This is a genomic window from Xanthomonas sp. NCPPB 1638, assembly GCF_041475635.2.
In the GTDB taxonomy this organism is placed as follows: domain Bacteria; phylum Pseudomonadota; class Gammaproteobacteria; order Xanthomonadales; family Xanthomonadaceae; genus Xanthomonas; species Xanthomonas cucurbitae.
Window position 1 is genome coordinate 1,200,356 of record NZ_CM192984.1, and the last position, 57,671, is coordinate 1,258,026.

Consider the following 57,671-nt stretch of genomic DNA (forward strand, 5'->3'; position numbering starts at 1 on the left):
GCGTGTCGCTGACCTCGATCACCGCCTACGAAACCACCTCCGGCTACAGCCGTGGCGACACCGATGGCGGTGCGGCGGCCAACTTCCCGGTCAATTGCGTGCCGAACGGGTTCGGTCAGTCGATGGGCCAGATCCGCGACCTGGACCAGTACACCCAGGAACTGCGTCTGGCCAGCCAAGGCGACCAGGCGCTGCAATGGCAGGTAGGCGCGTTCTACTTCGACGGCCGCGACACCACCGATTTCTATCAGCGTGCGTATTTCCTGCAGACCGCCGCGCGCAATCCCAACAACTGGGTGCGCCTGCGCAATACCAACACCTCGTGGGCCGGCTTCGGCCAGCTCAGCTACAAGGCCACCGACGCACTGACGCTGACCGCCGGCATCCGCCAGACCAAGGACAGCAAGGAAACCCGCCTGCTCAAGAGCGCCGACACCGCCGCCGGCGTGGTGACCTACCGCGGCCGTCGCGACGTGCGCCTGTCCGACACCCAGCCTAGCTGGGACCTCAGCGCCATGTATGCGTTCAACCCGGAGCTGAGTGTGTATGCACGCGTTGCGCGCGGCTTCCGCGGCCCTACCATCCAGGGCCGCAGCGCGGTATTCAATTCGGATTTCACCACCGCCGATTCGGAAACCATCCTGTCCTGGGAAGCCGGCATCAAGAGCAGCCTGTTCGACAATCGCCTGCGTTTGAATGTCAGCGGCTTCACCTACACCGTGGATGACATCCAGCTCAACGGCAACGATTCGGACGGCAACGGCGTGCTTTTCAACGCCGACAAGGCCAAGGCCTACGGCCTGGAAGCGGATCTGGACTGGCGCCCGATCTCCAACCTGTCGCTCACCGCCGGCCTGAGCCTGCTGCATAGCGAAATCAACGACACGCGCGTGTTTGCGCAGGCGTGCGCGCTCAATGGCGTGGTGGTGTGCACGGTCAACGACCCCACCATCCGCGTGGGTGCCAACACCTTTGCGCAGATCGACGGCAACCCGTTGCCCAATGCGCCCAAGTACAACCTCAACCTGGCCGCGCGCTACGATATTCCGGTGGGCAACGACGGTGCGTTCTTCGTGTCCACCGACTGGAACAGGCAGGGCGAGACCAGCTTCGTGCTGTACGACTCCACCGAGTTCCGCGCCGACGGCAATTTCGAAGGCGGCCTCAAGCTGGGCTATACCGGCGGCTACGGAGCGTGGGAAGTGGCGGCATTCGCGCGCAACATCACCAACGAAAAGAACGTCAAGGGTGTGATCGAAAACTACATGGCGGCGGTCTATAACGAACCGCGCATCGTGGGCGTGTCAGTCAACGTCAACTGGCAGTAACCCCTGCCTGTTGCACCAGCAAAGCCAGCGGCGTGGAGGCGCCGCTGGTTCTTTTCAGGTCAGCGTTGGCTCAGGACTGAACGCACCCAGCTGACTATCTGCGCGCTGCTCACTGCGCCGGAATGCCGGCCGATCTCGTGCCCGCCGCGCAGCACCAGCAGGGTGGGAATGCTGCGAATGCCAAAGCGCGTGCCCAGCGCCGGATGCAGGTCGGTGTCCACCTTGGCCAGCCGCACCTGCGGCTCCAGCGTCACTGCGGCCGCGGCGAATTGCGGTGCCATGCTCAGGCATGGCCCGCACCACGGCGCCCAGAAATCCACCACCAGTGGCAGCTGGCTGCGCACGGCGTGCTTGTCGAAATCGACGCCTGACAAGGCCACCGGCGCACCGAGAAACAACGGGCGATGGCAGTGGCCGCAGTTGGGCGCATCGTGCAGACGCGCCCGCGCAATGCGGTTCATTGACGCGCAGCTCGGGCAGGCAATCAGCAGCGGGGCGTCGGTCATGCAGGGTCTCCGGTGGTCGGGCAGGGCGCTCGCCTGGTTGCGCCACCGTGGCGGCGAACGCGGCGACAGGCCGCCAGTGTAGCCACCACGACGCGCGACGGCGGCGTCATGCCCCCAGCCGCACCGTACTGCATGGTGCACTGCGGCTGGAGCCCACGCCGCGTGCTCAGGCCGACTGCCCCAGCACCACGGTCGGAACGAAGCCGCCGTAGATCATGCGCTTGCCGTCGAAGGGCATCGGGTTGACCGACGGGTCCATGCGCGGGTCCTCCATCATCTTGCGCATGCCTTCGTCGCGGGTGGCCTTGTCCGGCCATTCGATCCAGGAAAACACCACGGTCTCGTCCTCGGTGGCCTGGATCGCGCGATAGAAGTCGGTCCATTGCCCGTGCTGGACATCATCGCCCCAGCACTCCACCACGCGCAGCGCGCCATATTCCATGATGAGCGCATCGCCCATGCGGGCGTGCGCGATGAAGGCGTCCTTGTTGGCCGTCGGCACGGCAAGCACAAACCCATCGATATACGACATAACCACCTCCGCAGACAGGGTGCATGGCGTGCACCCGAGGATGAGCAAGGGATGTTAGTGCGACCAAGAACGTGGGACGCAGTGCGGGCAGGAGCGTGCATCCAGCGCACTTGCCGCACGAGCATACGGTGCCTGCGGCCGGTCGGCACTGCTTGAGTTGGCTGTCACGCGCTGTATGCCGCTGGCAACGCCGGTCGGGCTTGCTCGCACGGCTGCGGATGGCTGGCGCTGGCTGGGTTTGGCCGATGGCAGCCCCCAAACTTCGCTGCTCGGGCAGGACCTCCATCGGTGGGTGGCTGCCCCTGCAGAATGCGGTCGGTGCCCACTGTGAGGTGCGGGCACCGGAACCCGCGCGGCGGTCAGGCGGCCAGGTTGTGGCGGCGCAGCCGGGCTTCGAACACCACCTCGTCGCCTTCGTTGCGGGCCTGCAAGGTACCGCCGTGCGCCTTGACGAACTGGTCGGCAATGAACAGACCCAGCCCCAGACCCTGGCTGGCGTGAAAGCTCGCCTTGAATGGCTCGAACAGGCGCGGCATCAGGCTGTCCGGGAGATGCCCGGCATTGCGTACCGACAGCCGCAGCGTGTCGGCCTCGCGCCCGTCCAGATGCACCTGCACCGGATGCTGGCCGCCATGCAGCACGGCATTGCCGACCAGGTTGGACACCACCTGTGCCAACCGATCGCCGTCGCCATCGCCTTGCAGGTCGCCCTCGGTGCGCAGGTCGATGGTGGTATGCGGATTGGCCTGCGCCACTTCGCCGACCACGCCATGCGCCACCTCGCCGAAATTGCAGGGGCCGAACTGCATCGGTAAGCCGTCGGTGCGCAGGCGCGAAAAATCCAGTAACTGTTCGACCATGCGCGCCATGCGGCGCGCGCTGCTTTCAAGATGGTCGAGCGTGCGTGCCGCCGAGCTGTCGGCCTCCACGTCCAGACTGAGCTTGTCGGTGCACAACAGGATCACCGACAGCGGCGTGCGCAGGTCGTGGGTGAGTACCGCCATCATGGTTTCGTTGAGCGTGAGCGCGCGTTCCAGCGAGGCGTTGCGTGCCTTGAGCAGGCGTCGCTGCTGATACAACTCGATGAACACGTTGACCTTGCTCAGGATCACTTGCGGCTCGATGGGCTTGTGCAGGAAATCCACTGCCCCGGTCTCGTAGCCCTGGAAAGCGCGCATCGGGTCGTTCGGTGAAGCGGTCAGGAAAATGGGCTCATCGCGGATTCGTGTGGGTGCCTTGAGGCCCCTGAATCTGCGTTGAGCCTTGGAAACAGGCCCTTTCCACCGTCCCAGAAGGTGGTACATCCTGTGCTGACTTCTTGACGCGGTGTTCTGCATGAAAACGGGCCGTCGGCTGAGTGAGTTGTTTTCCTTCCCTGGCTTCGCGGCGGAGTCCACGCTCAAGGGCGTGTTCGGCGCCCCGAAGGCGCGGATCGTGACCTTGCGGCGCCGAAAAAAACGGCCGTGTGTTCCAACTGTGGCCATCGGTGTCGCAGCCGCTACGACAAGCGCCTGTGCCGCGCCCGCGACTTGCGGGCGGCCGGCTGGATGCTGTTCGTGGAGTTCGAGCGCTGGCGGGTCGATTGCCCGGGGTGCGGCGGCGTGCACGTAGAGCGGCTGGACTGGCTGGCCAAGAATCCGCGCTACACCGAGCGATTCGCCCTACATGTGGGCAATCTGTGCCGAAGCATGACGCACAAGGCCGTGGCTGAGCTGGAGCGCCTGCACGACAGCACGGTCAAGGAGCTGTCCAAGCTGTACATGGCCGAGCAGGTGCGCCGGGCGGGGACGCCGGCGCCGCGCGCCATCGGCATCGACGAGATCGCGATCCACAAGGGCCATGACTACCGCGTTGTGGTCAGCGATCTGGAGCGCGGCCGACCGATCTGGTTCGGCGGCAGTGGGCGCACCGAGGCGGACATCGACCAGTTCTTCGCCGAATTGGGCCCAAAACGTAGCGCCGGCATCGACGTGGCGGTGATGGACATGTGGCGGCCGTTTCGCAACTCGGTGGGCAAGAACGCGCCCAACGCCAGCATCGTGTTCGACAAATTCCACATCATGCGCCACCTGTCCGACGCGCTCGATCAGGTGCGGCGCGACGAGTACAAGCGCCTTCAAGGCCAGGATCGCAGTTACATCAAGGGCCAGCGTTACACCCTGCTGAGCAATCGCGAAAACCTTACCCTGGACGGTCGAAAGGCGCTCGCCAAGTTGCTGGCGACCAACAAACGTCTGAACACGGCGTACCTGCTGAAAGAGTCCTTCGGGCAGCTGTGGAGCTACCGCACCGAGCGAGGTGCACGGGAGTTCTTCGAGCGCTGGAAGCAGAGTCTGCGCTGGCAGCGGCTTGCGCCCTACCAGACGTTCGTGGGGATGATCGAGCGGCACTGGGACGGCATCGCGGCGTACTGCAGGCCGGAGAACAAGGTCAGCCTCGGCCTGGTGGAAGGGCTCAACAACAAGATCCGGGTCATCCAGCGCAGCGCCTACGGCTATCGCGACGAGGAGTTCCTGAGGCTCAAGATCATCGCCAGCTTCCTGCCCGCGCTACCCGAAAATGCTCGATTGCACCCACAGTGATCCGCGAAGACCCGGAAAATGATCGGCACATGCCGGGTACGCTGTGAGCCGCGCATCAGCTCGGCCAACGAGAAGCCATCCATTTCCGGCATATGCACATCGAGCAGGGCCAGCGCCACGTCGTGTTCGAGCAGCAGCTCCAGCGCCTGCGCACCGGAGGCGGCACACAGTACTTCGATGCCGCCGCGTTGCAGCAGCGCTTCCATCGCCACCAGGTTCTGCGGCACATCGTCCACGATCAGGATCTTGGCGGGTTCCTCGCCCGGTGCAGCAGGGCCGGTCGCGATGAGATTCATGGGTGAAAGGTTTCCAGTTCGCTGCAGATCGCCTGCAGGGTGAGCACCGCATCGGCGCCGGCGTGGGCGAGCGCAGAGGCGGGCATCAAAGGGGAGGCCGCATCGTCGGGCAGCTGGATCCAGGCCGTGCCGCCAGCGGCGCGCACGGCCGCCACGCCGGCGCTGCCATCGCTACTGGCGCCAGTGAGCAGGATCGCCAGCAGGCGCTCGGCAAACACATCGGCGGCCGATTCGAACAGCGGGTCGATCGCCGGGCGCGAAAACAGCACCGGTGCATCCATCGACAGCGCCAGGCTGGTGCCGCTTTCCACCAGCAGGTGGTAATCGGGCGGAGCGATGGTGACGGTGCCTGCCAGCAACGGCTGCTTGTCTTCGGCCTCGCGCACCGGCAGCACGCAGCGCGCATCCATCAGTTCGGCCAAGTGACTGGCGCGGTCGCGCGGCAGGTGCAGTACCACCAGTACCGGCATCGGCAGCGTCGCCGGCAGGCTGGACAACAATGCCTGCAATGCAGACACGCCGCCAGCCGACGCGCCGATCACCATCGCATCGAATCGCAGGTGCCCGGGCCGGGCGCTCATGCGGCCTTCCGATACAGGCGTTGTTCGCGCGCACAGGGCTCGAACGCCCTTGCATGCGCACCGAACTGCAGCGATTCCTTGCTGCCCAGACCCAGGAACCCGCGGTGCACCAGTGCCTCGAAGAACAGGCCCACCGCGCGGTCCTGCAGGCTGCGGTTGAAATAGATCAGTACGTTACGGCACGACACCAGATGCACCTCCGAGAAGACCGTATCGGTCGCCAGGCTGTGATCGGCGAACACGATGTTGCGCCTCAGACGACGGTCGAACACCGCACCGTCGTAGGCGGTGGTGTAGTAATCCGACAGCGAGCCCAGGCCGCCGGCATCCAGGTAGTTGCGGCTGAACTGCGCTATGCGGTCGATGCCGTAGGCACCGGCTTCGGCCATGCCAAGCGCCTCGGGATTGATATCGGTGGCGTAGATCACCGCTTTTTCCAGCATGCCTTCTTCGTGCAGCAGGATTGCCAGTGACCAGACTTCCTCGCCGGTACTGCAGCCGGCCACCCACAGCTTGATCGAAGGATAGGTGCGCAACACCGGCAACGCATGCTCGCGCAGCACCCGGAAGTACGCCGGGTCGCGGAACATCTCCGACACCTGCACAGTGAAGAACTGCATCGCCTGTGCGAAGGTGTCCGGCTCGTGCAGCAGGCGGTGCTGCAGATCGGCCACCCGCGCGCACTCGAAGCGTGCCATTGCATGGCGCATGCGCCGCCGCAGCGAGGACATCGCGTAATCGCGGAAATCGTAGTGGTAGCGCTGGTAAACCGCCTCCAGCAGCACCCGCAGCTCCAGGTCGAACAGTTCCACCGGATTCATTGCCGCGAGCACCAGACCCGGCACAGCGACACCAGCTTGTCCACGTCGATGGGCTTGGCGATGTAGTCGTTGGCACCGGCTTCCAGACAGTGTTCGCGGTCGTCGGCCATGGCTTTGGCAGTGAGCGCGATGATGGGCAGATCCTGCCATTGCCGATTGGCGCGGATCTGGCGCATCGCGGTCAGGCCATCCATCTCCGGCATCATGATGTCCATCAGCACCAGGTCCACGTCGCGTGTTGCCAGGCGTTCCAGTGCTTCGCGCCCATTGCGGGCGATTTCCAGCGTCACGCCCAGCGGTTCGAGCACGCTGGACAACGCGAAGATGTTGCGCACATCGTCTTCGGCCAGCAGCACGGTGGCACCGTCGAGCACCGCATCGCGGCGACGCGCTTCGCGCAGCAGGCGTTGCTGGTCGCTGGGCAGCGAGGCTTCCACGCTGTGCAGGAACAGTGTCACTTCGTCGAGCAGCCGCTCGGGCGAACGCACGCCCTTGATGATGATGCTCTTGGAATAACGGCGCAGGCGCTGCTCTTCGTCGCGCGTCAACGCGCGGCCGGTGTAGACGATCACCGGTGGGAAGGCCACTGCATCGTTGCCGGCCATGCGTTCGAGCAGGTCGTAGCCACTGCCGTCGGGCAAGGCCAGGTCGGTGACCATGCAGTCGAAGGTGGAGCTTGCCAGTTGCTCCATCGCTTGGGCAATCGTACCCACGGCCACGATCTCCAATTGGTCGCGCGCCAGCAGCAGTTGGAGATTGGCACGCAAGGCGCTGTCGTCTTCGACGATCAGTAAGCGTCGCACTGCACGTTCGTTGGTTTCTTCCAGCTGGCGGATCGCACCGGCCAGCAATTCGCGCGTGGCCGGCTTTATCAGGTAGCCCACCGCGCCCAGTTCCAGCGCAATCTGGCTGCGTTCCAGGGCGGACACCACATGCACCGGGATATGGCGGGTGGCCGGGTCGCGCTTGAGGCGTTCGAGCACGCTCAGGCCAGAGGCATCCGGCAGGCCGATATCCAGCAGGATGCCGCTGGGGCGCAGTTCGGTGGCCAGGCGTAGCGCCTCTTCGGCACTGGGCGCCACCACGCAGTCGAAATCCAGTTCATGCGCCAGATCCACCAGCGCCTGCGCAAAGCGGGTGTCGTCTTCCACTGCCAGGATCAGGCGGCCCGGCCGCAGCCGTTGATCGCGATCGTCCTGAGCAGGCTGCAGCGGCGCGGCGCTGGCGGCGGGAATCGGTAACGGCAGCACGGACGAGATGGCAGTGCTGGCAGCGCCACGCCGTGTGGGAGCGATCACGCCTGCGTGTGGGCGTTGTGCGGACTCCGCCGCAACTGCTGGCCCAGCCGTAACAGCGTCGATCTGCGGGGCGGCAACGCTCTCGGCAGGCGCACCGTCGGTGGGCAGCTCCAGCGTGAAACAGCTGCCGCGTCCCGGCTCGCTGTCCACACCGATGCCACCGCCCATGCGTTGCGCCAGATCGCGCGAGATCGACAGACCCAAACCAGTGCCACCGTAGCGCCGCCGCGTACTGCCATCGGCCTGCCGGAAGGCTTCGAAGATCACTTCGGTCTGCTCGCGTGCAATGCCGATGCCGGTGTCTTCCACCTTGAACAGCACCCGCCCGGGCGGATGCGCCTGGATCGACAGACGCACCGTGCCGTGCTCGGTGAACTTGACCGCATTGGCGAGCAGGTTCTTGAGGATTTGCTGCAGGCGCTGGTTGTCGACCACCAGGTGGCTGGGGGCGCCGATCTCGGCGCCAATCTCCAGCGTCAGTCCCTTCTGCCGCGCCAGCGGTTCGAAGGTGTCGCGCAGCCGCTGCACGATGCTGCCGGTGTCGATGGTTTCATCGGCCAGCTCCACATGCCCGGCCTCGATCTTGGACAGATCCAGGATGTCGTTGATCAGCGCCAGCAGGTCGTTGTTGGAAGACAGAATCGCCTGCGCGTACTTCACCTGTTCGGCGCTGAGCGTGCCGTCCTTGTTGTCGGCCAGCAGCTTGGCCAGGATCAGCGCGCTGTTGAGCGGGGTGCGCAGTTCGTGCGACATATTGGCCAGGAACTCGGACTTGTAGCGCGATGCGGTCGCCAATGCGTTGCCATTACGCACCAGTTGGCCTTGCGCCACCAGCAAGGCCTGCTTCTGCGCTTCCAGTGCCTGGGTGCGCTCTTCCAGCTGCACGTTGGTCTGTTCCAGCTCGGCCTGCTGCTGCTCCAGATCGCTCTGCGACTGCTGCAGGCTGCGGCTCTGTTCTTCCAGTTCTTCATTGGCAACGCGCAATTCTTCCTGCTGCGTCTGCAGTTCCTCGCTCTGGCGCTGGGTTTCTTCCAGCAGGGCCATCAACTGTGCGCGCAGCAGCGCGGTGCGCAAGGCCAGGCCGATGTTTTCGCCACAGCGTGTCAGCAGATCTTCCTCGCGCATGGCGGCCGGGCGCGCATCACTGACACGGCCCAGCTCCAGCAGGCCGATCACCCGGCCATCGGCGGTGACCGGTGCCAGCAACAGTTCCTGGCAGGCGCTCTGTCCCAGGCCGGAGACGATCTGCAGATGCCCGGCCTCCACGCCGCGCACCCGGCGCACCGCCGCCCGTTGCAGGACTTCACCCCATTGGCCGGCATTGGTTGGCAGCGAGGACGGCATGTCCACCGGCAGCGCGGCACCGCCGGTCAGGCGCAGGCGATCGCCTTCGATGCGATACAGCGCGCCGACCTGCGCATCCAGCACGTCGCACAGCGCGCGCATGGCGGCATCGGCGAGCTCTTGCGGGCTCTGTTCGCCACGCAGGCTGGCTTCCACGGTGTTTTCTGCCTGCTGCAGCCACAAGGCCACTTCGGCCTGGCGGCGGGCGCGAATCGCCTGCATCACCACAAACGCCATCGCCAGGAACGACACGCCGCCGATGCTGCGATTGATTGAAGAGAAACTCGAGTTGGTGCTGGGCGGAGCCAGATGAAAGCCGGTTGCCAGCAGTACGCACGACAGTACGCCGACCACGATGGGGGCCTGCTGGCGGTTCTGGAATACGGTGACGCCGACGGCCACGAAGTAGGTCAGCCAGACTGCATAGCCGAGCGGCGTCACCAATTCTGCGCTCAGGGTTCCGGCCATCAAGGCCCCTGCGATCACCCAGATCCAGCGGTCGCGTGGGGTCGAGATGTTCTGCATGAGGCAAGGACCAAACGGGGAGGGTGGTCATGGTAGCCGATAAGGTTCGTGCACCCATCTGCCGCATTTTCAAGGTGTTTCCTGTCGTGTCGGCTTGCACGCAATCTTCACGTATATGTCACTAAGGTCGCGCGTTTTCCCGGGGGACAGTGCCAGGTGGATGCGGGGACGGCCATCGAGGACGCAGGGCCACTGTCGTGCGACAGCCGGCAGTGCCAGCTGTTGGTGCAGAGCGTTTCCGATTCTGCCATCTACATGCTCGATATTGCGGGGCATGTGCGCAGCTGGAATCCTGGCGGCGAGCGCATCCATGGCTATTGCGCCGACGAAGTACTGGGATTGCACGTTTCGCGCTTCTATCTGCCTGAAGACGTGCAGCGCGACGAGCTCATGCGCAATCTCGAGCTTGCCCAGCAGCAGGGGCGACTGGCCGCAGAGGGCTGGCGTTTGCGCAAGGATGGCAGCCGTTTCTGGGCCAGCGTGGTGATCGAACCGGTGCAGGAGTTCGGCGTGCTGGTCGGCTTTGCCAAGATCACACGCGACGTCACCGAACGCCACCAAGCGCACTGTCTGTTGCAACAAGCGCAGCAGGCACTGTCGCAGTTGCACAAGACCGAGGCGTTGGGCAGGCTGACGCTGGGCATCGCGCACGACTTCAACAACCTGCTCACGGTGATGATGACCAGCCTGGAATTGATTGCGCTGCGTACCGGCGATGATGCGCGCACGCGCATGCTGGTGGAGGCGGCGCAGACGGCGGTGGATCGTGGCACGCTGCTGACGCGGCAGCTGTTGTGCTTTGCACGCGGCCAACACCTGGTACCCGAACGACAGGCGGCCAACGTGGTGGTGACGCGGACGCTGGAACTGTTGCGTCGTGCGTGTCCGGCTGGAACCGGCCTGACGTTGGCGCTGTCCGATGCAGTGCCTGAGATCTGCGTTGATGTCAGCCAACTGGCATCGGCGCTGCTCAACCTGGTGTTCAACAGCTGCGATGCGATGCCTGGCGGCGGCACCATTACATTGGAGACGGCCGTGCAGTGGCGCGTGGCGCCATCGGATCCACATGGCGTGGCGCGTTGCTATGTTGGCATCGCAGTGCGCGACGACGGCCCGGGCATGCCGCAGCATGTGGCACAGTGCGCCAGCGAACCATTCTTCACCACCAAGGACGTGGGCAAAGGCGCCGGCCTGGGTTTGAGCCAGGTGTTCGGCTTTGCATCCCAGTCCGGTGGATTTGCGCAGATTCAGACCGCACCGGGAGGCGGGACCACAGTGACCCTGTTTCTTCCGGCCGTCGAGGAGGCCAAGCATGACTGAATCCCTACGCCTGCTGATGGTGGAAGACCAGGAAGAACTGCGCGAGTTGATCGGCGAAGCGCTGCGCGATGCAGGCATCACCGTCGATACCGCCGACGATGGTCATGCTGCGTTGCGCATGCTGCGCGAGCACGGACCCTACGATGTGGTGTTTAGCGACGTCCGCATGCCCAACGGCATGTCGGGCATCGAATTGAGCGAGCAAGTGGCACAGCTGTTGCCGCAGGCACGCGTGATCCTGGCCTCGGGCTTTGCGAAGGCACAACTGCCGCCTTTGCCGGCGCGGGTCGATTTCCTGCCCAAGCCGTATCGCCTGCGCCAGCTCATCGACCTGTTGAAAGGTGTTGCGGCTAACGCCTGACACTGGATGAAGACTCTCTGTCGCCGGCGCCTGGCGACTGTGTATCGCCCTCTCAAGCGCCACCGGTTTACGATATTCGCTGTGCCCTGCCAACATGGCGCCGTCCTTGTGCGTCCAGGGTAGCGTCCTGACGGTACGGCCGAAAACTACCGCCCCCGATGACCTGTGATCGCGGTAGCGCGTTCGCCCGCGGGTGCCCTCATCCGCTAGATTGCCAACTTCTCGGTCATCCTCACCAGTTCTGCCAACGACCTTGCCTGCATCTTGCGCATGGCGTGCCCTCGTCGAACCTTTACGGTAATCTCGCTAATATTCAACCGTGATGCGATCTGCTTGTTCAAAAGGCCCTGTACGACCAAGCGCGTCACATCCTGCTCGCCGGTCGTCAGCGACGCCCATCTTGCTTGAAGCTCGGATGCAAGCGCTGCGATCCTGCGTCGCTCACGATCCTTGTCGATGCCGTTATGAATCGCGTCGAGCAATGCCTGATCCTTGAAGGGCTTTGTCAGGAACTCGATCGCACCATTTTTCATGGCCTCGACCCCCATGGCAATGTCGCCGTGGCCTGTGATGAACACGACCGGAAGCGTCATTCCCAGGGTGGCCATTTTTCGATGGAAGTCCATGCCGCTCTGTTCCGGCATGCGGACATCCAGAACAAGGCACCCCGGCACATCCTCCATCGTGTACGCCAGAATATCCTTGGTCGAGCTGAAGGTCAGCGCCCTCAGCCCGACCGAGGCCAACAAATCTTCGAGTGCTGCGCGGACTGAGATATCGTCGTCAACGATATAGACAGTCGGAGTGTCCGATGCAATTGTCGACTGCTTCGTCATAGGTGCTTCTCCTGCGAAGTTCCCGGCACGCTGAATCGAAAGACTGCACCGCTGCCCACATTTGGCTCGGCCCATATTTGCCCGTCATTGGATTCGACAATCGCTCTGCTGATACTTAGGCCGATCCCGATGCCTTCTTGCTTTGTGGTCCAGAAGGCTTCGAACAAGTGCTCGTGCACCCCAGTTGGGATGCCCGTGCCGGAATCAAAAACGCTGAATACGATGGCGCCTTCCTTGGTCTCCGACGTGATCCGCATGCTTCGCGTTGGCTCAGGGACTGAGGCCAATGCCTCGATGGCGTTCAATAGCAAGTTGCCGATTACTTGCTGTATCTGAATCCGATCGGCCAACGCGGGAGGTAGGTCGGGACTTAGCTCGGTCGTCAGGTGAATGCCAGTGCGCACCATTTCGGCCTGAGACAGGGCGATGATCTCGACAATGGCCTCGTTGAAATCGAACGTGCTCCTGCGTGGAGGCTCCCCACGGGTGAGGCTGCGTACGCGGGCAATGATGCTGCTTGCACGGCCGGCGTCGCCCAGTATTCGGTCAAGTGCCTGGCGTGCCTTGTCGAGATTCGGTGGCTCCTGCGCCAGCCAGCGCTGACAGGCATTGCCACTGGTCACGATGGCCGCGAGTGGTTGATTGACTTCATGCGCGATGGAAGTGGTCAGCCCTTCCAGACTCTTGGCGCGCGCGATCCGCATCAAGTGCGCCTGCGCCTCGTGCGCCGCCGTTCGCGCAGCGTCCGCCTTCAGGATCAAGATGGAGATCATCACAATCGCCGCGATGCTGATGCTCATATTAATCAGGCCCGCCTCCAGATTCCCGTGCGGTGTCAGAGCGAAGCTGGTTGTCGTCATCACGATGCACGCAGCAGCCAGTGCAATCAACCCTCGACGACGTAGGGTGCGTGCCGAGACAAAGATGACCACCGTGTAGAACACGGCCACCGCGACCTCGTATCGCGTGGTGGTGTCTGCCACGAAGATGGCCGCCATGACGACGGCGATCAACGCAATTTTCAGAATGCGATGGTCTCGTGGCGAGGGCGGCTGCGTGTGATCGGCGTGCATGGAATACCCTGGCGGATTCAACTCTGAGTCGCAGCGCTGTTAGGGATTTCCTCGCAGAAGACTTCGAGGGGTGTTGTGAATCTGCATCTCTTGCGCGGACGCTTGTCAGGCCGCTATTGGATCCAGCCCAGCGGGGCGTCGGTCATGGTGCTGAAATCGGTCTGTCTAGGCAAGCGCTGGCATGCTTCACTGGTGGTCGAAGCCTTGGTTGATGCCTTGCCTCTGATCGCCGGCAAGCCGGGGCATCCGCGAGTCAGTCGCCGGTAGGCCGTGCGAGGTGATCTGCGTTGATTTGTCTGTCGGTGGCTTCCGGCTCCTGCCACCATCCCCCAAGCGCCACGTACAGCGCTACGGTGTTGGTGTAGCGACTGGCCTGGGCCTGGACGAATGTCAGTGCGGTTTGCTGACAGGTTTGTTGGGCAAGGATCACTTCCGCCTGTGTCGTTGCTCCCAGCGCATGTTGACGACGGGCCATTGCCAGGCTCTTTTTCGCCGCGGCGTCGGAGGCGCTGGCAGCACGCAAGGTGTCTGCGTCGCTGACGATGGCCTGCAAAGCGTCTGCGCTGTTCTGGAACGCGGTCAAGACCGTGCTGCGGTACTGCGCCGCCGCTTGGTCATAGGTCGCCTCAGCCGCGCGTTGCTGGTGCATCAGCGTTCCGCCCTGGAAGATCGGTTGCAGCAGATCCTCGCCAACCGACCAGAGCCCGCTACCGCTGCGAAAGAGCTGCGAGACATTGAGTGCCGAGCTTCCCAACGTGGCCGTCAGCGTGAGGTTGGGCAACCGCGCGGCCGTGGCGACACCGATCTGCGCGCTGGCCGCGTGCAACTGCGCTTCGGCCGCACGGATGTCTGGCCGTTGCTCGACCAAGCGGGACGGTAAGCTGACTGGCAGTTCTGACGGAAGGGAGAGTGAGGCTAGCTCGAAATGCTGGGTGGCCTGCTCGCTGGGCAGCCGTCCGGCCAGTACGGCGAGCTGGTTGTGCTGCCCGGCCAGTCGCTTCTCCAGCGGCGGCAAAGCGGCTTGTGCTTGCGCTAGTGCCGCCTCCTGTGCGGCGACGTCGGCGCCACCGATCTGGCCGGCCTGTTGTTCACGACGCGACATGTCCAGCAGTCGCGTTGCCAGGCCGATGAGGTCGTGCGTCGCGGCGATCTGCGCGCGCAACGAAGCTTCCTCGATCGCCGCGTTGACAACGTTGGAAACCAGCGTCATGTAGACAGCTTCGCGCTGGAAGCGCTGCACGTCCACCTCGGCGGAGAGCGCTTCGGCCTGCCGCCTGTTGCCGCCGAACACGTCTGGCACGTAGCCGATGCTCAGCTGCGCGGTATGCAGTGTGTAGAGCGTGACGTTCGCGTCCACCAGCGGTCCCGCCAGCGGCCCCGGTGTCTGCTGCCTCGTTGCATTGACGCCGGCATCGACGCTGGGCCAGAAGGCGCCCCGCTGCGCGGCCGCCGTCTCGCGCGCGGCACGCAGTGCGGCTTCGGCTGCCTTCAGGTCGGGATTGGCCTGCAGCGCGGCAGCGACCAGCGCATCGAGTTCTGGGGAGCCAAAGGCTTTCCACCACTGTGTCTGCACCTCCTGGCCATGCGCGAAGCGTTGCGCCTCGCTGGCGAGGCCGGATACCGAGGCGGTTTGCTCGGGTAGCGTCCCGGCGACGTAGGAATGCGTGACCGGGGTCGCCGGACGCTGGAAGTCCGGCCCGACGGCGCAGCCTGCCGTCGTCGCCAGCAGCAACGCCAGCGTGGTGCAACGAACCGTGCGGATCATCGTTGCGCTCCTTGTTCGGATGCGATCAGGGCGGCGGTCTTGGCGTTGCGCCGCGCGATGCGGTCTTCGATCAGGTGGTAGAGCGCGGGCAACAGCACCAGGGTCAGGGCGGTGGCGGTCAGCAGGCCGCCCACGACGACGGTGGCGAGCGGTCGCTGCACGTCGCTGCCCAGTCCCGTGGCAAGCATGGCCGGCGTGAGGCCAAGCGCGGCCACCGTCGCGGTCATCAATACCGGGCGCATGCGGCTGCGTGCGCCTTCGAGTACGGCGTCGCGCAGGCACTTGCCTTCCTCGTGGCGCAGCCGGTTGATCTGCGCGATCATCAGCACGCCGTTGAGCACGGCCACGCCGAACAGCGCGATGAATCCAACTGCGCTGGACACGTTGAGCGTCATGCCACGCAGATGCAGCGCGGCCAATCCGCCGAGCATCGCCAGTGGTACCGCAACCAGCACGAGCAAGGGCTGATGCAGGTTGCGGAACTCGCCGAACAGCAGCAGGAACATGATCCCCAGCGTCATCGGCAGGATCAGCGCCAGTCGTGCCTCGGCCCGCTCCAGGTTCTCGAATTGGCCGCCCCACTTGATCTGGATGCGCTTGTGGTCGAACTGGACGTTGCGCGCGACGGCGGCATGCGCGTCGCTCAGGAAGCTTGCCAGGTCCCGGTCGCGCACGTTGAGGCGCACGATGATGTTTCGCTGCGCCATCTCTCGCACGATCACGCTTTCACCGGAGACCGTGCTGATGCGTGCCACGTCCGACAGCGGAACCCGCTCGCCGGTGGGCGCCTTCAGCGTGAGGTTGCCGATCACATCCGGACTGAATCGGTACTTTTCTGGAAAGCGTACGGTCATGTCGTAGCTCTTTTCGCCGACGTAGAGGTGGCCGATCGGTGTGCCGCCGATGCCGGTGGCGATCAAGTCCGCGACATCGGCTGCATTGATGCCGTGCCGGGCCGCCGCGGCGCGGTCGAGTTCGATCTTCAGGTTGGGCAGCGGGGGCTCCACGTCCACCGCAACATCGGCCGAACCGGGCACGTGCTTGAGAACGCCTGCCAGCCGGTTGGCGATGCCGCGGACGTCAGTCAAGTCGTCGCCGAAGACCTTCACCGTGAGGTCGCTATGGGCGCCCGAGAGTTTGTCCTGCACGCCGTCGATCATTGGCTGCATGAAGCCGATCGTGTAACCGGGCATCTGCGCGTAGCGCTCGGCCAGTTTGGCGATCAACTGCTGTTTGGTCAGGCCGGATTTCCATTCCTTGTACGGATGCAGTCCGATGCTCACCTCGATGTGCGAGGGCGTCCAATAATCCGTGCCATCGTCGTTGCGGCCGGTCTGGGTCACCATGTAGGACACTTCCGGGAACCTCAGCGTGACTCGCCGCAGCGCGTTCGCCATCGCCGACGCCTTGTCCAGCGTGATGCCCGGCGGCATCTGCACTTGCAGCCACAGCGAGCCTTCGTCCAGATACGGCAGGAAGTCGCGCCCGATAGTGGAGAACAGCACGATCAGTCCGAACACGGCGGTCACGCAGGTGACCAGGAGCCATCGCGTCTTGCCCAAGGTGCGCTCCAGGAAGCCGGCATAGCGCAGCGATAGCGCGTCGATCACCGGGTTGTGGAACACCTTGCGCGGCTTGCGAAATGCCAGCCAGGCCAGCGCCGGGATCAGCGTGAGCGCCACGATCAATGCGCCAGCGAGTGCCGCGCCGACCGCATACGCCATCGGCGAAAATAGCTTGTATTCGATGCGCTGGAAGGCGAACAGCGGCAGGTACGCGCAGACGATCACGGCCATGCCGAAGAAGATCGGCCTGGCCACCTGCAAGGTCGCCTGGATCGCGTCCTGCGCCTGCAGGGGGCGGTCCTCGTTCTCCTCGCGCTTGCGCAGAATGTTCTCGACCAGCACGACGGCGCCGTCCACCAGGATGCCGAAGTCGATGGCGCCGAGCGACAGCAGATTTGCAGGAATCTTGAAGTGGTGCATGAACACGAACGCGATCAGCAGCGACAACGGAATCGTCAATGCGACGATCGCTGCTGCACGCGGGCTGCCGAGGAACAACAGCAGTACGAGGCTGACCAGGACCATGCCTTCGGCGAGCGTAAAGCTCACGGTATGCAAGGTGGCGTCGATCAGCGAGGTGCGGTCGAGATAGGGGACGACCTTGACATCCTTCGGTAGCAGGTTGTCGTTGAGGTCTTGCACGGCCTCATGGATACCGGCGAGCGCCTGCGACGTGTTGTAGTCCTTCAGTAGCAGGGTGATGCCTTCGATCGTGTCGGGGTTGTCGTCCTTGCCGAGAACACCGCGGCGTTCGACGTTGCCATAGGTGAGCGTACCCAGATCCTTGACCAGCACGGGCAGGCCGTTCTTGGTCTTGACGACGACGCTGCCCATGTCCTCGAGCGAGCGCAGCAACCCGACGCCGCGCACCACGTAACTCTGCTCGCCCCGATCGACGACGCTGCCGCCGCCGTTGGCGTTGTTGGCGTTGATCGCGTCCTTGACGTTCTGCAGCGACAGGTCGTACTGGCGGAGCCGCTCGGGTTCGAGTTCGAGCATGAACTGCGTCGTCAGACCGCCAAAATTGCTCACGTCCACCACCCCCGGCGCCTTCCGGATGCGGGGAATGACGGTCCAGAACTGCAGTTCGGACAGTTCGCGCAGGCTTCGTGATGTGGACTCCAGCGTATAGCGGTAGATCTCGCCGGTCGGCGAGGTGTAAGGATCCAGGCCAGGCATGGCGCCGTAAGGCAGCGAGACCTCGTTCAACCGTTCCTGCAACCGCTGGCGGGCGAAATAGCCATCGGTGCCGTCCTCGAAGACAACGGTGATGAGCGACAACGCAAACAGGCTACGCGAGCGCAGCACGTGCATGCCTGGCGTACCGAGCAAAACACGTTCCAGCGGGATGGTGATCTGCTGCTCGACCTCCTCGGCGCCGAGACCGGGCACCTGGGTGACGATCTGCGAGGTCACGTCGGCGATGTCTGGGTAGGCTTCGACCGGAAGCTGTTTCCAGCTCCATGCACCGTACAACGCAACAAAGACAAAGATCAGCCAGGCGATGCCGCGGCGCTGGAAGCAGGTGCTGACAATGGCATCAATCATTGAGCAGCACTCCGCCCTTGGTCACGATACGCTCACCGGCCTTCAACCCGGACAGCACCTCGACGCGATTGCCGACGGTCACACCCACAGTGACCACACGGGATTCGAATCGGAACGGAGCCTGCTCGACGAAGACCCGCGTATAGAGGCCGCTTTGCAATAGCGCGCTCGCGGGCGCGAGCAGTGCCGGGTGGCTGGCGCCGGTGAAGCCGACGCGGGCGAACATGCCAGGCTTGAACAGCCCCGCGCGGTTGTCGATGGCGACGCGGACAGATGCCGTGCGCGTGTCGGGGTCGAGAAAATCGCCGATGTACTGCACCTTGCCGTTGAATGCCTGATTGGCATAAGCGTTGGGCACGATGCGCGCGGCCTGGCCGACGACTATCTGCGACAGGTCCTTCTCCGGCACGCTGGCCGACAGCCAAACAGTGGACAGATCTGCGACGGTCATGATGGAGGCAGTGCTTTCGTTCCAATAACCGCCCAGCGCGCCGTTCATTTCGACGATCCGTCCCGAGATGGGAGCGCGAATGACGTATTCGCGTCGGGAGTTGCCACCAGCGGAGGCGCCGAGTTGCGCCAGCCGATCGGTGATCGCACGCGCGTCGCTTTCGGCTGCGAACAATGCCAATTGTGCGGCCTCGAAATCCTTCTTGGCCGAGATGTCCTCGTCCTGCAGCGCCTTTTGGCGCTCGAACTCCTGGCGAGCCTGGGTCAGCGTTGCCTGCGCCTTACTATGGTCGCTGTAGGCGGAACCCAGGTCGGGTGAGTCGATGGTGACCAGTGCATCGCCAGCCCTGACTGCATCGCCGAGTTGGTGGTGCAGCCGCACGATGCGGCCGGTCAGCGGCGGTGTGATCTTCACCAGCTTTTCGGGTGCCGCCTGGATCACTCCGGGCGCGTCGATCGTCTGTGCGAACGCCTGCTGCTCGACCGGACTGACGACCAGGCTCTTGCGCAGCGGTGACGCCGCCGGCACTGTCACCAGTGCACCCTGGCGCTGAAGGTCGCCAGCCTCTGCCACGTTACCATTGGAGGCATCGGCGTCAGGATGCTTGTCGCTGCACGCCGTCAGTAATGCGGCGCAAAGGAAGGTCGCGATCAGGGTGGTGGTTTTCATTGGAACATCCAGGGCGTGGATCGATGTGGAATGGACGTGGCTTGACCGCCGCGCTCCGAACTGAGGACGGGGGATGCCGTGGCTTGGCACCAGGAGAGGGCGGACGTGGATGCCCTGATGAAACCGTTGGCGTCTTCGCTCTCCGTGCCCCTCTACCAAAGCAGGAACAGCGGCGAGGCGGCTGCGGCCGATCGCGTGGGTAAGGGCTCCTGTGCAGGAAGACCCTCTGCCTCACACAAACGGTTGCGCGAGGCGCAAGGCAGGTGGCACAGATCGGCACCGCGATCCGATGCGAACAGTGTGGACAGCGCCCCTGCGATTGCCCGATTGCCGTCCGATGTCAGCAGGACGCGAAGTGCGGCGGCACCATGGGATGCGGCAGCGGCGTGCAGTGCGCCTTGCGGAGCATCAGTGCGATGGTTGTAGAGAAATGGCATGAGATCCTCCATGGGCACGCAGCCGGGAGGTCTCTCACGCGCTCAGGCGTGCGAGAGCCTTGGGGCTAGCGCCCGATACGTCGTTGCGTTCATGGGCTGATCGGGCTGGCTGTTGGGCGCGCACGCGCGCCTGCTCGGGTCGGGATCCATAAACGTCTTCCTATCCAGTTCTGTTCAATCACCATGTCACCACTCGCCCTGCACGATGGGCGGCTGCCAAGCGCGTGTTGTCGCGTTGATTCAAGCCGACGACAGCGTGAATTTTCCCATTGCGGCTATGTGCTTGCCAGCAGGCATGAGGACCTGTGCGATATACCAAGGTATATCTTCGGCTTGGCCGCGCCAGGCGCCGCATCCCCCGCGGCGATGGAGTCGCGGGAAACGATGAGGCCCAGGTTCAATGCCGATGAAGGCGACAACGCGTCTGACGTTGTGGGATTGGCAGGCAGTGACTCACTCAAGCCTGAGCATCACCACCGAGCGTGCGGGTAGCGCCACGGTCAGCGCCTTGCCTTGCAGGCGTGCCCCCTTGAACGCGGTTGGCTCCACCGCGCGCGGCTGCGCAAAGGTGTTGTGCGCAGTCATCGCGGGGGCGGTGAGGATCTGTCCTTCGACACGGCGTGCGGCCAATCCCTGCACATTCACGCTGACGGTAGCCGCTGTGCCCGCATCCAGGTTGGTCAGCGCCACATATACATGCCCATCCTTGGCCTTAACGGCCGACCCGTGCACTGCCGGCACGTGTACGCTGCCGTGGCGGTACTCGGGCGTGCGCAGTTCGAGCGGTAGCTGCGTGGCGTCCTGGTAGGGCTTGTACAGCGCGAAGACGTGGTAGGTCGGCGTCAGCACCATCTTGTCGCCGTCGGTGAGGATCATCGCCTGCAGCACGTTGACCATCTGCGCGATGTTGGCCATGCGCACGCGCTCGGCATGCGCGCTGAAGATGTCGATATTCAGCGCGGCCACCAATGCATCGCGCAGGCTGTTCTGCTGATGCAGGAAGCCTGGGTTCGCGCCAGGCAGGCCGGCGTACCAGGTACCCCATTCGTCCACTACCAGTGCAACCTTCTTCCCCGGATCGTACTTGTCCATGATGGCGCTGTGCTTGGTAATCAGCTCGTCCATCACCAGGGTGCGCGAGAGCGTGTCGATCCATGCGGCCTCGTCGAAATCGGTGGACGAGGCGCGTGGCGGCCAGCCGCCGGGCACGGTGTAGTAATGCAGGCTCAGGCCATCCATCAAGTTGCCGGCCTCGCGCATCATCACCTCGGTCCAGTGGTAATCGTCGTTGTTCGGGCCGGGCGCGATCTTGAGGATCGTCTGGTTGGCCGGCACCTTGACGAAGGTCTGGTAGCGCCGGTACACGTCGGCCGCATATTCCACCCGCATGTTGCCGCCGCAGCCCCACAGCTCGTTGCCCACACCGAAGTAAGGCACCTGCCAGGGCGCATCGCGGCCATTGGCGCGGCGCTCGCTGGCCAGGCTGGAGCGGGTGGGGGCGGTCATGTACTCGCTCCACTGCGCGATCTCCTCCGGTGCCGCATTGCCCACGTTGCCGGCGATGTACGCCTGGGTGCCGACCAGTTCGGTGAAGTCCATGAACTCGTGGGTGCCGAACCGGTTGGATTCCTCCACGCCGCCCCAGTGGGTGTTGATGCGGATCGGGCGCCTGGCCGGTGCGCCTACGCCGTCGCGCCAATGGTATTCGTCGGCAAAACAGCCGCCCGGCCAGCGGATGTTGGGCACGGCGATGGCCTTCAAGGCCGCAAGCACGTCGTTGCGATACCCGCGGGTATTGGGAATCGGGGACTCCTCACCCACCCACACCCCGCCATAGACGCCGGTGCCCAGGTGTTCGGCAAACTGCCCGAACACCTGGCGCGACACCTGCGCGCCCGGCTGGTCCACACGCAGCGTGCCAGTCACCTTGACCTCGGCCGCAGAGGCCGCCAATACGGTGATCGCCACGCTGGCCGCAACCACGGTGGGCAGCAGCCTGTTGCGGGAGGTTTGTAACGCCAGGGAAATCCACTGCATCGGCTGGGCGCTCCTGTGCTGGTCGGTGGGCGAGGGCGTGCGCCTTCGTCGCGGCAGGCGCGACAGTAGGGTAGTGCGTGTGGGGCCGTCTGTCGCTGTGGCACCGGCCGTCACTGCCGCATGCAGAGGCCGATGCATGCCCGGGCATCGTTCGGCCGGCCAGGATGTGCGCGGGTGCATGGCCGGCGCCGCCGCCGGGCGGCTATGCTCGCGTACTTCAATCAGCGGCGGAGCGATCCATGCACCGAGTGTTCGGGCAGTTGCCAGACGGGACCGAGGTCCACGCGTTGACCCTGCGCAGCGATGCCGGGTTGGAAGCGGAGGTGCTGACCTATGGCGGCATCCTGCACACGCTGCGTTTTACGACCGCACAGGGCGTGGTGCCGCTGGTGTTGAACCTGCCGGATCTGCCCGCCTATGCCGGCGATGGCGATAGCCTGAATATCCTGGTCGGCCGCTTCGGCAACCGCATCGCCGGTGCGCGCTACACGCTCGATGGCGTCACCCATGCGCTGGCCGCCAACGAGGGACGCAACCACCTGCACGGCGGCCTGCGCGGTTTCGGGCGGCGGGTCTGGAGCGTGCTCGAGCACACCGCCGACCAGCTGCTGCTGGGCTACGACTCGCCCGACGGTGAAGAAGGCTATCCCGGCAACCTGCAGGTGCGTGCACGGCTGGCGCTGCATGGCCACACCCTGCAGCTGGACTTGGAGGCGCGCTGCGATGCCGCCACGCCGTTGAACCTGACCCATCACCCCTATTTCAACCTGTCCGGCGACCCGCAGCTGCGTGCCGCATCGCAGGTGTTGCGGGTGCCGGCGGACCGCTATCTGCCGGTGGATGCCGAATTGATTCCGACCGGGGAGGTTGCCGCAGTGGCCGGTACACCGTTCGACTTCCGCACGCCTGCCGCGCTGGCCGAACGGATCGACCCGGCGCATCCGCAGATCGTGCTGGGCCAGGGTTATGACCAATGTCTGATACTGGCGGAAGGCGCCCACTGCGTCGCCGAGCTGTACTCGCCGCAAAGCGGAGTGGCGATGCGCATCAGCAGCGATGCGCCGGCGGTGCAGCTTTACGAAGGGCAGCATCTGGACGCGCATCACCCCGGGTTGGGCCGCGGCATCTGCCTGGAGCCGCAGGATTACCCTGACGCGCCCAATCAGCCGCACTTCCCGTCGACCATCCTGCGCCCGGGCGAGGTCTACCATCGTCGCATCGCCTATCGCTTCGCCAACCCGGGCCCGGAGCGGCCGTGGGAGGTGGTCAGCGCTGCGTTGGATGGCTAGTGGCTGCGTCTACCCCCGGTGACGGCCGGTCACCCGACGTCATCGCAATCAGCGCGGGCCCAGCACCAGCTCGATCACGAACTTGCTGCCGAAGAACGACAGCACCAGCAGCGCCATTGCGGTCAGCGTCCAGTGCACCGCCTTGGTGCCGCGCCAGCCGTTACGCCAGCGGCCGATCAGCAGTGCGCCGAAGACGACCCACGACAGGATGCTGAGCACGGTCTTGTGCAGCAGGCGCTGCGCCAGGAAGTCCTGCACGAACAGCAGGCCGGTCAGCAGGGTCAGGCTCAGCAGCACGAAGCCGACCGTGATCGTGCGGAACAGCAGCGTCTCCAGCTCGGTCAGCGGTGGCAGCGCACGCAGCCAGGTGTGGAAGTCGCGCCGCCGCAGCGCACGCTCCTGCAGCCACAACATGATCGCCAGCAGCGCGGCGATGCCCAACGTGGCATAGGCCAGCAAGGCCATCCAGGCGTGCAGCTCCAGCCGCCAGCCCAGGTCCGCGCTGGGCTCGTGGCCGTAGGCGTGATAACAGGCCAGCAGGATCGCCGACAGCGGGAACACCACCACGCCCACCGCCGCAGTCCTGCCGCGCCCGCCGAACACCGCAGTCAGCCCGGCCATGCCCAGCCCGGTCAGCGACAGCGCCGCGAAGAAGTGCATGTCCGGTCCGCCGGCGGTGCGCAAGGCCACCAACGCGTGGTAGCCGGCATGCAGCGCCACTGCCGCCAGCGCCGGCGCCAGCCAGCGCGCGGGCGCCTGGTTGCCATCACGCAGCACAGCACGGGTGAGCAGGGCCGCGGCCAGCAGGTACAGGGCGAACGCGATGAGAACGATTGTCATCGTGGAAGTTTCGCATACTGGGGGCTGGGAATCGGGAATCGGGAATCGGGAATCGGGAATCGGGAATCGGGAATCGGGAATCGGGAATCGGGAATCGGGAATCGGGAATCGGGAATCGGGAATCGGGAATCGGGAATCGGGAATCGGGAATCGGGAATCGGGAATCGGGAATCGGGAATCGGGAAAAGCTGGCGGCCGCGGGGCGCGGGGGCTGGCAGGGGGGGGGCTCCTCCGGCGGGTCGGTGTCGCTTGGCGCGCAGCCGGTCGCTTGGGGCGGGGTGTTGGCCGGTGCCGCTATAATCGCTGCCCGTTTCCCCTTCGCGGTCCCTTGCGCATGTTCGAGTCCCTTACCCAACGTCTCTCCGGCACCATGGAGCGCCTGCGCGGCCGCGGCCGCCTGACCGAGGAGAACATCCGCGAAGCGACCCGCGAAGTGCGTATCGCGCTGCTCGAAGCCGACGTCGCGCTGCCGGTGGTGCAGGCGCTGATCGAGCGCATCAAGGTGCGCGCAGTTGGCCAGGAAGTGCTCAAGTCGCTGACACCCGGCCAGGCGCTCATCAAGGTGGTGCGCGACGAGCTGACGGCGGTGATGGGCGCGGCCGCTGCCGACCTCAATCTCAATGTGCCGGCACCGGCCATCGTGCTGATGGCCGGCCTGCAGGGCGCGGGCAAGACCACCACGGTGGGCAAGCTCGCCAAGCACCTGAAGGAAAAGCGCAAGAAAAAGGTCATGGTGGTCTCGGCCGACGTCTACCGCCCGGCCGCGATCGAGCAGCTCAAGACCCTGGCCGACCAGGTCGGTGTGCTGTTCTTCGCCTCCGACGCCTCGCAAAAGCCGGTCGACATCGTGCGCGCGGCCATCAGCGATGCGCGCAAGTCCTTCGTCGACGTGCTGCTGGTCGATACCGCCGGCCGACTGGCGATCGATGCGGCGATGATGGAGGAGATCAAGGCGCTGCACGCTGCGGTCAACCCCACCGAAACCCTGTTCGTGGTCGATGCGATGACCGGCCAGGACGCGGCCAATACCGCCAAGGCCTTCGGTGAGGCGCTGCCGCTCACCGGCGTGGTGCTGACCAAGACCGACGGCGATGCTCGCGGCGGTGCCGCGCTGAGCGTGCGCTACATCACCGGCAAGCCGATCAAGTTCGTCGGTACCGGCGAGAAGACCGACGGCCTGGACGTGTTCCACCCGGACCGCGTCGCCAGCCGTATCCTGGACATGGGCGACGTGCTGTCGCTGGTGGAGCAGGTCGAACACAGCGTCGATCAGGAAAAGGCCGCCAAGCTCGCCGCCAAGGTCGCCAAGGGCAAGAAGTTCGACCTCAACGACATGAAAGAGCAGCTCGAGCAGATGCAGAACATGGGCGGCATCCATGGGCTGATGGACAAGCTGCCGGGCATGGGCCAGATCCCGGACAACGTCAAGCAGCAGGTCACCGGCAAGGAAGTGCCGCGCATGATCGCCATCATCAATTCGATGACCAAGAAGGAGCGCCGCAACCCGGCGTTGCTCAACGGCTCGCGCCGCGCCCGCATCGCCCGCGGTTCCGGCATGCAGCCGGCCGACGTCAACAAGCTGATGAAGCAGTACCAGCAGATGGAAAAAATGATGGGCAAGCTCGCCGGCGGCGGCATGAAGGGCCTGATGCGAAACATGAAGGGCATGATGGGCGCCATGGGTGGCCGCGGCGGCATGCCGTTCCGCTGAGATCGCCTCACCCCTGCGCGCGGTGCGCAATGTCGCAGGCGTGCTTGGCCTGCATGCATCCCCCTGCCGACGCGCTTGATTGCGACGCCCGGACCGGCGGCCGTCTTAGTCGAGAGGTGCGTGAGGTGTACGCCGTTCTCGGAAATGTAGGGGCGGCCATCGCTGTCGCTCCCGACGCGCCGACCTCTGCGCTACGGCGCGTCTGGCAACACCCGTTGGCCACACGCGTCTGCATCGCCATCGAACATCGCAGGTACCATGCGCCATCCCATGGCTGTCGATGGTGTTGATGAGCAGATCTTCGAACGCGGATGCCTTCCAGCAGCGCTTCGGGCTACGCCTGCCCATCCTGCTCAGCCCCATGGCCGGCGCCTGCCCGGTGCCGCTGTCGGCGGCAGTTGCCACTGCCGGTGGCATGGGCGCGATGGGCGCGGTGTTGTCGCAGCCACAGGACATCTCGACGTGGATGGCCGCCTTCCGTGCGGCAAGCAAGGGCCCTGCACAGATCAATCTCTGGATTCCCGATCCGGTGCCCGCGCGCGATGCGGACGCAGAAGCGCGGGTGCGCGCGTTTCTTGCGCAATGGGGGCCGCCCGTTCCCGAGTCGGCTGGCGAGGCGGTGCCAGCCGACTTCGATGCGCAGTTCGATGCCTTGCTCGCTGCGCGCCCAGCGGTGGCGTCTTCGATCATGGGGGTGTTTCGTCCCGATCAGGTGGCGCGGTTGAAGGCGGCTGGCATCGCCTGGTTTGCCTGCGCCACGACCCTGCAGGAGGCGCGTGTGGCACAGGGCGCTGGCGCCGATGCGGTGGTTGCGCAGGGCGCGGAGGCCGGCGGCCATCGCGGTGCGTTCGATGCCGGCCAGGCCGAGCGGCAGATGACCGGCTTGTTTGCGCTGGTGCCGCGCCTGGTCGATCAGCTGGACATCCCGGTGATCGCCGCAGGCGGGATCGCCGACGCACGCGGGATTGCGGCGGCGCTGCTGCTGGGGGCCAGCGCCGTGCAGATCGGCACCGGCCTGCTGCGCACGCCCGAGGCGGCACTGCCCGGCGCCTGGGCCGACGCGCTGGCCGCGTCCGAACCTGAGCAGACCCAGCCCACCCGCGCATTTTCCGGACGACTCGGCCGCGCGCTGGCAACGCCTTACGTGCAGGCCGCCATCGCTGCGGATGCACCGCCGCCGGCACCGTACCCGGTGCAGCGCGCGCTGACTGCACCGATGCGTCAGGCCGCCACCCGCGACAATCGCCTGGACGCAATGCAGGCCTGGGCCGGGCAGTCGGCCTGGATGGCGCCCGCGCAACCGGCTGGCGAACTGGTCACGCAGTGGTGGGAGCAGGCGCAGGCACTGTTATGTCGCTGATCTTCTGCAACGGCGTGCCGGCCAGCGCGCAGCAACTTGGCGCCGCAGCGCTGGTCAACTACGGCCACTTCACCACGCTGCAGGTGCGCAACGGCGCCACGCTGGGGCTGGATCTGCATTTGCAGCGCCTGCAGGAGGGCAGTCGCGCGCTGTTCGGCCAGGAGCTGGCCCCGCAGCAGCTGCGGGCGCAACTGCGGGCCGCGCTGGCAGCATCGGCCATGGCCGATGCCAGCCTGCGCGTCACCGTGTTCGCGCCCGATTACGATTTCCGCAACCCCTTGCGCGAGGTTGCGCTGGAGGTGCTGGTCGCCCTGTCGCCGCCGGCCGACATGCCCGAGACCGGTCTGCGCGTGCAGGTGACCGATTACGTCCGCGAACGGCCGGAACTCAAGCATGTCGGCACGTTTCCGTTGCTGCACCTGCGCCGCCTGGCCATGCAGGCGGACCACGACGATGTGGTGCTGCAGGATCGGCAGGGCAGGCTGCTGGAGGGGGCGTTCTGGAATCTTGGGCTGTGGGAGCGCGGCGGGGTGGTGTGGCCGCAGGGTCCGGCGTTGCTGGGCACGCGACAACAATTGCTGCAGTCCGGCCTGAAAACCTTGGGCATCGCCCAGGTGAGCCGGCCGGTGCAGCTGGCCGAGCTGGGCCGCTTCGATGGCGCATTCGCCTGCAATGCGCGCGGGCAGCAAGCCATTGTCGCGCTGGGGCCGGCACGATGGGTGCCGCATGCCGCGCAGTTGCCGCTGCTGGAGCGGGCCCTGCAAACCCATGCCTGGCAAGCGATCTGAGCGATCTGGCCCAGTTGCGTGGGGTGGCTTGGCTTCGCTGGCGCGGCCGGCTATAATCGCCGGCTTACCGCGCCACACTGGCGACTGGGCAACTTGAGGAAAACGACACCATGGTCAAGATTCGACTGACCCGCGGCGGCGCCAAGAAGCGTCCGTTCTACCACATCATCGTGACCGACGTGCGCAGCGCGCGCGACGGCCGCAACATCGAGCGTCTGGGTTACTACAACCCGGTGGCACAGGGCGCCGAACCGCGCATCGTGCTGGACACCGCGCGCGTCGACCATTGGGTCGGCAACGGTGCGCAGCTGACCGACAAGGTGCGCAACCTGTATCGCGAAGCCAAGTCCCAGGCCGCTGCGGCCTGATCCTGAGGGCCGGGCATGACTGCCTGGCCCAGAGTCGACACAGATGAAGCCGACCGAGCGCCGCATCCTGTTAGGCAGGATAGTCGGCGCTTTTGGTGTCAAGGGCGAGCTCAAGCTCGAATCCTGGACCGAACCGCGCACGGCGATCTTCCGGTACCAGCCGTGGATCGTGCGCTCGCCCTCCGGCCAGGAATCGGTGCTCAGTGGAGTACGTGGGCGCGATCAGGGCAAGAACCTGATTGCGGTGTTCCCCGATATCACCGACCGCGACACCGTCGAAGCCATGCACGGGACCGAGATCTTTGTTCCCCGCAGTGCGTTGCCGCCGCCCAAGCCCGATGAGTATTACTGGGTGGACCTGGAAGGCTTGCAGGTGCAGACCGTCGAGGGCATCGAGCTCGGTACGGTGTCGCACCTGTTTTCCACCGGCTCCAACGACGTAGTGGTGGTGCGCGGTGATCGTGAGCGGATGATTCCGTTCGTGTTGCCGGACTTCGTCAAGTCGGTGGATTTCGAGGCCAACCTGATCGTGGTCGACTGGGACCCGGATTTCTGATCGAAGCCATCCGCTTCGCTCTTGCCTTACCCATTCCCGATTCCCGAATCCCTGCCAGTGCGCATCGACGTCATCAGCCTGTTCCCGGAGTTCATCGCGCAATGCGCGGCGTTCGGCGTGGTCGGGCGGGCGCAGGAGCGTGGATTGCTGGAATTGCAGGGCTGGAATCCGCGCGATCATGCACAGGGCAACTACCGCCGGGTGGACGATCGTCCGTTCGGTGGCGGCCCGGGCATGGTGATGCTGATCGAGCCGTTGCGGGCCTGCCTGGAAGCGGCGCAGGCCGCCGACCCACGGCCGGCACCGGTGATCTACCTCAGCCCGCAAGGGCGGCCGCTCACCCAGTCGCTCGCCCGCGAGCTGGCGCAGTTGCCGCGCATGGTGCTGTTGTGCGGCCGCTACGAGGGCGTGGACGAGCGCTTCCTCGACCAGGCGGTGGATAGGGAAATCTCCATCGGCGACTACGTGCTGTCCGGTGGCGAGCTCGGTGCGGCGGTCCTGGTGGATGTGGTGACGCGGTTGCAGGACGGTGTGTTGAACGACGCCGAATCGGCCGCGCAGGACAGTTTCGAAGGGCCGCAAGGCCTGCTGGACTGCCCGCACTACAGCCATCCCTCCACCCACGCATGGGGCGATGTGCCGGAGGTGCTGCGGTCGGGCAATCACGGCGCCATTGCGCGCTGGCGTCGGCAGCAGTCGCTGGGCCGGACCTGGCTGCGTCGCCCGGACCTGCTGGACGAGGCCGGGTTGGACAAGCACGATCGCCGGTTGCTGGAAGCGTTTCGCCGCGAACTCGACCCAGGCGACGAGAAATAAGGGCGCACCCCTAGCCCTTGAAGATTTGATTGGGGTACAATATGCGGCTTGCTGGCCAGCCTTGCGTCTGGCCCTCCTACGAACCTCGAGCAATCGCCGTGCGGCGACTGCCGGTCCAATATCACCAGACACGCGGTGCCCACCATGAGCAAACTCAACAAGACCATCCTGGCTGACTTCGAAGCCGCCCAGATCCAGCGCAAGCTGCCGGAATTCAACCAGGGCGACACCGTCGTGGTGAACGTCAAGGTGAAGGAAGGCAACCGCGAGCGCGTGCAGGCCTATGAGGGCGTGGTGATCGGCACCAAGAATGCCGGCCTGAACTCCGCTTTCACCGTGCGCAAGATCTCGCACGGCTTCGGCGTCGAGCGCGTGTTCCAGACCCATAGCGCCATCATTGACTCGGTCGAAGTCAAGCGCCGCGGCAAGGTCCGCGCCGGCAAGCTGTACTACCTGCGTGGGCTGGAAGGCAAGGCTGCCCGCATCAAGGAAGATCTGGCCGCTGCTGCACAGGCCAAGGCCGCTCGCCAGGCAGCTGCCAAGGCCGAGTAAGCCACACCGCTGGCAGGTCCTTCGACCTGCCGCTGCCAGACGGCCGCCTCCGGGCGGCTGTTTGCGTTTGCGGAAGATGCGTTGCGCCGACGGTGGCCGGTCACTGACTGCCTGAGCGATGTTGCGCCAGCCCGCTCGGTGGTCTGCTGTTGATCCGACGGCCCAGTGACGCCGGTGGATGCGCTGGGTGGCGGCATCCGCCACGCGGCGCGTCTTCGCAGGTCAGCGCGTTGGTTGCCGGGGTGCAGGGGGCACCGGGGCTGGATCGGCCACCAGATTGGCCGGGTGCGTGGAGACTTCGGCTGGCACGGCCACTTCTTCCGGGGCCGGTGGCGTTGCCAGCATGCGCACCCTGCGCCAACCGCCCCAACGGTAATACGCCAGCGACAGCAACATCGAACAGGCGGAACTGATCGGGAAGCTCCACCACACCGCATCGGCGCCCAGCTCCGGCAGTAGCAGGTTCGCCAACGGGATACGCACGCCCCAGAGCGCGAAGGCCAGGATCAGCAGTGGCGGGATCACCGCGCCGGTGGCGCGGACGACGCCGGAAATCACGAAGGTCACGCCGAACAGCAGGAACGACCAGATGGAGATGTGGTTGAGATGGCGCGCTATCTCCAATGCGGGACTGTCGCCGGGCAGGAACAGCGCCAGGGTCCAGCGGTCGAACAGGATCAGCGGCGCGATCAGCAGGCCGGTCATCAGGAAATTGGCGGCGATACCGGTGCGCGCGGTGGCATCCACGCGCGCCCACAGGCCGGCGCCTACGTTCTGCGCGGCCATTGTCGAGCAGGCCGCGCCCAGCGCCATCGCCGGCATCTGGACATAGGTCCACAGCTGCAAGGCCGCGCCGTAGGCTGCGGCGGTGTCGGTGCCGAAGCCGTTGACCAGCGTCAGCATGGCGATCATCGCCAGCGAGATCAGTACCATCTGCAATCCCATCGGCACGCCCTTGACGATGAGCGCGCGCAGAATCGCGGTGTCGATGCGGAACAGGTGCAGGTCGCGCCGTCCCAGCCACAGGATGTGGCGCTTCCGGCGCAGAGACACCAGCAGCCCGGCCAGCGCGGCCACCTGCGCGATCAGCGTGGCCCAGGCCGCACCGGCGATACCCAGCGCCGGAAATGGACCGATGCCGAACAGCAGCAACGGGTTGAAGATGATATCCAGTACCACCGACAGCAACAGGAAGCGAAACGGTGTGCGTGCATCGCCGGTGCCGCGCAGGGCCGCCGACAGGAACGCGAACAGATACAGCGTGGGCATCGCCAGGAAGATCACCCGCAGATAGTCTTCGGCCAGCGCCTGCGAGGCGGCTGGCGTGCCCATCGCGGCGAGCAGCTGCGGCGACAGATACCAGCCAAGGAGGGCGATCACGACCGAGAGCCCACCGAAGAAGCTGGCGCTGGTGCCCATGACCTTGCGCGCCTGGGCGATGTCGCGCGCGCCCATGGCCTGGCCGATCAGGATGGTGGAGGCCATGCCGATGCCGAACACCGAGCCGACCAGGAAGAACAGGATGCTGTTGGCGTTGGCTGCGGCGGTGAGCGCTGCTTCGCCGAGGTAACGGCCGACCCAGATCGCATTGATCGAGCCATTGAGCGATTGGGCGATGTTGCCTGCCAGGATGGGCATCGCGAACAGCAACAGCCTCTTGCCGATCGGGCCTTCGGTCAGGACGGCGGAAGTGGGCATCGCTGGGTATCGTTGCAGCAGGAGCTGCGCACACTAGCATTGCCGTGTGAGATCCGATGCGGTGCCATCGGCGTTGCGCTTTCGCGCTCGCATGCGCTGTAGAGCAGGGACGCGTCCCCTCATCCGGCGCTGCGCGCCACCTTCTCCCGCAGGCGGGAGAAGGGCTGGGGCTGGCGCGCTCCTGCAAGTGGACAACCACTCCCTTCCCCCGCCTGCGGGGGAAGGTGCCCGTAGGGCGGATGGGGGGCCGTGCCCACCATCGACCTGGCATTCAACCAGCATTGCAGCCCTGGCTGCCCAGCTTGAGTTCCCGGTGGCTGCCCAAACATCGGTTACCAGGCAGATCAAGACAGCAAGACGCATGAATCCGGAGTTGGAACAGGGCACGACGGTCAGACTGGATGTGTGGTTGTGGGCCGCGCGCTTCTTCAAGACGCGCAGCTTGGCCAAGCATGCGGTGGACACCGGCAAGGTGGACGTGGGTGGCCAGCGGCCCAAGCCCTCGCGTGGCCTGCGCTGCGGCGAGCAGCTGCGCATCGACCGTGGCGGCGAAATCTTCCAGATCACGGTGGCGGCGCTCAGCGAGGTGCGCGGCCCGGCGCCGGTGGCGCAGGCCTTGTACATGGAGGGCGTGCCGTCGCGTGAGGCGCGCGCGCAATGGCGGCTACAGCGCGCCGCCGAGCGTACCGGTTACCGGGCACCGGAAGGTAAGCCGGACAAGCGTGCACGCCGCTTGATCAATGCCTTGGGCGATATCGACGCACTGTAGGCAACGTAGGAGATACAATGGAGTCTACGACGAACTCAATAGTAAGGCTAAGCATTGGATTTCATGCTGCCGGCGGCGTTGCTGAGTCTTCGCCGGAAATAAAATCCGTAGTAACAAACGACAAAAGATTCTTTTCTGATTTCATGGCTTACCTGATAAGCCTGCTTGGTGTTGCTATGTGTTTGGAGGCGGCGCGGTCGGGAAGCTCAAGTGCTTATCGTGCTGACGATGCGATATCTATTGGAAGTCGTCTTTCTTCCACACGCTGGATATGGAAGCCTAATTCTGCGATTTCTGATCTCGGAAGTAATTTTGTGCCGTATGAGTTGCGATTGGAAAGGCAGCCATATGTGGCTGATGAATCTCCCCCAGGGGAACTTCCTCTCGGCTCAGTTGCAGCTATGCTTTACTGCTATGGTCAAGCACTTGGGACGAATTACTTTGAGCGTAACCGCGCGCTTATACAGAGTAAGTACGGGGAGCAAAAGAGTTGGCCGGAGGTCTGGCGATTTGCAGTAGTTGTCCGAAATGCGATGGCTCATGGTGGAGCGGTTTACTTCAAGAGGCCAGACGCTTTGCCAGTGAAATGGAGGGGTGTCATGTATTCGCCGGCTGATAATGGAAAGAAATTGCTGCACCACGATCTCTGGCCGGGAGATCTAATGGATCTAATTCTCGAAATGGATCAAGCTATCTCAGGCAGTGATTGAATGCTGGCACCCTGCGGGGTGCCAGCATCAGTAGAACCGCTTACGCCAGATCGAAACGGTCCAGCTGCATCACCTTGGTCCAGGCAGCGACGAAATCGTGCACGAACTTTTCCTGTGCATCGCTGCTGGCATAGACCTCGGCCACCGCGCGCAGGATGGAGTTGGAGCCAAACACCAGGTCCACCCGGGTGCCGGTCCAGCGCTGTTCGCCGGTGCTGCGGTCGCGGCCTTCGTACAGCTCCTTCGCCTCGGAGGTGGCCTTCCACTCGGTCCGCATGTCGAGCAGGTTGGCGAAGAAGTCGTTGCTCAACACGCCGGGGCGGCTGGTGAACACGCCATGCGTGGAGCCATCGGCGTTGGCCCCCAGCACGCGCAGGCCGCCGACCAGCACGGTCAGTTCCGGTGCGGTCAGGGTCAGCAACTGCGCCTTGTCGATCAGCAATGCTTCTGCAGGCACTGCGTAGCGGCGCTTGGCGAAGTTGCGCAAGCCATCGGCCACCGGTTCCAGCACCGCGAACGATTCGACATCGGTCTGTTCCTGCGACGCATCGGTGCGGCCGGGTGCGAACGGCACGGTCACCTGCTGGCCCGCTGCCTGTGAGGCGTGTTCCACCGCCGCGTTACCGGCCAGCACGATCAGGTCGGCCAGCGAGATCTTCTTTCCACCCGATTGCGCGGCATTGAAGTCGGCCTGGATGCGTTCCAGCGTGGCCAGCACCTTGGCCAGCTGCTCGGGCTGGTTGACCTGCCAATCCTTCTGCGGCGCCAGGCGCAGGCGTGCACCGTTGGCGCCACCGCGCTTGTCCGAGCCACGGAAGGTGGACGCCGAGGCCCAGGCGGTTGAGACCAGCTGCGCAACGGTAAGGCCCGAGGCCAGGATGGTCTGTTTCAGCGCGGCGGCATCCTGTGCATCGACCAGGGCGTGATCGACGGCCGGCACCGGGTCCTGCCACAGCAGTTCCTCGGTCGGTACCTCTGGACCCAGGTAGCGCGAACGCGGACCCATGTCGCGGTGGGTGAGCTTGAACCAGGCGCGCGCGAAGGCATCGGCAAACTGGTCCGGATGCTGATGGAAGCGGCGCGAGATGGCTTCATACGCCGGGTCGAAGCGCAGCGCCAGGTCGGTGGTCAGCATGGTGGGGCGATGCTTCTTCGCCGCGTCGTGCGCATCGGGAATGATGGCGTCGGCGTTCTTGGCCACCCATTGATGTGCGCCGGCCGGGCTCTTGCTCAGTTCCCACTCGAACGTGAACAGGTGGTCGAAGAAGTCGTTGCTCCACTGCGCGGGCGTGGTGGTCCAGGTGACTTCCAGGCCGCTGGTGATGGTGTCGGCACCCTTGCCGCTGCCGTAGCGGTTGTGCCAGCCCAGGCCCTGGCTTTCCAGCTCGCCGGCTTCGGGCTCGGCGCCGACGTTATCGGCCGGGCCAGCGCCGTGGGTCTTGCCGAAGGTGTGGCCGCCGGCGATCAGCGCCACGGTCTCTTCGTCGTTCATGGCCATGCGCGCGAACGTGTCGCGGATGTCGTGCGCGGCGGCGACCGGGTCCGGCTTGCCGTCCGGACCTTCCGGGTTGACGTAGATCAGGCCCATCTGCACGGCGGCCAGCGGGTTCTCCAGGTCGCGGGTGTGCGGCACTTCGCTGTCGTCGTCCTTGACCAGCACGCCGTGCGCTTCGTCCACGCCGGGCGAACCGCGCGCATAGCGGTCGTCGCCGCCCAGCCATTTGGTTTCCCGGCCCCAGTACAGGTCCTGGTCCGGCTCCCAGGTGTCTTCACGGCCGCCAGCGAAGCCGAAGGTCTTGAAGCCCATCGATTCGAGCGCGACGTTGCCGGTGAGAATCATCAGGTCGGACCAGGAGATCGCCTGGCCGTACTTCTGCTTGATCGGCCACAACAAGCGGCGCGCCTTGTCCAGGCTGACGTTGTCCGGCCAGCTGTTGAGCGGCGCGAAACGCTGCTGCCCACGGCCACCGCCGCCACGCCCGTCGCCGATGCGGTAGGTGCCGGCGCTATGCCAGGCCATGCGGACGAACAGCGGGCCGTAGTGGCCGAAGTCGGCTGGCCACCAGTCCTGCGAGTCGGTCATCAACGCGCGCAGCTCCTGCTTGAGCGCCTGCAGGTCGATGCGCTTGAACGCCTCGGCGTAGTTGAAGGTCTCGCCCAGCGGGTTGGACTTGTTCGAATGCTGGCTCAGCAGATCCACGCGCAGCTGGTTCGGCCACCAGTCGCGATTGGTCGTCGCGGTACCGACGACGGCGTGATTGAACGGGCACTTTGCTTCGGTTGTCATGGCATTTACCTGTGTGCGTAGGCACTTGGGGAGCGGCGTGCCGAACTCTCGGCACGTGCTGGCGGATCATTGTGGCGGGTCATGCGCAGCTCAGGGCAGGGTCATCGGCAGGGGGCGTGGCTCCCGCGTCCGCAGTGGCATCGGGCATGCCGATGCTAACGGCTGGCTGGGGTGCCCGATACACGGTGGCAAGCGGAGCACGGCGGAAACGAAGCGGCATCGAGCGGGCGCGGCAAGGAGTAGGGTTACACCATAAATAGCGCTGATCGTTTATTGAATTCGAATTATTCAAACGTATCGATAGTGTGCCGCTATGGACGGCGCGCCGATGCTGACGCCAGTTGGGCGGAATGTTCGACGCCTGCCGAACAACTTGCCACCCAGCGCGATGACAGCGCCAGGCCCGGCTGCCCGTGACAGGACGCGGCGGCGCGGCCGGCTACGGCATCTAGGCTTGATTTGTTATAAAGTAACATTTTATCTGCGGGCTGATCCGCCCCGCTTTTCCTCCAGGAGCCTGCCATGACCGCCAATGCCATCCTCGCCGACCACCGCCCCGTTCCCGCCGTGCGCACGGCCGCCTATTGCCTGGCTGCGGCAGACAAGATGCTGCTGCACTGGACCGAGACGGTCGGGCGGCGGGATATCGAGGCGGTGCTGGCGCTGTACGCGCCGGACGCCATCCTGGTGCCGACCTTGTCCGACGACATCCGTGGGCGCGATGCGGATCGCCGGGCCTACTTCGCCTCGTTTCTGGCTGCCGATGGGCTGAGCTGCGGTGTCACCGTGCAGAAGAAGCGGGTGAGCGCCAAGTTGGGCACGGTGGTGATCGGTGGTCTCTACACCTTCGTGTTCGAGCGCGACGGTGTCAGCGAACCGGTGCATGCGCGCTTTCTGTTCACCTTCGAAGAGATCGACGGCCAGTGGCTGATTACCGGCCACCATTCGTCGCGGTGCTCGGAAGGGGTCTAGCCGGGCGCGCAGGCGCGCGCTGCCCGACGCGCCTGCGCAGAAAGCGTATTCCCAGCAGCAGGCCGCTCAGGCTCAGGCACCATCCCAATCCCAACAGCGTCAGCTGGATGGCCAGATGCAGGCGCGGACGTTGCGCGGTTCCCGGCAGGCGGGTGGTGTGCACGGCGAAATACAGCCAGGCGTAGGCCTGGCGACTGCTGTCCAGCAACAGCAGGGGTTGGCCGGACACGGCATCGAGATACAGCTGCGCTTCGATGGGGTTTTTCAGGGTCAGGCGCAGCGCATCGTCTGCGACGGCGTCGGCTTGCCGGTAGAGTGCGTCGGACGGGAGGGTGGTGGTGTCGGCCACGGCCCAGGCGCGCGCGGCGGCCCGGGCGATGGCCGCCGCGCGTTCGGCGCGGGTCAAGCGGTGCGGTGTGCGATCGGCGCCCTGAAGGTCGATCGTGCTGGCGGCGGCCCGGCCGTACCCGCTTGCCCACACCTGTCCGCCGACCAGCTGGAAACAGATCTCGCTGGATCCGTCCAGCCGCTGCAGCGTCGCCGGTGCGACGGCGGCCAATGCCGTCCCCAGGTCGCCTCCCGCGTAGCGCTGCAACGCCTGCGGTGAGGGCTGGCCGCGCGAGAACAGGCGGCCATGGTCCATCGACAGCCAGCCACTGAAGATCCACGCCAGGACGATCGCCGCAGCGACCAGTCCCAGGCCATGATGCCAGCGCAGCAGGTTGCGGTAGGGCGACCAGTCCGGCACCGGGCGGCGCCGTGCCTGCAGACTGCGATGGATGCCTAGGGCGGTGCCGGCCAGCGCGGCGGCCAGGGCGCTCAACGCCAGCCACCAGACGGTACGATCCCACAGCGCGAAATCGCGACGCAGCGCGCTGAAGTACAGCCAATGCGGAATGGACCCCAGCCAGTTCCAGTACCGCTCGGCGGCGCGCGTGCGTTGCATCACTTCGCCGGTGCGCGCCGAGACATACAGCGTGGTGCCATCGGCGTCGTCGAGCGCGGCGCGATAGAACGGTCGCCATGGATCCAGGCGCTGGTGCACCGTCCACTGATCGACCTGCAACGGCCCGCTCAACGTGCGCACCGGCCGCCGGCCGAAACCTTCAGCCACCGCGCGTGCCTGCGCAGGGCTGAGCAGGCCGAGCACCGCACCACTGCCGGCGTCGACGCTGGTCAGCCGTTCGCCTTGGGTGACCACATAGCGCGGCACGCCATCGACCGACAGCAGGCGCAGGGCGCTGCCACCGCCGCTACGCAGCAGCGCGGCCGCTGGCGCCACCCGGACGCCGGCCAACGCCAGCGGTTCGCTCTGCGCCCGGCGCGCCGCATCGGTGAGGCTGGGGAACGGGACGAACAACATCACCAGGCCGCTGCTGAACCACACCAGGAAGCACAGGCATAGCAGCGTTCCCAACCAGCGGTGCAGCGTGGCCAGTTGCGCCCACAGCCAGCGGCTAGAACGCTGCACGCAGGGTCAGCGCGTAGCTACGTGGCTGGCCCAGCAGAACCTGCCGGGGATAGGACACATCGGCCCACTGCACGTAAGCGGTGTTGAACAGGTTGTCGGCACGCACGCCCAGCGTGAGCGAGGAGTTCAGGCGATAGTTGGCATACACGCCGGTGAGCAGGTAGCGCTCCAGCTGCAAGCTGTTGGCCAGGTTGCCTGCGCGTGCGCCCACGCCATGCAGGTCCAGCCCCAGTTCCAGCGGCAGGCCGGCGATGTCGTCCAGGTGGGAGCCGAGATTGAAGACCGTGCGTGGGACGTTGGCGGGACGATTGCCCGAAACATCCAGGCCGCTGGCCGGGTCGATGAAGTCGTGATAGCGCGCGTCGGTATAGGCCAGATTGGCCTCCACGGCCCACTGCGCAGTGGGCTGCGCCGATAGCGACAGTTCGATGCCACGCGCGGTTTGCGCCCCGACATTGCTGACCATGTCCTGGCCAGTCAGGGTGAGGATGTTCTCGCGGCGGATGTCGTACAACGCCAGGGTGGCACTGGCGCGCTGGTCGCTGCGTGCGGCCTTGATGCCCGCTTCGTACTGGCGCGCGCGGCTCATGCCGAAATCCTCCGCGGCATTGACCAGCAGGATGTTCGAGCCGGGAAGGTCGCTGCCGGTGGTATAGGACACATACGGCGTCACCGACGGGCTCAGCGCATACACCAGGCCGACCCGCAGGTTGTTCGGCCGATAGCTGCGGCTGAAACTGCTGGCCGGCTGGAACTGGCCGGCGGCGTCGAAGTTGCGACGTTCCAGCTGCAGCATGTCCCAGCGCCCGCCCAGCACCAGCTTGAGCTGGGGGTCCAGGTCCAACGCGTCTTCCAGGAACACGGCGGTGTTGCTCCACTGCGTCGGGCTGCGCCGCGGTTGCAACGTGCCGAACACACCGCTCGGCCCGGGCACTGCCGGATCGACGCTGTCGCCGTCCGGAAAGCCGCGCTCGCGCACGAAGTGCAGGCGGTTGTAGTCCAGCCCGATCACCAACTGGTTGGACAGCCCCCACAGCGGCTGGTCGAAACGCACGCTGGTCTGCGTACCCCACAGGTGCTGTTGATGGAAGACGAAGAACCGGTCGCGATCCAGTTGCCGGCTTACCGGGTCGTAGGCGTAGCTTTCGGCATTGATCCAGCGCCGCGAGGCATCGAAGGCGAACCACAGGCTACGCACGGTGATGTGCGTGCTAGGCGACCACACCAAGGTCGCCTGCGGCCAGCTGTGACGCGCGGAAATCTGCGCGTCGACGACGTTGTAGTTGGTGTTGCGCTGGGTGGCATCCACCACGCTGCCATCGGCGCTGCGCAGCACCCCGCGGAGTGGTGCGCGCGCTGCATCGGCCGGCAGCAGCGGGGTTCCGAAATAGGTGCTCGGATGATCGTTGGCGTAGTCGATCGCCAGCTGCAGGCTCAGGGCGTCGCTGGGCCGCCAGAGCATCGCCGCACTGCCGTTGAACACCTGCGAGCCGGCGGCGTGCACGAATCCGTCGGACGATAGACGGCTGATGTCGGCGCGGTAGGCCAGAGCGTCGCCGAGCTGGCCGCCACCGCCGATGCCCAGCGCACGGCCACCGAAACGCGAGACTTCTGCCAGCAGATCGACGCTGGCCGGGCCAACGCGTGGTTGCTTGTCGATGACATTGACCACGCCGCCGATCGCGCCTTGCCCATACAGCACCGAAGCCGGGCCCTTGAGCACCTCCAGCGCCTGCAGATTGAAGCTGTTCTGGGGGCGGGCGGTCATGCTGGATGGGCCCAGGTACAGGCCGTTGTGCAGCCAGGTGATCTGGTCGCCGGTGAAGCCGCGCATCGACAGGCTGGCCAGATTGCCGGGCGAGCCGCCGCTGGTGACGCCCGGCAAGCGGGTGACGGCAGACTCCACGCTCTGCAGCCCACGCGTCTGCATCGCCTGCGCATCGATGCTGTCCAGCGAGGCCGGTGTCTGTGCTGGCGCCAGCGCCAGCCGGCTGGCGGTGGGTTGCACCACGTCCGTGGCGGATGCGGTGCCATGCACATCGATTTCGTCCAGGGTTTGCAGCGTGCGGCCGGTGTCCTGCGCTGCTGCGCCTGGCGGCAGCGTCAGCGCCGACAACAGCGTCAGCAGGTGCCAGCGCATGCGGGCGTCGAGGCGCGGGGTGCGGGTACGGAAAGAGAAGGGCGTCATGCGAACCGGGGCTTGAGGGAATGCAAGGTGGCCGCTGTGGCGGCGGGAAATGACGGCGTCATGGCAGCTGCAAGGGCATCCACAGCACATCGCCGTCGGCGTGGGCGACCAGCAGCCAGTGTGGTGCGGGCAAGACGGCAAGCAGCGCGACCGGTGCACGGCCGGCAGCTGGCAGGGCGTACCACCGCAGCGGGTCGCCCGGGTCGCCGAGCAGCACGCTGCCGTCGTGCCTGCCGGCCAGGACGCGTGGCGGATCGGCCAGCGTGCCGACGGCGGTGACCAGGGTCTGCGCGTCATCGTCGAACAACTGCAACGCAGCGCGCTGCATGGGGCCGGCGTCAGTATCGAATGGCCACAGGATCGCGGCGCTGGCCCCGCCGCTGACCAGCCAGGGCGCCGCTCCCACCCAGCCCCATTGCCGGATCTTGCTCGCGTAGCCGCCGATATGCAGCTGCATCGGGTCGGCTACGCGCCAGCCGTGTACGGCACCTTCCTGCATGCTGCTGAGCACGAAGCGACCGTCCGGCGACCAGGTCACCGCCAGGTGGCTGCCGCGGCAGGCCTGCGGGCTGGCGCGCCAGTGGCCATCCGCGCGGGTCCACACGGTAACTCCGCCGTAATGCGAGGCTGCCAGCCGCCCACCCGCCGGGTCGAAGGCGATGCCGCCGACACTGGATGGATGTTCCAGCACATGCGGGCGGCCATCGGCTTCCCACAGATGCACCTGCCGACCGACCGCGCAAGCGCGGCTGCCATCGACAGCGCCTGCCACATGCTCCACCCACCGGCCCGGAAACCGCGCCAGCACCTGGATGCGGCGCGCGTCCACATGGGCGAACACGCCATCGTCGCCACCGCTCAACACGCCGCCACCGGCATCGGCAGCCAGGCTCAGGATGGCGCCCGTGTGGACCTGCAGGCAAGACGGGGGCTGCTGCCGGGCGAAGTAGCGCAGGTAGCCATCGCCCCATGCCGTGACCAGCTGTGCGGCGCATGCCACGACGGCAACCGGCACCGCATCCAGATGCAGGGTGAGCCCGGAATGCGCTTGACGCGGTTCGAACGACAACCCTGGCGGTGGCGCTGCGTTCATGCCGCACAGGCATGGAAGCCGTCGTGCAACTGCATGCGTTCGAGATGGCGGCCAATGAAGACCATGCGTGACACCCGCGGTTGTCCTTCCGGCCAGGCATCCAGGAAGTTGCCGTCGGTCAGCATGTGCACGCCCTGCACGACATAGCGCCGCGATTGCCCGGCCAGCTCCAGGATGCCCTTGCAGCGCAGCAGGTCGGTGCCATGGGTGGCCAGCAACTGGCCGAACCAGCGCTCGAAGCGCACCGGGTCCAGCGGTGCCTGCACCTGCAACGACACCGAGCCGATGGACTGGTCATGCGCATGCACATGGTCAGCGTCGAGAAAGTCCGGTTCGATCTCCAGCACGCGCTCCAGGGTGAAGGCCTGCAGCCCCAGGATCGCCTGCAACGGCACGTCGCCACGGGTGCTGTGATGGATGTGCGCATAGGGGTTGATGCTGCGGATGCGCGAGCGCAGGCCGTCGAGTTGCGCCGGCGGCACCAGGTCGATCTTGTTGAGCAGCACGACGTCGGCAAAGGCAATCTGCTCGGCCGCTTCGTGTGCCTCGTCCAGGTGGGTCTGCAGGTGCACCGCATCGACCACGGTGACGATGGCATCCAGCCGGGTCCTGGCCGCAACGTCCGGATCGACGAAGAAGGTCTGTGCCACCGGCGCAGGATCGGCAAGGCCGGTGGTTTCGATGAGGATCGCATCGATGTCGCGGCGCTTCATCAGTCCATCGAGGATACGGATCAGATCACCACGCACGGTGCAGCAGATGCATTTGTTGTTCATCTCGAAGATTTCTTCGTCGGCGTCCACCACGAGGTCGTTGTCGATCCCGGTCTGGCCGAACTCGTTGACGATGACCGCGTAACGGTAGCCATGCGACTCGGTGAGGATGCGGTTCAACAAGGTGGTCTTGCCGGCACCGAGGAAGCCGGTCAACACGGTGACGGGGAGTTGGGCGGCAGTCATGACAGAGTCCTCGCGCCCGCGAAAGGCAGGACAGGGGATGGGGCGCAATGCGCGGCATGGCGCAACCGGTGCGGCACGCGTGCTGCGGCTTGAGCATGGGGATTAAATTGCATATGAAATGATATAACATATCTTTCGATGAGCAGCTGTCCGCTGCTTCGTCTTGCCGTGCGGATGCGAAGTTGCACCATCACCTCACCGCGTCCCTGCCGTCGGCAGGAAGACGCTTGGCACGCTCTCCGGCGCAGGCAGGAATCGCCAGGGCCGCGCGTGGTCCTGGCGGTGCGCTCAGAGCAGCGCTTTCAGCCTGTACAGCGCTTCCAGCGCCTGCTTGGGGGTGAGTTCGTCCGGGTCCAGCGCGTGTAGCGCCTCCTGGGCGGCAGAGGAGGGCGCGGTGAACAACCCGAACTGCTGCGGTGCGTCCAGCGCGGCGGGCGCCATCTGCACACTGTGACTTTCCCCGCCACGTTGCTCCAGCTCGGCCAGCCGGCGGCGCGCCTGCGTCACCGCCGCCCTCGGCAGGCCGGCCAACGCCGCCACCTGCAGGCCGAAGCTGCGATTGGCCGGGCCATCCTTCACGGCATGCATGAATACCAGGCGTTCGCCATGTTCGACGGCGTCCAGGTGCACGTTGGCGATGCCGCTACCGCCGCCGCCATGCGATTCGTCGGCCAGCGCGGTGAGTTCGAAGTAATGCGTGGCAAACAGGGTGTAGCAGCGATTGCTCTGCGCCAGATGGCGTGCCACCGCGTCGGCCAGCGCCAGGCCGTCGTAGGTGGAGGTGCCGCGGCCGATCTCGTCCATCAACACCAGCGATTGCGGCGTGGCGTGATGCAGGATGTAGCTGGTCTCGGCCATTTCCACCATGAAGGTGGATTGCCCGCGTGCCAGGTCGTCGCCGGCACCGATGCGGGTGAGGATGCGGTCGATCGGCCCGATCACCGCGCGGCTGGCCGGCACGAAGCTACCGATGTGCGCCAGCAGCACGATCAACGCGTTCTGCCGCATATAGGTCGATTTACCGCCCATGTTCGGGCCGGTGATGACCAACATGCGGCGGTCGCTGTGCAGGTCCAGGTCGTTGGGTTCGAAGGGGTGCTCGCGCACCGCCTCGACCACCGGGTGGCGGCCGCGTTCGATGCGCAGGCACGGCGCGGTGTCCAGCTCCGGCTGCGACCAGTCCAGCGCCTGTGCGCGCTCGGCGAAGGCCGCCAGCACGTCCAGTTCGCTCAGTGCGCCTGCGCAGCGCTTCAAACCTTCCAGCTCGCTGCCCAGTGCATCCAGCAGACCTTCGTACAGCAGTTTTTCGCGTGACAGCGACCGCTCGCGTGCCGACAGCACCTTGTCTTCGAAACTCTTGAGTTCTTCGGTGATGTAGCGTTCGGCATTGGTCAGGGTCTGGCGGCGGCTGTAGTGCAGCGGCGCCTTGTCGGCCTGGCCCTTGCTGATCTCGATGTAGTAACCATGCACGCGGTTGTAGCCGACCTTGAGCGTGCCGATGCCGCTGGCCTCGCGCTCGCGTTGCTCCAGGTCGATCAGGAACTGGTCGGCATTGGTGGACAGGCGGCGCAGCTCGTCCAGCTCGGCGTCGTAGCCGGAAGCGATGACGCCGCCGTCGCTGAGCTTGAGCGGCGGCTGCTCGGCCACCGCGCTGACCAGCAGGTGCGCGGTGGCATCGTGTTCGCCAAGTTCGGCGAACAAGGCCTGCAGGCGCGGCGAATCCAGCGGCGCGAGGATGCTGCGCAGCGTCGGCAGCAGTGCCAGGCCATCGCGCAGGGTGGAGAAGTCGCGTGGACGCGCCGAACGCAGCGCCACGCGGGTGAGGATGCGTTCCAGATCGCCAAGCGCGCGGAAGGCTTCGCGCACCTCGGCATCGGCAGCAGAGGCGATCAGGAGGGCGACGGCTTGGTGCCGCTGCATCAGCACCTCGCGCAGGCGCAGCGGCCGATGCAGCCAACGCCGCAGCAGGCGCCCGCCCATCGGGGTGATGGTGCTGTCCAGCACTCCGAGCAAGGTGTTGCGGGTGTCGCCATCCACGCGTGTGTCCAGCTCCAGATGCCGGCGCGTGGCCGCGTTCATCGCGATCGCCTCGCTGGCTACTTCCATCGCGATCGCGGTCAGATGCGGCAGGCGCTGTTTCTGGGTTTCTTCCACATAACCCAGCAGCGCGCCGGCAGCGGCGGTGGCGCAGGGCTTGTCGTCGATGCCGAAGCCGGACAGGTCGTGCAGCTTGAAGAACGCCAGCAGCTGACGCCGCCCGCTGTCGGCATCGAACAACCACGGCGGCCGCCGCCGCACGCCGATGCGCCCGCGCAGGAATTCCGGCCAGTTGTCTTCGTCCGGCACCAGCAGTTCGGCCGGCTCCAGGCGCGCGATTTCCGCCTCCAGCGCATCGACGCTGTCCACTTCGTTGACCAGGAACCGACCGCCGGCCAGATCCGCCCAGGCCAGGCCGTAGCCTTGCTTGCTGCGCGCAATCGCCATCAACAGCGTGTCGCGACGCTCGTCCAGCAGCGCTTCGTCGGTCACCGTGCCGGGCGTGACGATCCGCACGACCTTTCGCTCGACCAGACCCTTGGCCAGTGCCGGATCCCCGATCTGCTCGCAAATGGCCACCGACTCGCCCAACGCCACCAGCCGCGCCAGATAGCCCTCGTAGGCATGCACCGGCACCCCGGCCATCGGGATCGGTGCGCCACCGGAACTACCGCGCTGGGTCAAGGTGATGTCCAGCAGGCGCGCTGCCTTGCGTGCATCGTCGTAGAACAGCTCGTAGAAGTCGCCCATGCGGAAGAACAGCAGCAGGTCGGGGTAGTCCGACTTGGCAGCGAAGAACTGCTTCATGAGGGGCGTGTGCTCTACAGCTCCACCGGGGTTCTTGGTTTTTTCTTTTGTGTCAGTGCTTTGCAAGAAATGTTCTTCCGGGATGTGGCGGTCAATCAGGGGTGGCAACGGCGAGGGACGGTGACGTTTGTTGCGGCGTTGTTGCGACGAAACGGACGAACGGCTGGGATGGCGCAGGATGCTGCGACCAAACGAACCACCTCAAGGCGGCACGGGCTCAAGTTTAAGCCCACCCGCCAACAAATCCTTGAGCGATCGGTCGCGGGTGTGCGGGCCATGGGGCCGCAACGGGCGATTGGCCACCGGGCCAAGGCCTTTGGACGAAGAGCGAAAGCCCTGCCGAATTCTGAATGGCAACAAGGAGGCTCCTGCTTGATTCGGCTTTACGCAGGAAAGCCAACCACGACTCCTGACGGGCTGGGCGAGGCCTGCAGGGCATGCGTCGCTCCTCGCTCGGTGGCGTTACTGGCATCCTGATAGAGCGCGGCTGCTTCACCTACCCACGATAGCCGGGCGGGTTCAGAGTTCATAACATGCTCTAGCTGCGCAGCTGGGGGAGTTATGAGTGCTGCGTGTCGTAGGCACGTCAATAGCACTGTCAAGTCTTGTCAGATAACTACTGAAAACAGCATCAGAATTCTCTGAATTCTTTGTACGGGAACAGGTCTCGGCGCCGTCGTTCGTGAGCTATTTCCCATAACGTCAAGAGCTTGCCGTTCTGTGCCCCGGCTCCCTCATCCACTGGCAAGCGATCGTTGGCGGTTGACATCAAATAGGCGCCGCGCAACCTTAGGTGGTGTGGGGGGGATTGGGGAATGACCTAGCGGTCGCGCTTCGCGCACCCTCTGGATTCTTTGGACACGAACACCGGCCGGTGGCTTGGCATGCATTGTCATGCCTTGGCCTTGCATGGACGTGAGCTCGTGTAAGCGATGAGGCTCACCCGGATCTCGGTCGGTAGTCAACCTGGAAAATGCTATGGAACTGGGCACAAAGCGGCACCAGATGCGCGTGATTGGATTGGCACTGGCTGCTTTGGCAGGGCTGTATCCTGCAGTAGGCATTGCCGATGTTGTTTACGATGACTATGGCAAGTTGATCCAATCGGGCGCAGTGGTGAAGAGCCCCGGCGACCAGCTCTTCGGGGAGAACATCAACCTCTACACCGGGTCAATGGAAATCGTTCAAACAGACGTGGATCTGAAGGGCAACAATGCCTTGCAGGTGCGCATTGGTCGTCGGTTTTCCGTTGGCAGTCCCACAAAGGGACACTTCAAGCTCTGGGATCTGGATATTCCCTACATGCATGGGGTTTTCGGCTTCCCTGGTGGGAACATCGCGCCGGATGGCTGGGTGGTCAACGGGACCAGGGAGACGGCTTACAGCCGATGCAGTCGCTATAGCGTTCCTCCGGCGTTCGAGAACCAGGGTGGCTTCTTCGATCCTTCCGAATTCTGGCGGGGAAGCTTTCTCTACCGGCCAGGAAGCGGCGATCAGGAGCTACTGCAAGCATCGGCGCAAGCGCTCCGCCCAAACGATGGTCGAACCTACCCCATCGTCTTGAAGGACGGCTCCGCAGTGCGTTGCCTGGCCTCGCTTGATGGAGCGAGCGAGACGAGTGCTCGCGGGGAAGGGTTTGAACTGGTCGACACACAAGGCAGCGTGTACGCGTTCAACCATATGGTGTCGCGCTCCTATCCGCCCTTGAGCAAATCGTCGCCTGCTCCGCAGGCCACTTCGGTTGGCATGGCGTCCGCTGGCGGAGTGGGCATGAGAACAGCCGGCATCGGCAACATTGTTCCGATGGTGGCCAAGAACTACATCCTGGTTCGCAAGGAGGTCCTGATCTATCCCACGCGAGTGACCGATCGCTTCGGCAACACCGTGGTCTACAACTGGAATCCCGGGGCTCCGTGGCAACTTCTAAGCATTGTCGCCAGCGATGGGCGTCGCATCGACCTATCGTATGCCGGCGGGGATGGCAACACCATCACCTCCGTGAGCACCGGAGGTAGAACTTGGTCTTATAACTACAGCGATACTGTGGATACAGTAACGCTGCCTGACGGCAGCGGCTGGACCTTCGATCTGGTTGCTTTGTCCAGTGCGCGCGTGACCTACGGCCAGCCGCCAGGGTGCGACAACATCCGCCCGTGGTCCCGCAGCAATGTCGTAGGCAGCATCACTGCTCCTACCGGCGCTCGCAGTGACTACACCCTCAACTCCATGCTGATGGGGAGGTCGTGGGTTCCCAGGATGTGCAATATCCAGGACGCCTACTCAGAAATTCCCTATCAGTTCTATGTCATGGCCGTGACCAGCAGGCGCATCTCTGGTCCTGGCTTGCCGGCGCAGGGGCTGACTTGGTCCTACGACTACGGCAGCCCGAACAATTGCTGGAAGCCGGATCCAAATCCGAATCCAAGCGATCCCTCCAAGTATGTCGAATGCAACGCGGGTTCGCCCACCACGCGAGACATCACAGTCAAAGACCCGGCGGGCCAAGCTACCCGCTATCGATTCGGCAATCGCCATTGGTCCAATGAAGGACTGTTACTTCAGCAGGACTTTGGCTGGAACGGTTCGACGGCCAAACGCAGCAAGGTGAGTGATTACGCAGCCTTTGATGCGGCGCCTTACGCGGCGCGGACCATGTATCCGGCTGGTGACTACGGGGACAACACTGTGGCAGCGAGGCAGCGGCCCGTGCGTCAAGTAATCACGATCGATAACGGCGACCAGTTCGTTTGGCGCATTGCCGATTGCAATGGTCAGCCGTGTTTCGACGAGTTCGCAAGGCCAACCCGCGTTGAGCGATTCAGCCCTTGGCATAGCCGCACCGACGAAACGACGTATTACGACGAACGCGGTGCATGGGTCTTGGGACAGACCGCCATTGCTCGTAATGTCAACACAGGCATCGTCACCTCTCAAGTGGACTACGGCAGCAATGCGTTGCCCCAGACGCAACGGCGCAACGGAAAGCTGGTCGCAACCTACACCTACAATCCCGATGGAACCCTGGCCCAGGTCAAGGATGGACTCGGGAATGCAACGACCCTGTCTGGCTGGAAGCGCGGCATCCCTCAGATCGTTGCAAACCCCGACGGCACAGCCAAGTCCGCCTCGGTGGACGACAACGGGTGGATTCGTCAAACCAACGACGAGAATGGATTTGCGACCACGTATGGCTACGACGCGATGGGGCGGCTAACGGGCACGAACTACCCATCGGGTGACAGCACCGCTTGGAACTCGACGGCACAAGCGTTTGAAAGGGTAGGTGGTGACGAATATGGAATTGGTGCCGGCCATTGGCGTCAGACCGTGACCACTGGAAATGCACAGAAAATCACCTACTTCGATGCACTGTGGCAGCCGCTACTGATTCGGGAATACGATGCGGCAAACGTGGCGGGAACACTCCGGGTCAAACGCTTTGTTTATGACCATGAGGGAAGAGCCGTCTTTGCGTCGTACCCCAGCAATAGCGAAGTTGCGAACACTGGCGTGTGGACTGAATTCGATGTGATGGGGAGGCCGACGGCAGTATCCCAGGACAGCGAGCAGGGGCTGCTGACGACCGTCACTCAATATCTCCCCAGTCTCCAAACCTTGGTGACGAATCCCCGTGGCGCGCAGACGAGGACCAGCTACCAAGCATTTGACCAGCCGGTCTACGACGCCCCCGTTTTTGTAGAGTTACCCGAGTCTGCTCGGACGTCCATCATCCGGGATGTCTTCGGCAAGCCGATCAAGATCGAGCGAGGTGCTCGATGAGCGAGCGAAAGGGATCGACAACGATGAGCGCGCCCTCAATAGGCCCTACGCACTTCCTGCGCAGGTTGCCCGCATACTGGATAAGCGCTGCCTTGATCGTGCTCTGCATGATTGCCGTGCCCACGTGGGCCGCGCGGCAGTGCCCGGATGGATCGACTGCCGGTTCGGCCAATGAGTGCCCCACGCCAGTAGAGCTAAAGGAGAACGATTCCAAGTACATTGGCGGCTCAGTTCCGACGACGATGGTCGTCGGTCAGACATACGCCGCAAGCATCACCTTCCAGAACACTGGTTGGAAGACATGGACGCCGCAAGAGGGCTATCGTCTTGGAAGCCAAGGGCCAACGGATAACCTGACTTGGGGAACCGGTCGTGTCGAACTGCCTACGAGCGTTGCCTATCCGTCGAGCACTACCTTTAATTTCGCTGTCCGTGCGCCTCTCACACCGGGAAACACTCTTTTTCAATGGCGAATGGTGAGGGATGGCGTTGCCTGGTTTGGTGGAGTGAGTTACCCGGTTTACATCAATGTTCTTCCATCCGTTATTCCTACTGTGTCATAAAAATGTTATTCTGCAGGCAATCCACACCGTGCTGAGATGAACATGGCCGCAGTCAGTCACCAAGCGCGTTTTTCCGCCTATTTGGATGACCTATCCGCTGCGCTTGGTCATGCTGATCGCGCGGCGAGCTTACACGGTTATTGCCGAGGATTGATGCTGCCGTTGGAGCGCAAAAGCGTAGAGCCGCTGGCGGCGCATGTGGATCCGCTGCGGACACGGGCTCGGCATCAGGCGTTGCACCATTTCGTGGCCAAGTCGGACTGGTCCGATGCGGCGGTGCTGGAGCGCGTCCGTCAGTACGTCTCATCGCATATGGATTTGAAGGGCGAGGTGTACTGGATCGTGGACGACACGGGTTTTCGCAAGAAGGGCAAGCATTCGGTCGGTGTGACCCGACAGTACTGCGGGGAGATCGGCAAACAGGACAACTGCCAGGTGGCGGTGAGCGTCTCGCTGGCGACGCCTGCGGCGAGCGTGCCGATGGCCTTTGGGCTGTATCTTCCTGAGGCTTGGGCGGCCGATGCGGCGAAGCGGGAGAAGGCAGGTGTTCCGGAAGAGATCGCGTTCGCCACCAAGCCAGAGATAGCGCTGGCGCAGATGCAGGCCGCGTGTGCTGCAGGTGTCGTCCGCGGCACCGTGTTGGCCGATGCAGCTTATGGCAGCAATACGGCTTGGCGTGATGCGCTGACTGCCTTGGAACTGACTTATGCAGTGGGGATTGTTTCGAGCGTCAAGGTCTGGCCGCCGGGGCAAACGCCCGAGCCGCCCGCGCCTTGGAAGGGGCAGGGCCGTCCTGCGATTCGCCATCGCCGCACGGCGGATCGCCAGCCACAGTCGGTGGAGGCACTGGCGCAGTCCCTGCCTCGGCGTGCCTTCCGGACGGTGTCATGGCGGGAAGGCAGCAACGCACCGTTGTCCGGACGCTTTGCGGCCCTGCGCGTGCGTGCCGCGCAGGGAGATCGTTTGCGTCAGGAGGAGTGGTTGTTGATCGAATGGCCCGAAAACGAAGACAAGCCAACGCGCTACTTCCTCTCCAACTTGCCGGCAAGCACGCTCCGCAAGGATCTGGTGAATACGGTCAAAGCGCGCTGGCGGGTTGAACGCGATTATCAGGACCTGAAGCAGGAGTTTGGTCTGGATCACTACGAAGGGCGCGGTTGGCGGGGGTTTCATCATCACGCCACGCTATGCATTGCTGCTTACGGGTTTCTGGTTGCTGAGCGCTTGCGCGGGGCGCATCAAAAAAAACCGTCACAACGCCCGCAACCTGCCCTACCCGAAGATTACAGCCCGCGCGGGGCGACCGATGCGGGCTCAGCGCCATGTAGTGGACTCGATCGCGACGCTGCGCTGGACAATCGCCGTAGAAATCGCAGTGACACTACTTGGAACGATGTCTCCGCACCTTCGCATTTAATGACACAGTAGGATTATCAAGGGTGGCATTGACGGTATCAATAATACGGTGATCTCCGGCTGGGCATGCTCCACCAATCTCAGTCAGTCCATTGATGTGCACATGTATCTTGGAGGCGCCGCTGGGTCAGGGAACTTTGGCGGAGCAACCAAGGCCAATCTTCCAAGCGACGGCGGGATAGCGGCTGCCTGCGGAACGTCGGCAGCAAATTACCGATTCACGTTCCCAATCGATGAAAACTTCATCCTGCAGAACGGTGGTAAGGCAATCTTCATCCACGGATTGTCGCCTGTGGGTGAGTCGAACGATACGATCGCAGGGTCTGGAAGCCTGCGAGTTCCGGCGATTGACCGTAGCTCGGTATTTGTCAGCCAGTCCGTGCCCGCCACGATGACCGTCGGGCAGTCCTATCCGGCAGAGGTCACGTTCCGCAACACCGGGAACGTCACTTGGCGCAGGTCCTCAAACTACCGCTTGGGGGTGGTCGACCCAGCTGATACCTGGATGTGGGGCATCGTCAGGGTTGAGTTGCCCAATGATGTTCCCCCAGGGCAGTCCGTCCGGATCGCATTCAATGCTGTGCCTCAGGTGGCAGGCTCGCTCAACTTTCAATGGAAGTTGCTGCAAGAGAGCGTGACCTGGTTCGGCGAGGCCAGTCCCAACCAAGTGATCAACGTTCAGGCGGTCAATCGTCCACCGCAAGTGTCACTCACGGAGCCAGGCAATGGGAAAACGCTCTATGCGCCTGGCAAAGTCACCGTGCGGGCCAATGCCAGCGATCCAGAGGGCGGGCTGGCCAGTGTCTCGTTCTACGCGAATGATGCGCTCATAGGAACGGTCGCGTCCGCGCCTTATCAGGTGGCTCTCAATAACCTGGCTGTGGGCAGCTATCGCCTCAAGGCAATCGCACGCGACGTCAATGGCCTGACCGCTGATTCCGGCCAAGTTTTGCTAACGGTCAAGCCCCCCCAGGGACCTGCCTCCATCGCTCGCAGCTACGTCTATGACGCTAACCAACAGCTGTGCAAGGTGATCGAGCCCGAGAACGGCTCAACAGTGATGGCCTACGATGCTGCAGGCAATCTGGCCTGGTCGGCTAGCGGGTTGGACCTTCCCAGCACGACCAGTTGCGACTTGGACGCCGCTGCTGCAAGCGGCCGGCAGGTCACTCGCGCCTATGACAGCCGCAACCGTCTTAAGACGCTGCGGTTCCCTGACAAGAATGGCAACCAGGACTGGACCTACACGCCGGATGGACTGCCTTCACAAGTGACGACATGGAACGACGCCGGCAGCTCATCCGTCGTCAACGCATACAACTACAACAAGCGCCGGATGCTGACGTCCGAATCGTCGGGTCAAACCGGCTGGTATACCTGGTCCATTGGCTACGGCTACGATGCCAACGGAGCGCTCGCAAGCCAGGTGTATCCGACTGGGCTGTCGGTCAATTACGCACCCAATGCTTTGGGTCAACCGACCGATGTGCGCGATCATTTGGGGAACGTCTACGCATCGGGCATTGGTTATTACCCCAATGGCGCCGCACGCCAATTCACCTATGGCAATGGCGTCAGCCACTCGCTGGTGCTCAATGGCCGCCAGATGCCTCAGCAAGTTCGTGATGCGAACGTCGCATCGCTTGAGTATCAATACGACGCAAATGGAAATGTCATCACGATCCTGGATCAGCAGATGGGGTCGGTTTACAACAGGCACATGGCTTACGACGGTTTGGATCGCTTGACCGACGCTGGATCATGGCGCTTCGGCGGGGATGCTTGGAACCGATACGCCTACGACGTATTGGACAACCTGCTCAGCGCACAGCTGCCGGGGGTGAGTGAGAAAAACTACTGGTATGACGCCAGAAACCGTCTGACCAATGTTCAGAACAATGCAGGCGCGACCACCGTTGGGCTGAGCTATGACCTGCAGGGCAACCTCAAGAACAAGAACGGCCAGATCTACAGCTTCGACTACGGCAACCGCCTGCGAGATGTCACGGGTAAGGAGAGCTACGTCTACGATGCGTATGGCCGCCGCACTGTGGCCGGGCAACCGACAACGCGGACTGTTCAGGTCTACACGCAGGCGGGTCAGTTGTTCTATGCAGAAACGTCGAGCAAGGGCAACACCGAATACGTCTACCTCAACGGGAGCCTGCTCGCAACGCGTAACGCGGGGGCGATCAAGTTTCAGCACACCGATGCATTGGGCAGCCCGATCGCTGTGACCAACACGGCCGGTCAGGTGGTCGAGCGCACCGACTACCAGCCGTATGGCAGCACCATTGGCAAGACGGTCGATGGCATCGGCTACACCGGTCATGCCATGGACGGGGCGACCGGGCTGACCTACATGCAGCAGCGCTACTACGACCAGGACTTGGGGCGGTTCCTGAGCGTGGATCCGGTGGCGGCTGACTCAGTGCTTGCAGCCAACTTCAATCGCTACTGGTATGCGAACAACAATCCTTATCGGTTCACGGATCCGGATGGACGTCAGTCAGCTGCCGATAGGTATTACGGCGCAGCCGTCGGCTACATGCTTCGCAATGATCCAGAGAAGCTACGCATTTGGGCTTCCGGTGAAGCAGCTGCGACTACTGAGGGTAGCCAGGCGGAGCAAGGTGCGGCGATGGGACAAGCTGCAGGCGAGTTCATTGATGCCGGAGATTTTTCTAACGAAGCAATCGCTGGAGCACTCGTAAAAGCAGCAGCTGCGGGCGTGACGCGAGGAAGATCAGGGCGGCCCGGAGACTTCACGCGGGGGCAGCGAAATGCATTCAAGCGGGATAACGCTCAGCGGAACGGCGGGCAGATGAGTTGTGATGACTGCGGTAGGGAGGTTAGGAATGTAGCCAGTGAGAGGGGTGTCCCGACTCCACCAGACCAAGCCCAAGTTCACCACGATCCACCTATCAAGGATGGGGGCGGACGCCACAGTGATGGTAAGGTAGTCTGTCCTGAGTGCCACCAAGAACGACACAGGCGAGAAGATCAAGATGAGCGCCGATGAGTTGATGTTCCGACTGAAGGTTGAGGATGGTTGGCCTCCTGTGGCCAAGGAATGCCTTGTCTGCACCTTGATCTCGCCAGGCTATCGGATTGAAGTCCCACCTTTTTTTATAAAAGAAGTGTCGGTAGGTGATGTGATTACAATCCAGCGTGACCCGGAAGGTGACATTGTTTCTTGGTCGCATTTGGCGAAGTCGAGCAGAAGCACCTTGTGGCTAATGGCTTACGGGGACTATTCGGTTGAAGGCGTACTTGACGGATTGAAGCGACTGGGCTGTAACGTTGAGGAGCTGAAGCAGTTCCGTTATTTCTCTATAGATGTGCCCGAGGACTGCTCTATTGCGGATCTAGACCATTGTTTGGATGGGCTAGAGGAGGAAAAATCCGCGCTGGCGTATCCGTCATTCCGGCATTGATGCTGATACGCCCAGGGTTTCCTAGACATCTCAAGGCCATGGAAAATGGCTAATTCGGAGGTGTCCATGAGCAGCAAGCGGTATACGGATGAGTTCAAGATCGAGGCGGTCCGGTGATTGTCAACATAGTTGTCCGCTATTTCATGCTGCCAACTTTATTTCATCGGGTGCTTTTCTATCGTCGTTATCCGGGTTCAGCCAAACCGCGCCGACAGGCGTCCAGTTACGCGTGGCGCGTCCGCGCCAGCGGCTTGGATGACGCATGGCGGCCTCCCGGTACACGTCCGCGCGTGCGACCAGGATGGCCTGGTCGCGTCGCTCATGGCGCTCGTGCGGCGTCACGAATCGGATGCCACTGTGGCGGTGCTCGTTGTTGTACCAGTCCACGAAGCCCGCCACCCAACTGCGCGCGCAGGTGATGTCGGTAAACGGCTTGCCCGGATACGACGGCGCGTACTTCAGCGTGCGGAACAGCGCCTCTGAGTAAGGGTTGTCATCACTCACCCGTGGACGGCTGAAGGAACGGGGTCACATGAAGGCTCTGCAAGGTGGCCAGCATCGTTGCCGCTTTCATCGGGCCGCCATTGTCAGCGTGCAGTACCAGCGTGTCGCGCGCCACCTGCTCTCGCATGCAGGCTTTCCCGATCAGCATCGATGCGTGGATGGCCAGCTCCTCGTGGTGGATCTCCCAGCCCACGATCTTGCGACTGTAGACGTCCAGGATCATATACAGCTTGAAGAACTGGCCTTTCACCGTCGAGGGCAGATACGTGATATCCCATGACCAGACTTGGCGAGGGGCATCGGCACGCACCGCCATCGGTTTAGCCACAGTCCGCGGGGCGGCGGCGCGACCACGGCGATTGACTTGCCCACGCGCACGCAGCACGCGATACATGCTTGATTCCGATGCGATGTAAATCCCCTGATCTGCCAGCCGGGGCACGATCTGCGAGGGGGGCAGGCTCTGGTAAGCGGGCTGGTTGGCGACGGCCATGATTCGTTCCTTATCGACGCAGCTCAGCGCATGCGGGCAGTGCTTGGCCGCGCCTTTTCGAGCATCCACCAGCGTGCTGGCACCGCGCCAACGGCGCAGCGTGCGGCAGCTGATGCCCAGCACCTGGCATGCCTTGATCTCGCGGGCACCGGCGGCCACTGCCTCGGCGATCAACGTGACGGCTCTCTGTTTCAACGACGCGGGGATCAGACGTCCTCGTCGGTGCCCCAGAGAGCCTGCGCTTTTTTGACAGCGTCAGCAGCGCTGCCGCCTCCGCCAGGGCGCGATCCTTGCGCAAAAGCTCCTTCTCAAGCTGCTTGACGCGCTTGCGCATGACCGTGGAAACCGCCCGATCCGCTGCCGAGGCGCTCGACTGCATGGTCTCAAAGGCCTGCCGCCAAGCAGCGATCTGCTCGGGGTAGATGCCGTTCTCACGGCACCACGCCGAGCACTCGGCCTCGTTCATCGGCATCGTCTGGGCGACGGCTCTCAGTTTGGCTTTCACGTCCCAGTTGTCCGGCGAAGTAGCGGTGTCGGGCACGATATATCCTTGGCTGCGGATCTGTTTCTTCCACGCGTACAACGTGGGGGCGCTGATGCCAGTGTGACGGCTCAGGTCAGCAACGCTCTGATTGTTGGGGGGCATCATCCGCCGGACGATCTGGTCTTTGAGTTCGGGGCTGTAGCGGGCCATCGGGCTCTCCATCTGAGGGTTCAGGGGAGCGGACAACTATCGTGACATGGGGGGGGCCGGCAAGTGACCGATCGTGGCTTCAAAGTGGCAGATGTCGCCGAGCGGCTGGGGGTTACCACGCACAGCCTGTATGCCTGGCTGCGCAAGTTCGGCAAGCCCGGCGTGGTGCAGCGCGCCGAGGTGGACCAGAGTGCCGAGGTTCGACGCCTGAAGACCGAGTTGCGCCGGGTGACGGAGGAGCGCGACATCCTAAAAAAGGCCGCCGCGTACTTTGCCAGGGGGTAAAGGCAAAGTACGTCTTCATGCAAGCCCACCGCGAAGAATTCAGGGTGTGCGCGATGTGCCGGGTGTTGCGGGTGAACCGGGCTGGATACTACGCGTGGCTAAAGTTGTCATCGCCGATGTAAAACTGACCCCTATCGCCGAAGTAGAAATGACCCACCTGGGCCACGATAGCGGCCTTTTGAAGGCTGCTGATGTTGACTCAGGAGCAGGCAGTGGAGATACGTGTCATGGCCCGTAGGGGTGAGAGTGTCAGAGCGATTGCGAAGCAGTTGGAGTGCTCGCGCAACACGGTGCGCAGGTACCTGCGCGGCCGGGATGCGCAGCGATACGGCCCGCGCGCGCCGAGGGCGTGCAAGCTCGACGCCTGGCGGTCTTATCTGCGCGAGCGTGTCGCGCAGGCGCATCCGCGCTGGATCCCGGCGACCGTGCTGCTGCGCGAGATCCAGGCACGGGGCTATACGGGCGGCATCAGCCAGCTCAAGGCGTTCCTTGCGCCACTCAAGCAGTTCGAGCCCGAGCCGCTGGTGCGCTTCGAGACGCCGCCGGGCCAGCAGATGCAGGCGGACTTTACCTACGTGCGTCGTGGCCGTGATCCGCTGCTGGCGATAGTGGCCACGTTGGGCTATAGCCGGGCGAGCTACGTGAAGTTCGTGGCCTGTGCGGGCGAGGACGTCACGACCCTGTGCACTGGACTGCGCGAGGCATTCGACTACTTCGGCGGCGTGCCCGAGCACGTGTTGTTCGACAACACCAAGGCCGTCGTCATCGAGCGCGATGCCTACGGCGAAGGTCAGCACCGCTGGAACAACGCACTGCGCGAGCTCGCCGACACCTGCGGCTTCACGCCCCGGCTGTGCCGGCCCTACCGCGCCAAGACCAAGGGCAAGGTCGAACGCTTCAACGCCTACCTCAAGGGCAGCTTCGTGGTCCCGCTGGTGGCAACGCTGGAAACCAGCGGGCTGCGGCTCGATGCCGAGCTGGCCAACGTCCACGTCCGGCGCTGGCTCGACGAGGTCGCCAACGTCCGCGTGCATGCCACCACCAAGGCGGTGCCGGCAGTGCGCCTGGCAGAGGAGCGTGCGGTCATGTTGGCAGCACCGGCGCTGAAGGCGCCGCCACCGATCCGCCAGCGCGTGGTACTGCCGTTGCAAAGCCTGCAGCATCCGCTCTCGGTCTATGACGCGTTGCTGGAGGGGGTGTGATGGGCCTGCAGCACGAGCGCATCACCGAGCTGTGCGAACAGTTGAAGCTCGCCCGGGTAGGCAGTGATTGGCCAGCCCTGGCGCAGGACGCGGCGCGCGACGACGCCAGTTTGGCTGACTTCCTGGAGCGCGTGCTCGTGAGCGAGTACGC

Annotated in this window: 41 protein-coding genes and 5 pseudogenes (2 of these 46 running past the window's edge); 22 read left to right on the plus strand and 24 right to left on the minus strand. The window is 64.3% G+C overall.

Going from position 1 to position 57,671, the window contains the following annotated elements; translation table 11 throughout:
* Window positions 1–1,328: the 3' portion of a TonB-dependent receptor gene (locus tag ACCQ13_RS05210; RefSeq protein WP_104602133.1), read on the plus strand. Its footprint begins 1,039 nt before the window's first position; 1,328 of the gene's 2,367 nt are visible here — the last part of the coding sequence; the start codon falls outside the window, past its left edge; its stop codon occupies window positions 1,326–1,328.
* A gap of 59 nt (window positions 1,329–1,387) precedes the next feature.
* On the opposite strand, the gene trxC is transcribed toward ACCQ13_RS05210, so the two are convergent.
* The 3 genes and pseudogenes from trxC to ACCQ13_RS05225 all read right to left on the minus strand — a co-directional run.
* Window positions 1,388–1,834: a thioredoxin TrxC gene (gene trxC, locus ACCQ13_RS05215; RefSeq protein ID WP_104602132.1), complete on the minus strand. Its 447-nt coding sequence runs from the start codon at window positions 1,832–1,834 to the stop codon at window positions 1,388–1,390.
* A gap of 166 nt (window positions 1,835–2,000) precedes the next feature.
* On the minus strand, window positions 2,001–2,366 hold the full coding sequence (locus ACCQ13_RS05220) for a DUF1428 domain-containing protein (protein WP_104602131.1): 366 nt from the start codon (window positions 2,364–2,366) through the stop codon (window positions 2,001–2,003).
* Window positions 2,367–2,725: 359 nt separating this feature from the next.
* Window positions 2,726–3,586 (minus strand): annotated as a pseudogene (locus ACCQ13_RS05225) (sensor histidine kinase); the annotation flags it as partial.
* Between the two features lie 243 nt (window positions 3,587–3,829).
* Between ACCQ13_RS05225 and ACCQ13_RS05230 the strand changes: the two are divergent.
* Window positions 3,830–4,948 (plus strand): ISL3 family transposase, encoded by a 1,119-nt coding sequence (locus ACCQ13_RS05230; protein ID WP_159406850.1) that lies wholly within the window; start codon window positions 3,830–3,832, stop codon window positions 4,946–4,948.
* On the opposite strand, the pseudogene ACCQ13_RS05235 reads toward ACCQ13_RS05230, so the two are convergent.
* The 4 genes and pseudogenes from ACCQ13_RS05235 to ACCQ13_RS05250 all read right to left on the minus strand — a co-directional run.
* Window positions 4,918–5,244, minus strand: a pseudogene (locus ACCQ13_RS05235) (response regulator); the annotation flags it as partial. The gene ACCQ13_RS05230 and the pseudogene ACCQ13_RS05235 sit on opposite strands and share 31 nt — an antisense overlap.
* Complete coding sequence (locus ACCQ13_RS05240; protein WP_104602129.1) at window positions 5,241–5,825, minus strand: chemotaxis protein CheB; 585 nt, start codon at window positions 5,823–5,825, stop codon at window positions 5,241–5,243. The gene ACCQ13_RS05240 and the pseudogene ACCQ13_RS05235, both read right to left, overlap by 4 nt.
* Window positions 5,822–6,670 (minus strand): CheR family methyltransferase, encoded by an 849-nt coding sequence (locus ACCQ13_RS05245; protein WP_208800486.1) that lies wholly within the window; start codon window positions 6,668–6,670, stop codon window positions 5,822–5,824. The genes ACCQ13_RS05240 and ACCQ13_RS05245 overlap by 4 nt, the downstream gene beginning before the upstream one ends.
* Window positions 6,643–9,813, minus strand: a complete 3,171-nt coding sequence (locus ACCQ13_RS05250; protein WP_159406763.1) for a response regulator — start codon at window positions 9,811–9,813, stop codon at window positions 6,643–6,645. The genes ACCQ13_RS05245 and ACCQ13_RS05250 overlap by 28 nt, the downstream gene beginning before the upstream one ends.
* A gap of 156 nt (window positions 9,814–9,969) precedes the next feature.
* Here ACCQ13_RS05250 and ACCQ13_RS05255 point away from each other — a divergent pair, with 156 nt between their 5' ends.
* The gene (locus ACCQ13_RS05255; protein WP_159406764.1) at window positions 9,970–11,133 is read left to right on the plus strand and encodes a PAS domain S-box protein; all 1,164 of its coding nucleotides are present in this window, start codon (window positions 9,970–9,972) and stop codon (window positions 11,131–11,133) included.
* Complete coding sequence (locus ACCQ13_RS05260) at window positions 11,126–11,494, plus strand: response regulator (protein ID WP_104602126.1); 369 nt, start codon at window positions 11,126–11,128, stop codon at window positions 11,492–11,494. The genes ACCQ13_RS05255 and ACCQ13_RS05260 overlap by 8 nt, the downstream gene beginning before the upstream one ends.
* A 206-nt stretch (window positions 11,495–11,700) precedes the next feature.
* On the opposite strand, the gene ACCQ13_RS05265 is transcribed toward ACCQ13_RS05260, so the two are convergent.
* From ACCQ13_RS05265 to ACCQ13_RS05300, 8 genes and pseudogenes are all read right to left on the minus strand, one after another.
* On the minus strand, window positions 11,701–12,330 hold the full coding sequence (locus ACCQ13_RS05265) for a response regulator transcription factor (RefSeq protein ID WP_159406765.1): 630 nt from the start codon (window positions 12,328–12,330) through the stop codon (window positions 11,701–11,703).
* Complete coding sequence (locus ACCQ13_RS05270; RefSeq protein WP_372372404.1) at window positions 12,327–13,328, minus strand: sensor histidine kinase; 1,002 nt, start codon at window positions 13,326–13,328, stop codon at window positions 12,327–12,329. The genes ACCQ13_RS05265 and ACCQ13_RS05270 overlap by 4 nt, the downstream gene beginning before the upstream one ends.
* Before the next feature lie 92 nt (window positions 13,329–13,420).
* A pseudogene (locus ACCQ13_RS05275) lies at window positions 13,421–13,582 on the minus strand (IS30 family transposase); the annotation flags it as partial.
* 74 nt (window positions 13,583–13,656) lie between these two features.
* Window positions 13,657–15,165 carry an efflux transporter outer membrane subunit gene (locus ACCQ13_RS05280; RefSeq protein WP_208800633.1) on the minus strand — a complete coding sequence of 503 codons (1,509 nt, stop codon included), beginning with the start codon at window positions 15,163–15,165 and terminating at the stop codon, window positions 13,657–13,659.
* Window positions 15,165–18,281 (minus strand): efflux RND transporter permease subunit, encoded by a 3,117-nt coding sequence (locus tag ACCQ13_RS05285; protein WP_159406768.1) that lies wholly within the window; start codon window positions 18,279–18,281, stop codon window positions 15,165–15,167. Before ACCQ13_RS05285 ends, ACCQ13_RS05280 begins: the two co-directional genes overlap by 1 nt.
* The gene (locus ACCQ13_RS05290) at window positions 18,274–19,401 is read right to left on the minus strand and encodes an efflux RND transporter periplasmic adaptor subunit (protein ID WP_159406769.1); all 1,128 of its coding nucleotides are present in this window, start codon (window positions 19,399–19,401) and stop codon (window positions 18,274–18,276) included. Before ACCQ13_RS05290 ends, ACCQ13_RS05285 begins: the two co-directional genes overlap by 8 nt.
* A gap of 152 nt (window positions 19,402–19,553) precedes the next feature.
* Window positions 19,554–19,838, minus strand: a complete 285-nt coding sequence (locus tag ACCQ13_RS05295) for a hypothetical protein (protein WP_104602219.1) — start codon at window positions 19,836–19,838, stop codon at window positions 19,554–19,556.
* Between the two features lie 453 nt (window positions 19,839–20,291).
* Window positions 20,292–21,875, minus strand: a complete 1,584-nt coding sequence (locus ACCQ13_RS05300; protein WP_159406770.1) for an alpha-N-arabinofuranosidase — start codon at window positions 21,873–21,875, stop codon at window positions 20,292–20,294.
* Between the two features lie 239 nt (window positions 21,876–22,114).
* Between ACCQ13_RS05300 and ACCQ13_RS05305 the strand changes: the two genes are divergently transcribed.
* A complete protein-coding gene (locus ACCQ13_RS05305; RefSeq protein WP_159406771.1) occupies window positions 22,115–23,164 on the plus strand; it encodes an aldose epimerase family protein in 1,050 nt (349 codons plus the stop codon).
* 48 nt (window positions 23,165–23,212) lie between these two features.
* On the opposite strand, the gene ACCQ13_RS05310 is transcribed toward ACCQ13_RS05305, so the two are convergent.
* Window positions 23,213–24,004 (minus strand): cytochrome C assembly family protein, encoded by a 792-nt coding sequence (locus tag ACCQ13_RS05310; protein WP_104602118.1) that lies wholly within the window; start codon window positions 24,002–24,004, stop codon window positions 23,213–23,215.
* Window positions 24,005–24,338: 334 nt separating this feature from the next.
* Between ACCQ13_RS05310 and ffh the strand changes: the two genes are divergently transcribed.
* From ffh to rplS, 7 genes are all read left to right on the plus strand, one after another.
* The gene (gene ffh, locus ACCQ13_RS05315; RefSeq protein WP_104602117.1) at window positions 24,339–25,715 is read left to right on the plus strand and encodes a signal recognition particle protein; all 1,377 of its coding nucleotides are present in this window, start codon (window positions 24,339–24,341) and stop codon (window positions 25,713–25,715) included.
* A 289-nt stretch (window positions 25,716–26,004) separates the two neighbouring features.
* The gene (locus ACCQ13_RS05320; RefSeq protein WP_267313097.1) at window positions 26,005–27,075 is read left to right on the plus strand and encodes an NAD(P)H-dependent flavin oxidoreductase; all 1,071 of its coding nucleotides are present in this window, start codon (window positions 26,005–26,007) and stop codon (window positions 27,073–27,075) included.
* The gene (locus tag ACCQ13_RS05325) at window positions 27,066–27,863 is read left to right on the plus strand and encodes an aminotransferase class IV family protein (RefSeq protein WP_159406773.1); all 798 of its coding nucleotides are present in this window, start codon (window positions 27,066–27,068) and stop codon (window positions 27,861–27,863) included. The genes ACCQ13_RS05320 and ACCQ13_RS05325 overlap by 10 nt, the downstream gene beginning before the upstream one ends.
* Window positions 27,864–27,973: 110 nt before the next feature.
* Entirely contained in the window at window positions 27,974–28,231 is a 258-nt protein-coding gene (rpsP, locus tag ACCQ13_RS05330; RefSeq protein ID WP_104602115.1) for a 30S ribosomal protein S16, read from the plus strand.
* A gap of 43 nt (window positions 28,232–28,274) precedes the next feature.
* A complete protein-coding gene (gene rimM / locus ACCQ13_RS05335; RefSeq protein WP_159406774.1) occupies window positions 28,275–28,787 on the plus strand; it encodes a ribosome maturation factor RimM in 513 nt (170 codons plus the stop codon).
* Between the two features lie 57 nt (window positions 28,788–28,844).
* The gene (trmD, locus tag ACCQ13_RS05340; protein ID WP_159407928.1) at window positions 28,845–29,603 is read left to right on the plus strand and encodes a tRNA (guanosine(37)-N1)-methyltransferase TrmD; all 759 of its coding nucleotides are present in this window, start codon (window positions 28,845–28,847) and stop codon (window positions 29,601–29,603) included.
* A gap of 144 nt (window positions 29,604–29,747) precedes the next feature.
* A complete protein-coding gene (gene rplS, locus ACCQ13_RS05345; protein ID WP_005989873.1) occupies window positions 29,748–30,155 on the plus strand; it encodes a 50S ribosomal protein L19 in 408 nt (135 codons plus the stop codon).
* 222 nt (window positions 30,156–30,377) lie between these two features.
* Here the strand turns inward: rplS and ACCQ13_RS05350 are convergent, their stop codons facing one another.
* A complete protein-coding gene (locus ACCQ13_RS05350; RefSeq protein ID WP_159406775.1) occupies window positions 30,378–31,853 on the minus strand; it encodes an MATE family efflux transporter in 1,476 nt (491 codons plus the stop codon).
* A gap of 361 nt (window positions 31,854–32,214) precedes the next feature.
* On the opposite strand from ACCQ13_RS05350, the gene ACCQ13_RS05355 reads away from it, so the two are divergent.
* Both ACCQ13_RS05355 and ACCQ13_RS05360 read left to right on the plus strand, forming a co-directional pair.
* A complete protein-coding gene (locus ACCQ13_RS05355) occupies window positions 32,215–32,622 on the plus strand; it encodes an RNA-binding S4 domain-containing protein (RefSeq protein WP_159406776.1) in 408 nt (135 codons plus the stop codon).
* 17 nt (window positions 32,623–32,639) lie between these two features.
* Window positions 32,640–33,332 carry a hypothetical protein gene (locus ACCQ13_RS05360; RefSeq protein WP_159406777.1) on the plus strand — a complete coding sequence of 231 codons (693 nt, stop codon included), beginning with the start codon at window positions 32,640–32,642 and terminating at the stop codon, window positions 33,330–33,332.
* Window positions 33,333–33,372: 40 nt separating this feature from the next.
* Here the strand turns inward: ACCQ13_RS05360 and katG are convergent, their stop codons facing one another.
* Complete coding sequence (gene katG, locus ACCQ13_RS05365) at window positions 33,373–35,619, minus strand: catalase/peroxidase HPI (protein ID WP_104602110.1); 2,247 nt, start codon at window positions 35,617–35,619, stop codon at window positions 33,373–33,375.
* A gap of 522 nt (window positions 35,620–36,141) precedes the next feature.
* Between katG and ACCQ13_RS05370 the strand changes: the two genes are divergently transcribed.
* Window positions 36,142–36,591 carry a DUF4440 domain-containing protein gene (locus tag ACCQ13_RS05370; RefSeq protein ID WP_104602109.1) on the plus strand — a complete coding sequence of 150 codons (450 nt, stop codon included), beginning with the start codon at window positions 36,142–36,144 and terminating at the stop codon, window positions 36,589–36,591.
* On the opposite strand, the gene ACCQ13_RS05375 is transcribed toward ACCQ13_RS05370, so the two are convergent.
* The 5 genes from ACCQ13_RS05375 to mutS form a co-directional block, all read right to left on the minus strand.
* Entirely contained in the window at window positions 36,551–38,062 is a 1,512-nt protein-coding gene (locus tag ACCQ13_RS05375) for a cytochrome b family protein (protein ID WP_159406778.1), read from the minus strand. The genes ACCQ13_RS05370 and ACCQ13_RS05375 overlap by 41 nt on opposite strands.
* Complete coding sequence (locus tag ACCQ13_RS05380; protein ID WP_159406779.1) at window positions 38,049–40,250, minus strand: TonB-dependent receptor; 2,202 nt, start codon at window positions 40,248–40,250, stop codon at window positions 38,049–38,051. Before ACCQ13_RS05380 ends, ACCQ13_RS05375 begins: the two co-directional genes overlap by 14 nt.
* A 58-nt stretch (window positions 40,251–40,308) precedes the next feature.
* Complete coding sequence (locus ACCQ13_RS05385) at window positions 40,309–41,343, minus strand: WD40 repeat domain-containing protein (RefSeq protein ID WP_159406780.1); 1,035 nt, start codon at window positions 41,341–41,343, stop codon at window positions 40,309–40,311.
* Window positions 41,340–42,302 carry a CobW family GTP-binding protein gene (locus tag ACCQ13_RS05390; RefSeq protein ID WP_159406781.1) on the minus strand — a complete coding sequence of 321 codons (963 nt, stop codon included), beginning with the start codon at window positions 42,300–42,302 and terminating at the stop codon, window positions 41,340–41,342. The genes ACCQ13_RS05385 and ACCQ13_RS05390 overlap by 4 nt, the downstream gene beginning before the upstream one ends.
* Window positions 42,303–42,590: 288 nt before the next feature.
* Entirely contained in the window at window positions 42,591–45,146 is a 2,556-nt protein-coding gene (gene mutS, locus ACCQ13_RS05395; RefSeq protein WP_223214405.1) for a DNA mismatch repair protein MutS, read from the minus strand.
* A 966-nt stretch (window positions 45,147–46,112) separates the two neighbouring features.
* On the opposite strand from mutS, the gene ACCQ13_RS05400 reads away from it, so the two are divergent.
* The 4 genes from ACCQ13_RS05400 (at window position 46,113) to ACCQ13_RS05415 (ending at window position 54,342) form a co-directional block, all read left to right on the plus strand.
* Entirely contained in the window at window positions 46,113–48,926 is a 2,814-nt protein-coding gene (locus tag ACCQ13_RS05400; protein ID WP_159407929.1) for an RHS repeat protein, read from the plus strand.
* A gap of 605 nt (window positions 48,927–49,531) precedes the next feature.
* The gene (locus tag ACCQ13_RS05405) at window positions 49,532–50,917 is read left to right on the plus strand and encodes an IS701 family transposase (RefSeq protein ID WP_223214363.1); all 1,386 of its coding nucleotides are present in this window, start codon (window positions 49,532–49,534) and stop codon (window positions 50,915–50,917) included.
* 37 nt (window positions 50,918–50,954) lie between these two features.
* A complete protein-coding gene (locus ACCQ13_RS05410) occupies window positions 50,955–53,927 on the plus strand; it encodes an RHS repeat-associated core domain-containing protein (protein ID WP_372372353.1) in 2,973 nt (990 codons plus the stop codon).
* Window positions 53,914–54,342, plus strand: a complete 429-nt coding sequence (locus ACCQ13_RS05415) for a DUF4265 domain-containing protein (RefSeq protein WP_223214406.1) — start codon at window positions 53,914–53,916, stop codon at window positions 54,340–54,342. Before ACCQ13_RS05410 ends, ACCQ13_RS05415 begins: the two co-directional genes overlap by 14 nt.
* A gap of 141 nt (window positions 54,343–54,483) precedes the next feature.
* Here the strand turns inward: ACCQ13_RS05415 and ACCQ13_RS05420 are convergent.
* Window positions 54,484–56,033, minus strand: a pseudogene (locus tag ACCQ13_RS05420) (IS3 family transposase).
* Window positions 56,034–56,096: 63 nt separating this feature from the next.
* Between ACCQ13_RS05420 and ACCQ13_RS05425 the strand changes: the two are divergent.
* The 3 genes and pseudogenes from ACCQ13_RS05425 to istB form a co-directional block, all read left to right on the plus strand.
* Window positions 56,097–56,422, plus strand: a pseudogene (locus tag ACCQ13_RS05425) (transposase); the annotation flags it as partial.
* 87 nt (window positions 56,423–56,509) lie between these two features.
* Window positions 56,510–57,520 carry an IS21 family transposase gene (gene istA / locus ACCQ13_RS05430; RefSeq protein ID WP_159406784.1) on the plus strand — a complete coding sequence of 337 codons (1,011 nt, stop codon included), beginning with the start codon at window positions 56,510–56,512 and terminating at the stop codon, window positions 57,518–57,520.
* On the plus strand, window positions 57,520–57,671 hold the 5' portion of the coding sequence (istB, locus tag ACCQ13_RS05435) for an IS21-like element ISXci1 family helper ATPase IstB (RefSeq protein ID WP_159406785.1). It continues 631 nt past the right edge of the window; the window shows 152 of its 783 coding nt (coding positions 1–152); its start codon is at window positions 57,520–57,522; its stop codon lies beyond the right edge, outside the window. The genes istA and istB overlap by 1 nt, the downstream gene beginning before the upstream one ends.

Excerpts from the sequence above, each read along its gene's own strand:
- ACCQ13_RS05355 (WP_159406776.1), top strand. The coding sequence starts at position 32,215 with ATGAATCCGGAGTTGGAACAGGGCACGACGGTCAGACTGGATGTGTGG.
- ACCQ13_RS05290 (WP_159406769.1), bottom strand. The coding sequence starts at position 19,401 with ATGAAAACCACCACCCTGATCGCGACCTTCCTTTGCGCCGCATTACTG.
- ACCQ13_RS05405 (WP_223214363.1), top strand. The coding sequence starts at position 49,532 with ATGGCCGCAGTCAGTCACCAAGCGCGTTTTTCCGCCTATTTGGATGAC.
- ACCQ13_RS05260 (WP_104602126.1), top strand. The coding sequence starts at position 11,126 with ATGACTGAATCCCTACGCCTGCTGATGGTGGAAGACCAGGAAGAACTG.
- ACCQ13_RS05350 (WP_159406775.1), bottom strand. The coding sequence starts at position 31,853 with ATGCCCACTTCCGCCGTCCTGACCGAAGGCCCGATCGGCAAGAGGCTG.
- ACCQ13_RS05325 (WP_159406773.1), top strand. The coding sequence starts at position 27,066 with ATGTCGCTGATCTTCTGCAACGGCGTGCCGGCCAGCGCGCAGCAACTT.
- ACCQ13_RS05285 (WP_159406768.1), bottom strand. The coding sequence starts at position 18,281 with ATGATTGATGCCATTGTCAGCACCTGCTTCCAGCGCCGCGGCATCGCC.
- ACCQ13_RS05295 (WP_104602219.1), bottom strand. The coding sequence starts at position 19,838 with ATGCCATTTCTCTACAACCATCGCACTGATGCTCCGCAAGGCGCACTG.
- ACCQ13_RS05385 (WP_159406780.1), bottom strand. The coding sequence starts at position 41,343 with ATGAACGCAGCGCCACCGCCAGGGTTGTCGTTCGAACCGCGTCAAGCG.
- ACCQ13_RS05250 (WP_159406763.1), bottom strand. The coding sequence starts at position 9,813 with ATGCAGAACATCTCGACCCCACGCGACCGCTGGATCTGGGTGATCGCA.
- istA (WP_159406784.1), top strand. The coding sequence starts at position 56,510 with ATGTTGACTCAGGAGCAGGCAGTGGAGATACGTGTCATGGCCCGTAGG.
- ACCQ13_RS05370 (WP_104602109.1), top strand. The coding sequence starts at position 36,142 with ATGACCGCCAATGCCATCCTCGCCGACCACCGCCCCGTTCCCGCCGTG.
- ACCQ13_RS05270 (WP_372372404.1), bottom strand. The coding sequence starts at position 13,328 with ATGGCGGCCATCTTCGTGGCAGACACCACCACGCGATACGAGGTCGCG.
- rplS (WP_005989873.1), top strand. The coding sequence starts at position 29,748 with ATGAGCAAACTCAACAAGACCATCCTGGCTGACTTCGAAGCCGCCCAG.
- rpsP (WP_104602115.1), top strand. The coding sequence starts at position 27,974 with ATGGTCAAGATTCGACTGACCCGCGGCGGCGCCAAGAAGCGTCCGTTC.
- trxC (WP_104602132.1), bottom strand. The coding sequence starts at position 1,834 with ATGACCGACGCCCCGCTGCTGATTGCCTGCCCGAGCTGCGCGTCAATG.
- ACCQ13_RS05305 (WP_159406771.1), top strand. The coding sequence starts at position 22,115 with ATGCACCGAGTGTTCGGGCAGTTGCCAGACGGGACCGAGGTCCACGCG.
- ACCQ13_RS05390 (WP_159406781.1), bottom strand. The coding sequence starts at position 42,302 with ATGACTGCCGCCCAACTCCCCGTCACCGTGTTGACCGGCTTCCTCGGT.
- ACCQ13_RS05380 (WP_159406779.1), bottom strand. The coding sequence starts at position 40,250 with ATGACGCCCTTCTCTTTCCGTACCCGCACCCCGCGCCTCGACGCCCGC.
- rimM (WP_159406774.1), top strand. The coding sequence starts at position 28,275 with ATGAAGCCGACCGAGCGCCGCATCCTGTTAGGCAGGATAGTCGGCGCT.
- ACCQ13_RS05240 (WP_104602129.1), bottom strand. The coding sequence starts at position 5,825 with ATGAGCGCCCGGCCCGGGCACCTGCGATTCGATGCGATGGTGATCGGC.
- ffh (WP_104602117.1), top strand. The coding sequence starts at position 24,339 with ATGTTCGAGTCCCTTACCCAACGTCTCTCCGGCACCATGGAGCGCCTG.
- ACCQ13_RS05360 (WP_159406777.1), top strand. The coding sequence starts at position 32,640 with ATGGAGTCTACGACGAACTCAATAGTAAGGCTAAGCATTGGATTTCAT.
- ACCQ13_RS05320 (WP_267313097.1), top strand. The coding sequence starts at position 26,005 with ATGAGCAGATCTTCGAACGCGGATGCCTTCCAGCAGCGCTTCGGGCTA.
- ACCQ13_RS05415 (WP_223214406.1), top strand. The coding sequence starts at position 53,914 with ATGAGCGCCGATGAGTTGATGTTCCGACTGAAGGTTGAGGATGGTTGG.
- ACCQ13_RS05310 (WP_104602118.1), bottom strand. The coding sequence starts at position 24,004 with ATGACAATCGTTCTCATCGCGTTCGCCCTGTACCTGCTGGCCGCGGCC.
- ACCQ13_RS05220 (WP_104602131.1), bottom strand. The coding sequence starts at position 2,366 with ATGTCGTATATCGATGGGTTTGTGCTTGCCGTGCCGACGGCCAACAAG.
- ACCQ13_RS05265 (WP_159406765.1), bottom strand. The coding sequence starts at position 12,330 with ATGACGAAGCAGTCGACAATTGCATCGGACACTCCGACTGTCTATATC.
- mutS (WP_223214405.1), bottom strand. The coding sequence starts at position 45,146 with ATGAAGCAGTTCTTCGCTGCCAAGTCGGACTACCCCGACCTGCTGCTG.
- ACCQ13_RS05300 (WP_159406770.1), bottom strand. The coding sequence starts at position 21,875 with ATGCAGTGGATTTCCCTGGCGTTACAAACCTCCCGCAACAGGCTGCTG.
- katG (WP_104602110.1), bottom strand. The coding sequence starts at position 35,619 with ATGACAACCGAAGCAAAGTGCCCGTTCAATCACGCCGTCGTCGGTACC.